Genomic DNA, 57447 nt, shown 5'->3' with positions numbered 1-57447 from the left:
AGATTTAGGTGCGTTTTTTAAGTCGATACACGGAACTTTAAATCATCTGCTTTTTGGCGATCGCGCTTGGATGGGACGCTTCATCGAAAAACCTTTTACAGCTAAAATCGGACAGGAATTATATACAGATTTTGATGAACTTCGTCAAGAACGAGAACTTACCGATCAACAAATTATAGAATGGTCAAAAAGCCTTTCACATGAGTGGTTAAACCAACCATTCAAATACACCAGCGGTGTAGACGGAAAAACGCGCATTTTACCCGCTTGGCTTTTGGTGACGCATATGTTTAATCATCAAACTCACCACCGAGGACAATTAACTACTCTTCTTAGCCAGCTAGGATACGATCCGGGGATTACTGATTTACCGTTTTTGCCTTGTTTGAATGCAATTGTTAAAGTATCGGAACCCACAGGCAAGGTTGCTCGTTGATGCAAGCCCACCGATTATTTTGTTAGGCAGAGTGGAGAGTATCAAGGAAATTGAAGGAAGGCTTCGCCTTCTGGTTAAAACCTGGTACTGCAAGCAATTGAGAAGAGTCAGATTTGAAGACAGCAAAGTAGATGCGTTTGCCCTGCTTTAGCCTAAGCATCTAGGAGCGCTAGGCGTGTTTTGTTGTTTACGTTCCTTAATTTGGACTAGGGTCATTGACGATGGTGCAACTAAAGGCATTCTTCGTCGGCTGGTCTTATGCTGATTTTGTTAAGGCACGTAGTAGTCTTTGTTTCGGGCGGTGTCGTGGTTCGCTCGTGAGGAAGCTAACAAGCTCGTACAGTTCCAAAACTTTAACCCCCTTGGCACTAATCTCGCCATAGTTTTCAATTACCCTTTGAACCCATAGATTAAAGTCATCCGGCGACCAGCCATCAAAATGGTTGGCAATGCATCCAATCAGGATGTCGTACCCTGCCTTTAGTGGAAATCCAGCAGCGGTTGCAGCAGCTTCGCAATCTTTGCGACAACTGGCGAGCGCTCGTTCAAAATCTAGAGTACTGATTTCCAGAGCGTTAATGGACATCGTGCCATTCAAAGTTTCAACAATCATTGGTATACGTTCCGTCTTAAAGTGTACTTAAGGGCGATGCAGGTATTAATATGTAAGATTGGTAAAAAGCGATCGCTCTTTTAATGGGTATATTTTTCTATTTACCAGATAAGTGTCCCTTTCACCCTTTTCCACAACAAAATTCAACTTAGGCAAAAAAGATATGTCCCTAGCGCATGAAAAACCCCAGCAACGAGTGCCTCGTCGTCTGGAAGTGTCGATATCTCGTTGTGCATCCCAAAATTAACTCATGAAATTAATGGTAGACGCGCTTTCTCTTATACGTTTTAAACGCCTAAGCTCGCCGTAATTCATAATTAATAATTATTCGGTCAGCTTAAACTCTCCACTTAAAAAGTTTTAGCTTCATAAAAATTCGTGTTCAGCTTTTACCATTTTTTTAATTATGAATTATGAATTATGATTTAAGATTTGTCATATTCAACTTTGCCGTAATCTAACTTAATTACTCTATCTGCTAAATGAAAATAGTGGTCATCGTGGCTGATAGCTAATACTGTTTTACCTTGTTGCTTGAGATTTAATAGTATTTCTTTATAAAATATATCCCGGAAAACCGGGTCTTGATCTGATGCCCATTCATCAAATAAATAAATAGAGCGATTTTCTAAATATGCAGTTAATAAAGCCAGACGTTTTCGCTGTCCTTGGGATAGTGCTGTAGTCGATAATTTACCGTTTTCAATCTTTACTTTGTGACTTAATTGCAACTGTTGCAAATATTCCTGTGCCTGTTTATCAAAGTCAATATTACTAATACCTAAAATGCGGTCAAATAAATAGAAATCTGAAAAAACTACAGAAAAATGCTGCCGATACCACTCGCGATTATCATCGGTAATTACTTTACCATCTAGCCGAATTTGCCCTGATTCGGGGATGTATAATCCTGTAATTAGTTTTGCTAAGGTGGATTTACCGCTACCATTACCGCCTACAATGAACACTAATTGACCAGGATGAAAAGTCAAATCTACTGGACCTAAAATGAAATTGCTGTCTTCTACTTCACCTGGGTAAGCATGGGTGACTTGTTGTAATTCTAGTGTAGAAAATATCCCCGTGTCTTCGTGTCCCCGTGTCCCCGTGTCCTCTTTTTGTGCGGCTAATGTTAACCCGATTCTTTCTATTTTTTGCAGTGCTACACTTGCTCTAGACAGTTGCTGAAGTTTGTCTAAGATGCTTTGCATTGGTAGCATCAGATAAGTGAAGGTAAGTATATATCCTGATAATACAGATGGTGCGATCGCTATCAGTTGCGGCAAACCAAATAGCAATAAACCCACAAGAGTGAAAAACAGCAGATTTGACCAGTTGCTACCAATTGAAAATGTAATCAGCGCTGTAGCATTATGATCGCGGGATGTCGCAGCGCTTTTTTGCAATTCTTGTGAGAAAAAGTCTTGACGGCGGGCGGCGTGTAGTTTGAGTTCTTTGATACCATCAATGATGGTGCTAAAATGTTTGAATAAGCGGTCTTGGTCAACTCTAGCTAAAGTGAGAAAATGTTGCGCTCTATTAATTAGCAGTTGAATAGTACCCAGCGCTACCATGATAAAGCCGATTGTAAAGGCAAACACGCCGATGGAAAGCGAACCGAGGTACAGCAAGCAACCAGCAATAATCGCAATGTCAACGCAAATAAAGGGAATTGCGTAAACTGTGGTGGATAGTGTGGCAACATCTTCGGTGAGGGTTGTCATTAATTGATTTGCACCGAGTTGTTCTAAATGTCGCAAGGGAGAAGATAAAATCCCTTGACTCAAGCGCAACCGCAAGCGATAAACAGCGTCTTGGGAAAGATTGATTAACAAAACTTGGCAGATGATGCTGTTGATGATAACTACAAATGCTAGTGCTGCGAAGTACCACACTATGTTAGATGTAAAATTGCCACTGACAGCACTGTTAATTAGTGCAATCAGTCGGGCGGTGGTTCCACCGCTGACTAAACCAGTTAAAATAGCGATCGCTACCTGCAACTTTGAAGCTCGCAATAAAAGCCAGATTAAATTCATCCACGATACCGCAATGGTGTTAGTTCGGTTTTAACCCAATTATCAGTGCAAGTTCTAGCCACTTCCAGTAACAATCCACATCAGTAAAGCCGATTTCTCGCAACCAATGCAGTTGGGTTTCCACGTCTAAAAGTTTATTTGATGGATCGTCTTGTTCAAGAGTTCTACCAATCGCTTTTAAAAAATATTCGTGCAATGCTGGTGTTGACGAAGAAACATGTTCTAAGTTGCAGAAAATACCACCCGGTTCCAATATTTGAAATATTTCTGTGTAGAGAGAATGTTTGCGATCGCCAGTTAGATGGTGGATGGCACTGGAAACTACTGCATCAAATTTACCATTATCTGGCAGCGGTTGATTTAAGTTGTGAGCGATCGCCTTTACCGTTGCATCGTTTGCAAAGGTGCGCTTTATAACGCACCTACGTTTTTCAAGCATGAAGGTTAGCTTGTTCTTGCAACCACGGATCTACAGGTTGTCCATCTTTGCGACGCAGTTCAATTTCAATTACCATCACTTCTTTGGAACCAGGGGGAGCCGGTTTTTGATGGAAAATAATATCATAATCTGCTGGATTGTGCTGACGCTCTTTCAACCAATCTTGCACTTTGGTGGTAGCAAATAATGATTGCCCTTGCTCAAACATTCGCGTAATCTGCATCTGTAGAGAGAAAGGATTTAATCTACCCATTGTCTACTCCTTTAGAAATTTTTTCAATACAAGCCCAAATGCTATGCTATAATACTTCTTGTACGGCAGGGAGTGCCGGAACTCACGCTTGAGGAGCTAGTTGCAAGACTAGGATAACACTGAAAACATCATGTGTGCCCAAGAAACCTAGACCCTTGTGGTTCAGGTACTTCACAATTTTTATGATCCAAGAGGGCAGGCATTTTGTCTGCCCTTAAAAATTTCTAGATATTTTGAATTCGTTCTTCTACTGTGGGGGTTCGGTAAACCTCATAGTTAGAGTCGATTAGTAACAGTCAAAGTTAATCTATCTGAAGGAAAAGCCGGAAAAGTTGTGCTTGTACGGGAAACAGCAATACTAAACTTATTAAATGCTCGTTACAATCAAAGCTAGAAAGCAAGTTGAGGAGCGACCAGGATGCAAGTTTCATACGACTCTGATAAACGTAAATTGCTATCATCTCTGTGTCATGGAGCGATTTTTTTTAGTACAGGATTATTATCGATTGGGGTTCCGATTGTCATTAACTCACTTTCCGATGACCCAGTTGTTAAAAGCAACGCTAAAGAATCGATTAATTTTCACTTCAATGTTTGGTTCTGGGCAACTTTAATTGGAATTCCGATTGCGATTATATCTTTTATTACCTTTGGTATTGGCGGAATTTTATTCTTCCCCGTTGTTGCACTTGGTTTTGCAATACACTGGGGACTGACAATTTGGGCATTATTTCACTGTCTAACTCAGCCTGATGAACCGTTCCGTTATCCGTTTATTTTTCGACTGTTTTAAAGACTCAGATCCCCGACTTCTCCAAGAAGTCGGGGATCTTGTTTCGTGCCATAAAAACTTATTCTTGACGTTCTTCTTGCTCTTGTTGCAATAGCCGATCCACTTTATTCTCAATTGCAGTCAGCCTTCTTAGAATTGTAGGACGGTCATCATCAAGAGAAACTAGCAAATTTGCTATTCCTTGTTGTATATTAGCCAATCTTTCTACTGCGCTCTGAAGCTGTATCATTCCTTCTCGGAGTTCTTGTCTTTCAAGTCTTGCTTCAGCCATTGTATCTAACATTGCTTGAGCGGTTCTGGCATTGCTTTCGATGAGTTGCTTGAGTTCTTCATCTGTCATTGTGCAAGTTTTTATTATTGATTATATAATTTTTCGCTTCTTTGTGGCTTTGTTAGGTAAAGTGCGATCGCGAAGCGGGCGCACCGCGCCATCGCCTTGACTGGAAAAACTTCGCAATTTGCTAATATTATAAAATATACCTCGACCAAGAGACATAACTATGAGGCATCTTTCTATACTGAAAATATATGCACGTTATTTCTCGTTCCAGACTTGTCGAATTCTGGGAAAAATACCCAAACGCACAAAACAGTTTGCGTTCATGGTATAAACTAACAACTATAGCTGAATGGCAAAACTTTGTTGATTTACGCTCCCGTTTTTCCCTCAGCCGATCAAGTTAGTAATCTTACAATTTTTAACATTGGCGGTAACAACTATCGACTCATTACGTTGGTAGATTACAATTATCAAAAAGTTTTTATCCGCCATGTTCTCACCCACGCAGAATATGACAAAGAGGACTGGAAAAATGACCCTTGGTACACCTAACACTTACATTGAATTACTGACAAATTTCCCTCCTCGTCCCATCACCGCTGAGTCAGAGTTGCTGGCTACGCAAAAAGTAATCGACTCATTGATTGATAAAGGTGAATTAACACCCGACGAACAAGACTATCTAAATGTTTTAGGTACTCTAGTATATGAATACGAAGAAAGACATAAACTTATACCTGATATTCATGGTGTTGAGTTACTTAAAGTATTGATAGATGAATTTAGTTTACGCCAAAAAGATTTAGTTTCTATCTTTCAAACTGAGTCTATCGTATCTGAAATATTGAGCGGTCAACGAAATTTAACAGTTAACCACATTCAGCAGCTTGCAAACTTTTTTCACATTTCCCCGGCTACTTTTTTTGAGTCGAAATGAAAAACTTTGTAAGTGCGTAGACGCAACGCGACTTGTCGCAGACATCGCTCTTTGCTACTTTGTTGGGTAAAGTGCGATCGCTTTAAAGAATTCTCCCCTTAAATAAAACCGACAGAGTATTTGAGGATTTCTGGATCTGGATAATTTTCATCTACCTTCAAATGCGTTCAGAATCTCTTCGGGTAAGGGTGCATCAAAATCATCAGCCACCGTAAATTCTCCGGCACATAAACCAAACGGACGCATCTTTTTTTCGGTACTTGTAATCGGTTTTAGTTCGGCAATAGGTTTGTCAGCTTGGACAATAACAAAAGTTTCACCGGCTTCAACTTGATTGAGGTATTGCAATGGTTTTTGTTGAAACTCCTCAACTGTGACTCTTTGCATGATTAGTACTTAAGCAATGTTCAAAGGTAATCTTTTACCTGACTTAATTGTAGTGCATATTTTGTTGACATCTGGGGAGAATGCAGCAACTAAGATTAACGAATACTCTGAATTAACTGAATATTATTTCTTAACCACTCATTGACCAACACTTGAATGTCAATACCTTTATCTTATGCTAGCTTATTCAAAAATTCATTGACATCTGGTTCTAAATAAATAGGAAAATTAAAAGTGGCATCAGGGTTATAAAATTTTCCCCGTTGTGCAGTAGAAAAATCATATTCTGGTTTCATAGAAACTGTTCTTGATATTGTTTAGTTTTTATTCCACTTCAAAAAGAATGCGAGGAAGTCCTGACTGACGAATAATCGACCGTAAAGTACCAGTTTTTAGCTCATCGTAATCAGGTACGGGAACAGTTACAGTTGATTCTTCGGTTTGCAATTGCATTATTATGTGGCTACCCCGCTGACGTACCTGTACAAAGCTATTTAGTTCTAGAATTTTGCAAACTTCTCGACCAGAAAGAACACGCAATTTACCCAACACTCACCTCAAGACGTGTAACAAAGACTTCTGTATGCAATCTTTCCTCAATTTCCGAAGGAGATGCAGTTTCAAAAAATAATTCCAGCGCTTCAATCAGATTATGCCGTGCTTCTTCAATAGTTGTACCTTGGCTGGCTATATCGAGTTCGGGACAGAGTGCTACATACCAATCGTCTTCGCGTTCAATGATTGCGGTGAACTGTTTTATTTGTTTCATGTTCTGCCTTATTTGTAATTTAAAGGCAGGCATCTTGCCTGCCCCACAAGAGAATACAATTAACTCAAACCAGCCTTTAACTCACTTTGCGCTTTATCCAACGCTTCTGGTAACTTACTCGCATCACGTCCCCCAGCTTGCGCTAAATTCGGTCTTCCACCACCACCACCACCGCAAATCTTGGCAATAGCACCGATAAATTTACCGGCAAGAAGTCCTTTTTTATTGACTTCTGGACTAAAAGCTGCTATAAGGCTAACTTTCCCAGCTTCGGGAACTGAACCCAATACCACCGCACCCTTACCGATTTTCTGCAACAAGCGTTCAGCAGCGGTTTGCAAAGAAGCGGCATCAACCTCTTCTATTTGGGCGACGATAATTTTATAATCGCCTACAGATTCGGCTGTTTGCAGCAAGGTGTCAGATTTAGCGATCGCCAATTGTCCTTTCAATATCTCCAACTGCTTCTGAGTATTCTTCAGTTCGTTTTGCAGTCCGGTTATTCTCTCTGGAACTTCTTCGGGTTTAACTTTAAAGCGATCGCTTAAATCCTTGACTACTTTATCGCGAACATTCAAATAATCCAGCACCGCTGAACCAGAAACCGCTTCAATTCGCCTTACTCCTGAAGCCACACCCGCTTCAGAAATAATCTTGAAAACGCCAATCTCCGCAGTATTACTTACATGAGTTCCGCCGCACAGTTCCATCGATACACCCGTGAAGTCAATTACGCGCACTTCTTCGCCGTATTTTTCGCCGAACATGGCAACTGCACCTCTGGCTTTGGCTTCAGCAAGAGGTAATATTTCTACTTTCGCTGCATGTGCTTCGGCAATCCAAGTATTAACCAGTTCTTCTACTTGCTGAACTTCTTCAGGTGTCAGAGGACGCGGACAGTTAAAGTCAAAGCGCAATCTGTCAAAAGAAACCAACGAACCAGCTTGAGATATGCCTTCATCGACTAGCTTCTTCAAAGCCGCTTGCAGCAGATGTGTAGCAGTATGATTTGCTTGCAGACGACGCCGACAACCCGCGTCTATCTGTGCAGTTACAGAATCTCCTACTCGGATTGTACCGCGTTCGATGCGTCCGAAGTGAACAAAGAAATCAGATTCTTTTTTCACGTCTTCGACTCGAATGACGATACCATCACCGGAGATATAACCGCGATCGCCTATTTGTCCCCCCGACTCAGCATAAAATGGCGTTTTGTCAAGTACTATTTGCACGCTTGTTCCCGCGTCCGCTTCTTCTTGGGAAACACCATTTATCAGTATGACTTCGACTTTTGCAGTCGCTGTTGGTTGGGTATATCCCAAAAATTCAGTCACGTTGATATGTTCGGCTAACTTGTCGAGAGAACCTTGCACAGTTAAATCGATGCTTTCGTGTGCATCTCTACCGCGTTCTTTTTGGATTTCCATTTCTGCCTCGAATCCGGCAACATCAACTGTGAGGCTGTTTTCCTCAGCAATTTCTTGCGTCAGTTCGAGGGGGAAACCGTAGGTATCATACAGCGTAAAAGCACTTTCACCGCTAATTTGGGTTTTGCCTTCTTCTTTCAGCTTGGCGATAATTTCCGCAAGCAGTTTTTCCCCTCTTTCCAAAGTTTTCAAGAAGTTGGATTCTTCGCGTTGCAATTCGGCTTTGATAGCGTCTTCGCGTTGGCGCACGTTGGGGTAAGCTGATTCGGAAAGGCTAATTGCAGTTTCCGCAACTTCTGTAGTGAATTCCCCAGAAATACCAATTAAGCGTCCGTGACGCACCACGCGACGAATTAAGCGACGCAGCACATAACCGCGTCCCACGTTGGAAGCGCGGATTTCATCGGCTATCATGTGAACGACAGCACGAATATGATCGCCTATTACCTTCAAAGAGACTTTGGTGTTCTCATCGCTGGTTGTGTAATCGATACCAGCAATATCCGCTGCTGTTTTAATTATCGGGAAAATTAAATCGGTTTCGTAGTTGTTGGGAACTTTTTGGAGGATTTGCGCCATCCTCTCTAAACCCATCCCGGTGTCGATGTTTTTATTGGCAAGTGGTGTTAAGTTGCCTTCTGCATCGCGGTTATATTGCATGAAGACGAGATTGTAAAACTCGATAAATCGGGTATCGTCTTCTAAATCAATATTGTCGTTGCCGCGTTCTGGGTGAAAGTCGTAATATATTTCTGAGCTCGGACCACAAGGACCTGTAGCACCAGATGCCCAAAAGTTATCATCTGCACCCAGGCGCTTGATTCGCGCTTCGGTGACACCGATTTGATCGCGCCAGATAGCAAAGGCTTCGTCGTCTTCTTCAAAAACGCTGACGACGAGGTTTTCTGGAGAGAAGTTAAAGACTTTGGTGGAAATTTCCCAACCCCAGGCGATCGCTTGTTCTTTGAAATAATCGCCAAAGCTGAAATTACCCAGCATTTCAAAAAACGTTTGATGCCGTTTCGTGCGTCCGACGTTTTCGATATCGTTAGTGCGGATGCATTTTTGGGAAGTTGTCGCACGTTTAAATTCTGGTGTGCGCTGTCCCAAAAATATTGGTTTAAATGGTAGCATCCCCGCGATCGTCAGCAGCACGGTGGGATCTTCTGGCACCAAAGACGCGCTTGGGAGAATCTGGTGTCCGCGTTGAGCGTAAAAGTCGAGAAAAAGAGTGCGAATTTCGCTACCGCTGAGGTACTGGAGATTTGAAGACATAACTGTTTACTTTCATTTGAGGGACGCTTGGACGCTTAAAAGAAAAGATTTTTATTTCTCCTGGTGTGTGCATATGATAACTACTTTAGTCGTTTCCAACATTTCGCTATGAATAAGCGTATTTGCATAAGTATCTTTATATATTTTTGCATTTCGTTTCAATTTGTCGAAGCGCGATCGCCTGCGTCATGTGCCCTATTACTTAGTGGCACAATCACCTAACTCTGGTAGGATGACCCTTTAAAATCTTTTTCATAAGATTAATCTTGAAAGAATAATCCAAGTCCAAGTACAGAGGTGACTCATGGCGCTGAAAATGAACGTTCCCAACATTGCCTGCGAAGATTGTGCAGGAAAAATTTCCGACTCTATCCACGTAATGGAACCTGATGCCAAAGTTGAGGTAGATGTCAAAGCCAAAACTGTCACCGTAGAATCCGCAGCTTCGGAAGAGTCTATCAAACAGGCGATTGTTGCGGCTGGTTATCACATAGAAGGTTATCAGTAATGGAATATTAATTATTAATTAATATTTTTCCACAGGACACTGATGAAGACAATTTTCGTCGCCATCATGTGTCCGGCTTGCAAATTAGAAAACTCGCTTTTTTGCTAATTTCAACTTTTGTTGATTCAATCCATTTTCATTTATGTAAATTTACCGATCAAGCAGCAATTTGTTAAGAAAAATGTGATTGAGGAAATAAATCCGGAAAAAATAAAACAGATAAATTTAGCTTTTACGTCCTTCGCATTCATCGATTCCGAGCGTTAGTGTGAAGTCATATAAAGTTACTAATCTTTATAACATATCTCGGTTTTTACGGAGTAATTACGCAGATTGCTACTTTGAAAAATAATAAAAATAATTTATTTAAATTTCTAATATTAATTTATATTTCTTATTTTAAAGTGTAAAGCTTTGATTTGGGGTAATTCTTTGGGAGGTTTCACACCAGGAAATGAAAGTAAACCTCTATCCGAAGGAATATTTTTCAGTGTTTTCACTGTTTAAAAAAAATAGGTGACAGTTGAAAGTAGGTATCATAAGTTTCAGTTCCCGCGATTGTAGCAATCAAAATATTAAGAGGTTATTAAAAGTTGGCAACTTCTTATATATCTAGTGTTAAGACAATCAAATATTCGCTAATAGTCTTTTGCAAAAACACAGATAGATTCAGTAATAAAAGCAAGTTTTAGCAAGTTGAATCAGGGTTCTAGCGTTAAAATTGAATAAGGGCAAAAAGCAAAGCAATGAATATTTCTATTCTGGTCTTTGGAAGTGATAAATTTCTCGCTAGCCTTCCGGATCAGATCCGTGATGCAACCGTTTTTAGTGTAGAAGTTATCACCAATTTAAATCAGGCGGTGTCGCGCATTCAAATTACGCCACCGGATATAATATTAGTGCAGGCTAGCCTTAATGCCAGCACGGAATTATGTTGTTGGCTGAAAGACCAGACAAAGCTATCGTGGATATACTGTATTCTGTTTGAAGATCGTCCAGAGCTACTCTCTCAAAGAAACTGGGAGTGGGATTTGGAGATGACTTCCACCGCGCTAAAGCAAGGTGCTGATGCTTATATTTGGCAAATTCCCGAAGAAAAAAGAGACCAAAAATCAGCGTTGTCTGCTAATAATCGCTTAATATTAGCTCAATTAACGGTAGGTTTGCGGAAGGCGCAAAAATACCGAGATATGATGCAAGAAAATGATGTTTTGTCAACGTTCGCCTTAGCAGATTGCTTGACAAAAATGAATAATCGCCGTGCTTTAGAATGGGATTTACCCAGACAAATTCAAAAAGCACGGAATCAGAATAATCCCTTAAGTTTGATTATTCTCGATGTAGACTTCTTCAAAAAAGTTAACGATACCCACGGGCATTTAGTAGGCGATCGCCTTTTACAGTTACTATCTGCCAGACTGGGGAATAATTTACGCTTTCAAGACACAGCCTTCCGCTACGGTGGTGAAGAATTCGTGATTATTCTCGCTAACACCACAGGTGAAGAAGCACTTTTAGTAGCGCGTCGTCTCAATCGCATAGTCAGCCAAGAACCATTTACGATTAACAATCAAGTGACTATCAACGTCACCATTAGCTTGGGTACAGCTTCTCTGCGAGACGAAGACGATGCTAATGGAATTAGTATGCTAGATCGTGCCGATAAATATCTTTTACAAGCTAAAGCCACAGGACGTAACCGTGTCATTAGTAGCAACTACTTATCCCATATGTCACATCTTCAAGTTGTTTCCTCTTAAAGTTAAGAGTTCAAAGTGACAAGTAAAGAATTATAAATATTTTCCCCCTAACTCCCGTACAGACGTTCCTCAGGAACGTCTGTACCTAACTCGGTATTAAGCGCGATCGCTTCTGAACACTCTTTCACCGAAGCGCGTTGTCGCATCGCTTCCACCAAAGCTTGATAACTAGACCAATTTTCTTGTAGTAAATTTTTCGCTTGCAGCAAGCAAAAGCGCTGTTTTTGATCGTAAGCTGATGCAGAAAAGCCCAAACTTGTCAATACACCTGCTAGCTTACTTTTATCATCAGACCCGCCTTCAGCATTATCAAACACTAAAGCTTCAGCGGCAATACCCGCCATCCAAACAGTACAGTAGCGATCCAGCATTTGCGCGGTGATTTTACCTTGTTCGAGTTGCAAAGCTAATTCAGCATCATCAAAAGCAACACCACCTTGTCCTGGTTGTCCTTGTTTCAAAGCTTCCCAAGCTGTCAGAGTATAGCCGCTGATGGGGATACCCAGCAAGTAAGCAGTCAAAAAGTGACCGGCTTCGTGGTGGACAATGCGATCGCGATGTTCGGGTGAAAAACCCGCAATCCAATCTAAAAGCAGAGAACCTCCCTTACCTTGCAAACTGAAAGAGTCTAAAGTAGCGATTCCTAAAACAGCGAAAGTAGCGATCGCAGGTACTGCCGGCGACAAATTGACCAAAGGTCCCAGCAGCACCGATAAAGTCATCAAAAAGATCGATATTGCAACTAAATTTAAAGAAGTTTGGCTCATTGTCCTTCTATTTATGAGTAAGCGCGTAATCTTTCTTAATTATGAAGCCATTCTTAAACTTTGACTAAAGCAGTTGACAAAACCAACAACCTTAGATTAATATTCTCTATATAATGGAAAATCGTGCGCCCATATATATTCATATTTAGAAACCATCAAGCACAAATAAACAAATAAATCAGAATTCTAACTCCCCATTCCCCACTCCCACTCCCCCCACTCCCCACTCCCCCCACTCCCCCCACTCCCCACTCCCCCCACTCCCCACTCCCCACTCCTGAATTCTTTATTTAGTTGCCTAGATATCTCTTAATATCTCTTTTTAATTCGATAATATTGGGGCTTACTTTGGACAAGATGTGTTCTCCAGTTTGTTATGCAAATCTGCCAAAATCCCAATTGTTCAAATCCCTTCAATCCTGATGGCAATAGATATTGCATAAGTTGCGGACAAAGCAACTTTGACAAACTTCTCAGAAACCGCTACCGCGTATTGAGACTATTAGGAGAAGGTGGATTTAGTAGAACTTACGAAGCAGCAGACGCAGACAGATTAAATGCACCTTGCGTCATCAAACAATTTGTCCCACAAGTTCAGGGAACAGGACAACGTACCAAAGCAGCCCAATTCTTTCAAGAAGAAGCTTTTCGGTTGTATGAACTCGGAGAAAATCACATCCAAATTCCCAGATTACTTGCATACTTTCAACAAGGTATTAGCTTGTATCTCGTGCAAGAATTTATTATTGGGAAAACACTTTTAGCCGAAGTTCAGCAACAACCCTTTAACGAAGAACAAATTCGCCAAATTTTACTTGATTTATTACCAGTTTTGGAATTTGTTCACTCGCGTAACATTATCCATCGCGACATAAAACCAGAAAATATTATCCGTCGCGAAAGTGATGGAAGACTCGTATTAATTGACTTTGGTGGTGCGAAACAAGTAACGCAAACCAGTTTAGTCAGACAAGCTACAGTAATTTATACAATCGGTTATGCACCAAACGAGCAAATGGCTGGATTTGCTTGTCACGCAAGCGATTTGTACTCATTAGGCGTCACATGCGTGCGACTTTTAACGAAATCTTTACCGCTTCTAGACGATTATGGACAGATTCAAGATAATCTTTATGATGCCATGAATGGGCAGTGGATGTGGCGATCGCGTTTGCAAGAAAAAGGCATCTTTATCAGCGAAGAATTTGGGCAAATTCTGGATAAATTATTAAAACACTTAGCCAGTGAAAGATATCAATCAGCAGCAGAAGTTATGAAAGATTTGAAGTCACCCCAAATCAACTTGATAGCAAATACTGCACCAACAATATTAGCTACTTCTCAATTGACATCACCACCACAAACGCAAATCATCTCATCATTACCCACCTTATCAGAATTTCAATTTGAAGTCGTCACAGTAGATAAAAAAGGTAAAGAAATTAGCCGCAACCGTCAAAGTGCAAACTACTTAATAGAAGACTTTGGTAAAGTCATCAAATTAGAAATGGTATCAATTCCCGGTGGAACTTTTATGATGGGTTCCCCAGAATTTGAAGGAGATGCAGACGAACATCCACAACATCAAGTCACCGTCGCACCTTTTTTTATGGGAAAATATCCCGTAACTCAAGCACAATGGAGAGCAGTAGCAGCATTACCCAAAGTCAAACAATCCTTAAATCCCCATCCATCGAAATTTAAAGGAATAAATAGACCAGTTGAAAATGTATCTTGGCACGAAGCGGTAGAATTTTGTTTTCGGCTTTCAGAACAAACCGGACGCAACTATCGTTTACCCAGCGAAGCCGAATGGGAGTATGCTTGTAGGGCAGGAACCACTACACCCTACCACTTTGGCAAAACTGTCACCCCAGAATTAGCAAACTGCGGTGGTAGCGATTCCTACGCTTTGGATGCAAAAGGGAAATTCCGCAGAGAAACTACTGATGTAGGCAGTTTTCAGCTTGCCAACGCCTTTGGATTGTACGACATGCACGGCTTAGTTTGGGAATGGTGTGCCGACCCCTGGCACAAAAATTATGAAGTAGCACCCACAGATGGCACAGTTTGGGAACTTGGCGGAGATGAACATCGTCGGGTATTGCGCGGTGGTTCTTGGAGCTTTAGTCCGGAACTTTGCCGCAGCGCTAGTCGCAGCTGGAATGAAGCAGTTGGCGGACTGAGAATATGTGGCTTTCGGGTTGTGTTTTCTTAGTGCCGTTGAATTTGTATTGGGAAAGGTATTGACTGCAATTCAAAAATAGGTTATTATAATCTTGATAAGGAAGAACTATCATCAAATAAGTGTTTAAAAACCGCCTCTCGTATAGTAGGCGGTTTTGTTGTGTAAAATCATGTCCGACAAATCACATATATATGTAGAGACGTTCCAGTGGAACGTCTCTACGACATCTGTTAATAAATGCGGACATGATATAAAATCCCGAATCGTTTCTTTGTTTCGCGTCGAATAAAACCAAAGCTGATGAAGGGAAAATTTCATGAAGCGGTTATTCAGGTTTTTCAAACCAAGCAAAAACCAACCATTGCTGAATCTGGTTATTATTACCTTTCTTTCGGTTTTGTTTTTAGCAAATTTGATATTTAAAATATTTAGTTTTGTATTTCCTTCCTTCAACGCGATCGCTGTAGCGTTATTCTTGTTGATTCCGTTTTTACTTATACTTAATGGGTTTTTCTTTCGCAGATGGTGGCTAAAACTGATAAATTTTTGGATATTTTTATTACCAAGTTTGCTTTCTATCTGGATTTTCAACAATGCTACTATAATCTTTTTGTTAATTGGTATTTATCAGCCAGAGCAAGAAATTAAATTTAAATCTTATAATATTGCCGTTTATAAAAGTCCTGCATGGTTAGATACAGATGCACAGCGGGGATTTGTTTTAAAGCAAGAAAAGATTATCTTTCCCGGAATTAAGTTAGCAAAGCCAATTTATGAAAATAAAAATTATTACTTAGATAGAATAGAAAATTATCAATTAATCGGTCGAGATAAAGTAGTTCTGGATTTTGTTTATTATGATGCCGATAAAAAAAGAAAACGTAAGGAGTCGAAAGAATTTCAAGTAAAAGATTTTGTTTATTTTTAATTTCGTAGTAAGCGCTTCAGCGCTTTCTTTAGCGTTGAAGCGCTTACTACGGTTTAAACTAATTTCAGATCGGCGTACTCTGCCAATAAATCGTCAGAGGTGAGAGTGTCGCCTTCAGCTTGCGGAGTCCAGAGAACTTCAATCGCCAGAAGTTTATCGCTGGGGATACTACCAATTTGGCGCAAAGCTTGACGCAAGTCGTCAACGTTGTTGACTGCGGGAATTTCAAACTTACCCAATGTCGCCGCTAAGAGGGTGACAATAATATATTCTCCAGGACCTTGGGTAATTAGGTCGGTTGGATTGTCAACATCAGCACCAGGTAAAGCATTCTTAGGAGTCGCTTCTTTTAGCTGGTTGTTAACGTTAGAAAGAGTTTCTTCGGTAAATTTGCTGCGTTCTGCTAGTGCTAAACGGTTAAACTGAGCTTCAGCTGAATTTAAACGTGCTTGCTGTGTACTACCACCTGCATATACCCAGTATTCGGGATGGCGTAGCAAAGCGAGGCTGGCTTCTTGCAAAATTTCGGCTCTACCCTCTGGGGAGTTGGTGTCAGCTGTTTCGGCAATTCGGTTAAGTTCCGGTTGCAAGTCACGAGCTTGTGCCAACATACCTACTTGCAGACGAGTGACGGAAACATTCGGGTTGCTGCTGTAGCCTGTATCTTCTGCGGTTTCGCCACTGGTAGCGCGACGGAAAGCTTGTACCGTGAAGTTAGCGATCGCCAAGAAGATTAAGATGGTAAACAAACCACCAAATCCTCCCCCAATACCAAAGAAGGGAATCAAGAAAGGAAACCCAAATCCTCCACCACCAGGATAATATCCGCCGCCGTAGCCGCCACCGTAGCCACCGCCGTATCCCCCACCGTATCCACCCGGAGGTGCATAGGTGCGGCTAGAAGGCGCTCTGAAGGAACCACCGCCGATTCTACCACCACTGCGGGCGGCTAATGCACCATCAGCGTGACTCAGTGCCAAAGTAAACACTAAGCTGAGGACAAACAAAGTTTTTAATAGCGGTTTGATGGCTTGTTGTAGTTGTTTACGCATAACACTGTCACTTGAAAAACGTTATTACTTATGATTTCTCCTAGTACTGGTAGGAGTCTGTGTATAGATGACACTCCTACCCTAAGCGAGTTCAATTTTTGATATTTACTAGCTCTGTGTAAGATTCATCTATCGCTATACCTTTAATTTACCGCTTCTTATTCTCGGCGTGCCGCGCTCGCAGGGGGGATTTCTGGAGTAGATAACCGTACAACTAATTATCCCCGCCAGAACAGTGCGATCGCCTACCAATCAGAAAAACTTATCACCGCACTCACCTGGGATAACTTTGTCAAACTTCAGTTTGGGATTGCAATTTTTTTTAAGGTTATCAAAATAATTTTCTATGGATGGTTCTAGATATTTTTGGTTATCATCGACTGTATAGGACTAGTGAACACTTTCTAGTTATGCCGTCTCCTTCTATTGCGGTGGAGTCGCGATCGCCTTTTTAACTTTAATTAAACGACACCTACTCCACACACCACGCTTGGGGCGCATTTAAATGTACTTCACTTTCGCCACGATTCAGAGCATTATCGGCATTTTGGCATCACATTATGGGTGTATTTAGGATAAACTATTTCTAGGAGATAGACTTAGCAATCTCTACACTCTTATTATGCTCGGGTCGTTTTTTTCTAATTGCTACTTAATTAGTATTGTTGATTCTTTTACTTTAGCAAATATAAATAAAAATATTTTTTCCTCAAAAACAATTTAATAATTATTTTTGATGATTAACAAAACATAGCGTAATTTATGATTTGTGGGATTAATTGTCTTACATCATCTCATTGATTACAAACGAGAAAAAATACTGATTATTAAAGGTTGCCGATTCGGAAAAATTAGTGAAAAAAACTGCACTAATAACATCTACTAAAAGTACATACTTATCTTTAGTCCACAGAATGAACAATTAAGAAGTTTAGACAGCGAAGTTTTCATGGAACAAATATCACAAATTGATGCAAAAATCCAAGACAAAACAGCCTCTCCTGACATCTTAGTAATATCGCGCACCTTCTTGCCGAACCAGGGTGGAATTGGAGAATATATCTATAATCGCTGCCTGCAAGACCCAGAAAGGGTAATTGTTTTAGCGAGTAGTTGCTCTGGAGACAAAGCATTCGATCGCGATCAACAGTTTCCGGTTTATCGCTGGTCAAATCCGAGATTTTGGCGTAGTGGTTTTGTTGAGAATAATATAAAGCATATTCTCAATCTGGTCTGGTCATTTGTGCTAGCCGTGCAACTTTATTTTCGCTATCGTTACCGCTACATAGAGTGGGGTCACGGCTACAACTTTCTGGCGGTGTTACTATTAAGCTATTTATTACCTATCCGTTTTTTTATCTATTTACATGGCAATGATGTAGTTCATGTTTTACGCAATCCCTTGTGGCGATCGCTATTCGCATTAACACTGATACGAGCTGAAGGAATTGTTTGTAAAAGTTCATTTATAAAAGATTACCTAAAAGCTAATTTCCGATTTAATACTCCTACCCACATAATTAATCCTATCCTCAGACCGGAAAAATTTGCCGTAGCAACCAGCGTTGATAATCTTGATAATTTACGTGTTCGCGTGCGTGAAGCGTACAACATTCCGGAAACATCTGTAGTCATTCTTTCAGTAGGACAGCTTGAAAAGTGTAAAGGGTTCGACCGAGTGATTGAAAACTTAATACTACTGCTGACTCAGGGGATAGATGTTCACTATATACTTTGTGGGCAAGGTGCTTGTGAATTAGAACTGAAATCTTTAGCACGTCGCTTGCGAGTAGATAAACGGGTACACTTTGCCGGATATGTAAGCGATCGCGAATTAGCCGGCTACTATGCAGCTTGTGATTTATTTGCTATGCTGACTTTGTTTGACACCAGATCCGCCAGTATAGAGGGTTTTGATGCAGTTTACTTAGAAGCGGGTTACTTCGGTAAGCCTGTAATTGCTTCTTGTTTAGGCGGTGTCATAGATGCAATTCGCCATGAAGAAAATGGCATCCTAGTTAATCCGAATTCTGGCTGTGAAATTTTTCAAGCTTTCAGTCGCTTGTGTAAAGACCAGCAGCTACGTGAAAAACTAGGTCGCATCGGAAAAGAACTAGCCAAACGCAAAACCCTTCACCGCACGCTTTACGCTTCAAGAGTTAGTTGATAGTTGATAGTTGATAGTCGATAGTTGACTCTTGAAGAGAAAGAAAGGGGTTAATGGTAAAAATTATTACCAATTACCAATTACCAATTACCAATTACCCCTTCGGGGTTCGCGGCTGTGCTTCAAGTCGGCATCCCCGACGGCAGATGCTCCACTTGGGGAAACCACGGCAGGTGCTTCAAGTCGGCGGAGCCGCCCAACGCACTGCCTCCCCTTGGCGCTAGCCTCTCCCTTTGGGAGAAGACCGCACTGCCTCCCCAACGCACTGGCTCACCAATTACCAATGACTCATCCACCCCCGACAATCGTGACTACTTCAAGGCGATCGCCTTGCTGTATTTTTGTGTCAGACCAAAACTGACGGTGTAAAATTTCCCCGTTATACTCCACCGCTATTAAACGAAGATTAAAACCTAATTCTTGGAGTATATCGGGTAAAGGTGTTTGGGATGAGCAAGTACGAGTTTCCCCGTTTATAGAAAGTGTAATTTGGTCAGACATAAGCTTGGAATTGTTTTACGCATTTGCTTTAACGCGATAAAGTTGAGAGAGGAAATATTGTGTTACTAAAGTAGGTTGATCCGCTTCCATAAGCGATCGCACTACCGCTACACGTTGGGCACCAGCATCAATCACCTCGTTGATATTATTTGGGTCGATTCCCCCAATCGCAAACCAAGGTATCGGACTATTTTTCGCCGCATAACTGACATATTCTACGCCAGTTGCTGCTTTACCTACTTTCGTGGGAGTTTCATAAACTGGTCCAACACCAATATAATCTGCTCCATCGGCAATCGCCCCTTGCATTTCTTTTGAATTTGTGGTAGAACGACCTATCAAGCGCTGCGGTCCGAGTAATTGTCGGGCAATGGCAATCGGCATATCTTGCTGTCCGAGATGTACTCCATCTGCATCTACTGCCAAAGCCAAATCTACTCGGTCATTCATGATGAAAAGAGCGCCATAGCTGTGACATAGCTGCCGCAACTTCATAGCTTGTTCTAGACGCACAGTATCATCAGCGGTTTTGTCGCGGTACTGTAAAAGCGTTAATCCACCTTTAAGGGCAGCTTCAACGGTTGACAGTAAATTTTCACTTTGGGAGGTGACAAGATAAAGACGCGATCGCAATAGCAGTTGATGGCGCTGATAACCTAATAAAGTACTTTCCAGGGTATAAACCCGATAGCGCATCTGCTTAAAAGCTTTCCCCATATTCGGATGAGTGAGCTTGCTGTATTCTTCCAGCACCCGCATTGCTTCTTGTACGCGACCGAAGTTAGCTTGCAATAACGATTTTATATTGGCGCGTTGTTCTTCCTGAGGATGACTTAACTCAGTACCAGCATCGCCTAGTGTATCCCGTGCCGCCCGCATTTGAGGCGTATGCCAATTAGCTATCTCTTGTCGTAAATGCTTACATTCAAGAGCTAATTGGGCATTATTTAAGCCAAAGCGACACCATTCTTCAATAATTCGCAAGCCTTCACGAGCGCGATCTAAATTTGCGTCTAAAATGCGGTAAATAACATGCTGTATCTGCTCTGTTTGGCTGTATGGCTCGACCATTACAACAACCCCATTAGTGCTTTCATCGTCACAGCCAGCCTCTTTCATATTTGCAATATTTTTCGCATTGAAGTTGATTATTTATTAGGGATTACGGATTGGGAATAGAAAATAGGTAATAGGTAATGGGTAATGGGCAATGGGCACGCTCGATTGGGGGCAATGGGAAAGGGGAATAAAAAGAAGTTTCAGAATTTCACTTGGACGATGCCCGATGCCCGATGCCCGATGCCCGATGCCCGATGCCCGATGCCCGATGCCCGATGCCCGATGCCCGATGCCCCCAATCCTTCATAACTTTGTATTAAAAGTAGCCAATAGGTCAATATCTGGGTAATATTATCGACATACTAGCCGTTGTCTGAGTATAAAAAAATTATCTTGGTTGTAAGGAGTGCTCTAAATTGATTTTCCCCCTAGTGTTTTCTAACTATCGTAAAGCAGATATGCTGCCATCCAAGGCGATCGCTTTTGATGTCAAACCAGATTCTTACTTGAAATTAGCAATATTTTTGGTTGTTCGTTCCTCTATTTTTTGTTTTACCCTTGGCGTAGGTGTGGTAACTACAGCATTGTTGGGTATTGCCGACACCGCCATAGCTCAACCCAAAGCACCAAATCAGATGCCTATGGGTGAAAAAACAATGTCTCAGGTTAATGTGCTGTTTGTCAACCCAAGTGTCGGAAATGACAAACTAGGCAATGGTGGTGAACGCGCACCCTTAAAAACAATTACCCAAGCGCTGCAACTAGCCAAACCCAATACTGTAATTATGCTCTCTAAAGGTACCTACAGTACCCAAACCGGAGAGATATTTCCTTTAATTCTCAAAAGAGGAGTGTCAATTCAAGGAGAGAGCCACAACCGAGGACGCGATCTGGAAATTCAGGGGGGTGGTGATTACCTCAGTCGCAGCTTTGGCGGACAAAATGCCACAATTGTCGGAGCAAACCAAGCCCGATTAACTGGGGTGACAGTGACGAACCCCAATCGCCGTGGTTACGGCTTGTGGATTGAATCGAGCAATCCTGTAATCGTCGAAAATACTTTTACGGGTAACACACAAGATGGCATTTCTGTCAATGGAAGCAGTGCGCCCATTATTAGCAAAAATTACTTTTATCGCAATGGAGCGAATGGAATCACCATAGATGGTAATTCGAGTCCGCAAGTGCGAGAAAATGTTTTTGAACAAACGGGTTTTGGGATTAATATTGCCAAAAATGCCACGCCAATGATAGTAGGCAATCAAATTAAAAACAACAGAGCCGGAATTGTTGTTCAAGCGAATGCTCGCCCAATTTTACGGAATAATGTAATTGAGGGCAGTAAAGAAGATGGGTTAGTAGCGATCGCACAGGCTTTGCCTGATTTAGGTAACGCAGGAGAACCCGGTGGTAATCAGTTTCGCAATAATGCTCGTTATGACATTAACGCGCTTGCTGCAAAACAAGTAATTACTGCGGCTGGAAATAACTTGGGAAGCGATCGCATCGCCGGTAAGATAGATATGCAAGGTGGAAGTGCGTTAGCTTCATTACCCAACAATCCAGCACCCTCAACTTCAGCAAATCGAGAAATCACCTTCGATGCACCCGGAGTATCCGAAACTCCTAAATTAAAACCGTCATCACCGAGAACCAATATTCCTTCGACGGGATTGAATCCGCAACTACTGCCACTACAAAGCGCCAATTCTCCGCTTTCCGTGGCTTCTACAAATCAACAGCAACCTATCTCTAAACTTGCCAGCTTCCCTACTCCTAGTAGCTTACCAGGATATCGGGAATCAGTTTCTGCGCCATCTCCAATCGCAACTAACGCACTGGCGCCACAGTTGAATTATGTGCGGGTTGATTCTAACACAATCGAGTTTAACGCACCGCAAACAACATCCCCATCATTAGAAGCAACTAGCGCACCTGAAAACCCAACAACAATGTATCGCGGTCAATCGCCTTTGTCTATGGGCGTTAGCCAAACCGGTTTGCGTTATCGAGTAATAGTGGAAATAGCAAATCAAAGTGAGCAAGAAAGAGTGCGATTTATTGCACCGGGTGCTTTTCCTACGGTTTGGCAAGGTAGAGGAGTCATGCAAGCAGGAGTTTTTAGCAGTCGCTATAACGCCAACGAAATGCTCAAACTTCTCAACAGAAACGGTTTGAGAGGAATGATTTCGCCGACGAATTAAGCTTGTATATTTGTGACGCGATCGCTCCGCCAACGCTAGGGGCGATCGCCATGTTTCTATCGATGATTCTTAATCAAGTTGAGAAACAGGCGATCGCTCCTTTTTTATACTCTGCTCTCACAAGCGTCTATCGGGACTTATAGCAGTTCCCATTCAGATGCGGTACAACATTATATCGTCGCGTGTAGGGGCACGGCAGTGCCGTGCCCCTACGGGTGTACCTCACGTAACCGAGAATTGCTATAAACAAAGCGGAAAACTGTATCGGATACGATTGGGGGTGTGTTTTTGAGGATTCGTCATAGTTTTGTTCCTAGACAGGACATTACTGTTTGGCAAAAGCGATAAACTGAAAAATGTTAGTGGGTTGTCGAAGCAAAATGGAATAGCGTACTGTTTGGAGTTAAATTTTACAAATGTCTAACACGCTATACGATCGCGATCTTCAGTTGTGGATTGAGCAAACCATCAGTCAATTAAAAAGTGGTGAATTTGAGACGTTGGATATCGAGCATTTGATTGAGGAACTAACAGGTTTGGGAAAATCAGAAAAGAATGCTCTGAGAAGTAATCTCAAAATTTTGTTGATACATTTACTTAAATTGAAGGTTCAGCATGATGTTCCAGATACGATGAAAAGTAGTTGGTACAGTTCGGTGCTGGAACATCGTCAGCGGGTTCTCGATAATTTGGCAGATACTCCTTCGCTCAACAGTTTTTTGATAGAAGCACTGGAAAAAGCTTATCCTGATGCCCGTAAAGGGGCGATTAAGGAGGGCAAACTGGCTAAGTTTGGTGTTCGTATCCCAGAAGATAATGAATATCCAACTACTTGCCCTTTCTCGATCGCGCAAATACTAGATGAAGACTTCTACGGGCTGTAGTAGGGTGCGTTAGGACTTTGTCCTAACGCACCAAAGCATAAAGGACGGTGCCGTACTCTCGTCTAACACAACGGCAACAAAGCGGGAGGAACATCCACACCGCTTTAAGCCGGACCCTACGTGTATTTCTATTGGATTATTTCAAAATTTTCAATAGTGAGATAGACTTCCTCATCAGCTATCTGGCTGCTGTAATCGATATCAAGTTGGGTTGGGTAGCCTAATCTGGGATTGTATCGAACATTTAGGCTGTATGCTCTACGGTTAATAGCATCTTGAATCACATCAAAAAGCTTGGGAATCGTATTGTATGCAAAGAAAAGTTGTGGATCGACTGGTTGATCGGTGGCAACAGAAGTGATGGAAGTTGTTTGACCGTAACGTACTTCAATAACTACCGGTCCTCTTGCGTCAGGTAAGCAGAAGCAACTATTGCTAAGTGTATAGCGATAGTTGGAAATATTCCGATGATTCCACAAATTTCGGTTAAATTGCAACCGCCTTAAATTCAAATTAGTTACTGCTGGCGATTGTGCCCGATGTATGGGAGATTGAGATAATACTGGGGTGTTCAAACCTAAAAACAGCATTAGCCCGATATTAATAACAACAGGTAAGCGCATATAAATCTATCTATTAAAAATTTGCTGAACATTTTAATCTGCCCAAATTTAATTCACAAGATATTGGTAATAATTTGTTAAGACTGCCCCTAACTATTTTCAACCCTCGGTTTCTTCTTGGGTATAACGTCGTAGTGGCTTTTCACTCCTGATTGCTTTGAGTTTTGATGTGAACAACTCAGAGCGATCGCTTTTTTCTGGGGTGAATTGTCCAATTGGCGGATGATTGGCAGCAGGTAAACACAATGTCTGTTGATTCAAAGAAGATGTTTGGCTTGAAGCATAAGATGTCTGATGCCCAAGGGAATATTTAGACACTTTAGTTGTGGAAGATGGCAAAAGGTTCTTATCTTTTGTACTTCCGAATGTTTGTTCCTGTAATAACTTTTCTTCACCGATCGCTTGTATAGACTTATTGTTGCGTTTATACCCATTATTGACGTTTGCAGCAGTCGCTGAATTGTCAGTTAGAGAATTTGCGGTTGGTGGTAATTTAGGAGTATTTTCTTTATTTTCAGATATAAACGGTGAAGTTAGCGAAGTTAAGCTTTCCGGAAATTTGCTGCAAATCAAACGTTCAAATTCCATGTTGAAATGAAAAATCGCCTGCCCGCGTCGCTGCCAAAATGTTAAGATTTGCTGAACTGAAAACGCTTTGTAACGACCTTGATACAGTGCTTCAATCACTGCTAAGTGTAGCCAATTAACTGGGTACTGAGTTTGCCAACGGTTAACTAACTCACTGGCACTGTACCCACTGAGGTCAAAACTATAGTGAATTAATAAAGCGGCTGCCAAGTCGAGCCACTCGTGTGTTGGGGTTTGGGAGTCACCCTTCATATACGCCCCTTCAAAGGATTGAGCGCTGTGCCGCCCGGTTGAGTGATGTGGTGTGGCAGAGGTGTCCAGGGTTGGTGTGAGCATCTGGCTATCAGCTTCTGGCAAGAGGTATAAAGTTTCAACCCATGCATATAGCCTCGAAGTGCTTTTAGCTACAGGGTAAGTTAACAAGTGCTTTTAACTTTGTAGGAAGTGTTTTTTATTCTACTTGTCAACTGCTTTCATTTGAAACGATATACGGTGATTTTATCGGAGAATCTTTTTTGATAGCGACTAATGCTTGGTAAACCATTGCTGCTACTTCGGCGCGTGTGGCAAAGCGAGAAGGCTCGATTTGCTTGGGGTTTGGGTAATTAACTACGATTTTTTGTTGTGTGGCAGTTGCAACTGCTGTACGGGCATAATCAAGAATGGTATTACGGTCACTGTAGCAGAGTAAGGCATCTTTATCAGCCGGTGGCAGCTTCAGTCCGTTAACTAGAGAGACAATCACTTGCAGTCGCTGGACATTTTCATTGGGGCGAAAAGTGCGATCGCTTTTTCCACCAACAAAACCACCCTGCGCCGCGATTTGAATCGCATTATAAGCCCAAAAATCCTTGGGTACGTCAATAAAATCCGGTGCTGGGCGTCTGGGTACGGGATTAAATGCTGCCGCTACTAAAGCTGCATAATCGGCGCGAGTCATCGGCTTATCTGGGGCAAAAGTCCCATCAGGCAAGCTGTTAATCAAATTCTTGCTTGCCAATGCTTCCACAAAATCCGCCGCCCAATGTCCAGCCAAATCGGAAATAAGAGCGATAAACTCGACCGATCCCTTCACCTGTGCCGGATTCAACTGATTACCTACTAATACTAGTTTTTGTGATGTAGCATTATTTAAATCAAATTGACCGTTATCGCGAAAAATATTTGCGCCATTGTCTTGTTTATTACCTAAATTGGGATTTGCATTGCCGTTGACTAACACTCCACCTTGGGTATTATTGGCAATTAGATTCTGACGTAACACCGGTTGCGCTTGTCGAGAAAGAGCGATCGCTGTCCGATTTTCTATGAGTTTGTTCTTTACAAGCATTGGGGCAGCAGAATCACTAATTGCGATGCCAATAACATTTTTTTGAAAAATATTCCGCAGCACTTCCCCTTTGCTATTACCAGCCATCACCAAGCCACTGACAGCGTTTTTCACAAACACATTATCTAGAATTGCAGGTTTAGCAGTGCCCGTCACAAATAAAGCTTCCCGACCGCATTTGGCAAAAGTATTATTAACCAAAGAGGGTGCCGTCGATTCAATCCAAACACCAGTGCCTTTTGCGGTTGTATTTGCCACAGTCACACCCATGACAGTCGCTTCACCTAGCAATAGCAGCGTGATATTTTGCCATCCAAAGCTTTGGCTTTGATATGCACCACTCCCCTCAATTACAATTCCTCGACCTTTAGTGCCTTCGTTACCCACCACCAGCACACCATCGGGGATCAATAGCGGAAACACCTCTCCAGTCAGAGAATTGTAGTTTCCCTCCGCCAGTTGAATAATTGTAGATTTTGTGCTTACCTTTAAAGCACGGCTAATGGTCTTAAACGGACTGAACTTGGAGTCACCTGGATTTTTATCATTCCCAGTTGCAGGATTAACGTAAAGTGTTTTAACAACAGTCGAGTTCACCATATAGTTATACCGTTTCACTTTAGGGTTGATACAAATAGACCGCACTCTAGCAGGGGCAGAAAGCAGGGGAAAAGAGAATGATTTGTATCATACTTGAGCGTGAAATGGTGTTAGTAGTCAAGAGTCAAAAGTCAACAGTCAACAGTCAAGCTTGAAGTTTCATGTTCTGAACTCGGAGTTTCATGTTCTGAACTCGGAGTTTCATGTTCGGAACTCGAAGTTTCGTGTTCGGAACTCGAAGTTTCACCTTCTGAACTCGAAGTTTCACCTTCTGAACTCGAAGTTTCACCTTCTGAACTCGAAGTTTCGTGTTCTGAACTCGAAGTTTCACCTTCTGAACTCGGAGTTTCACCTTCTGAACTCGAAGTTTCACCTTCTGAACTCGGAGTTTGGTGCTACTCCCTTGCCGCTACAAAATTACCTATCTTCTTTTTCTTCCTCCTTCGCGTCCTTCGCGCCTTAGCGGTTCGTTAAATAAGTATTCTTCAAGCACGAAGGGAGTAATAAAGCTCAAATTCCCCTTTCATCCCCCACTTCCCCACTCCCCCACCTCCCAATCTCTGTAAATTCGTTGCATTTTGAAAATATTGAATTAATATCTTTTAATGTCCAATTCAGCAATCAGGCGATTTTAACGATGATTGAAGTTGATGGTCTGAGTAAAATATACGGCTCAACGACAGCAATAAGTGATGTTACTTTTAACGTCTCACAAGGGGAGATTTTAGGGTTCTTGGGACCCAATGGTGCTGGTAAAACTACAACCATGCGAATTTTAGCTGGTTATTTACCGGCGACGAGTGGGACAGTGAGAATTGCTGGTTACGATGTCCATGAAAATTCTCTCTTAGTACGGCAACGAATTGGCTATTTACCGGAAACACCACCGTTATATCCAGAAATGACGGTTGAAGGCTTTTTGTATTTTGTGACGCGGATTAAAGGAGTACCGGCAGGCGATCGCACAAACAAGGTAAGAGCAGCGATTATACGCTGTAATTTAGAAGATAAGCGTAATGTAATTATTCGTAAACTTTCTAAGGGATACCGTCAAAGAGTTGGCATTGCTCAGGCGATCGTCCACGATCCACCAGCTATCATTCTAGATGAACCTACTGTTGGTCTCGATCCCCGGCAAATCATTGATGTGCGGAATTTAATTAAAAGTCTCGCAGGTACTCACACAATTATTCTCTCTACGCACATTTTGCCAGAAGTGAGCATGACCTGTAACCGCGTAGCCATCATTAATCGGGGGAAAGTAGTAGCAACTAATACTCCAGAAAATCTGATGACGCAGTTGACAGGTGGTTCTGGATATGAATTGGAAATTGCCGGAGAACCTGCCTTAGCCAAACAGGTATTGCAAAACTTACCTGGTGTAAGTTTGGTAGAATCAATGCCGAGCGGAATGCACGGTCATACCCCAATTGCGGATAACCGAGGTTATTTGCGGGTAATATCGCAACCAGGAAGCGAACCAGGACACGAAATTGTCATGGCATTGGTGCGTGCGGGATTTGGTTTATATGAAATGCGACGTGTCAGCGCTACTTTAGAAGATGTATTCCTGCAACTGACTACAGAAGAAAGAAATTTGCCATCTGAGGTAGAGGATGAAGCCAAAGAAGGAGAAGCAGCGTAAATGGGTGTAGTGCTGGGTAATATTATTGCCATTTATCGCCGCGAGTTACAAAGTTATTTTGTATCGCCTTTAGCTTATGCGATCGCCAGTATTTTTTGGCTATTGTCTGGATTGTTCTTAATCTTGATTTTGCTCGGACCCGAAGGTATCTTACCAACAGTTGCCGCCTTAGATTTACAAGGGCAACAAATCGGGGTGCCAGTACCACCTATCGATGTACCCTACGAATTTGTCAGGGCATTTTTAGATCGTATGGGATGGCTGTTGCTGTTTGTGCTGCCAATTCTTTCAATGGGACTGTATGCCGAAGAACGCAAACGCGGTACTTTGGAACTTTTAGCGACATCACCAATAACCAATTGGGCAGTAGCTGTAGGTAAGTTATTGGGAGTGTTAACATTTTTTACAACAATGGTAGCACCGCTGCTGGTGTTTGAAGCGATCGCCTTAAGTGGATCGACTCCACCAATATCGCCAACAATTCCCTTATTAGGTCATCTAGCATTAATCTTACTAGCAGCGGCGATATTATCCTTAGGAATGTTTATTTCCTCTTTAACAGACAGCACAATTCTATCTGCCGTCCTCACATTTGCAGTGATTTTATTGCTGTTGTTTGTAGATTTAATCGCCAAAAATATTGGCGGTGTCGTGGGAGAAGCTTTAAGTCATCTATCCTTACTCAAACATTACAACACCCTTGTACAAGGAATCTTCGACACCAGCAGCTTGATATTATTTGCTAGTTACATTATCTTAGGCATCTTCCTCACGGCACAATCAATTGATGCATTGCGATTTCAGCGTAATTAGTTAGTGGGCAATGGGCATTGGGCAATGGGCATTGGGCATTGGGCAATGGGCATTGGGCAATGGGCAATGGGCATTGGGCATTGGGCAATGGGCAATGGGCAATGGGCATTGGGCATTGGTAATTGTCTCCCTTGTCCCCCTGCCCCATGCCCCATGCCCCATGCCCAATGCCCACTAACAACTAACAAATAACAATTAATAATTATGAAAAACATCGCAAAACGAACACTTTGGAAATATCTATTTTGGTTCGGTCCATTTTTACTTGTTGCCGGCTTAACAGCGGGGTTAGTATCGCAATGGGGAACAATTCCATTAGCATTTTTGATTGCAGGAATTGTCATCATCGGCTTTTGGTTAATCTGGCAAACTCAACGATCTAACTGGTGGGGACGTCGTTCTACCCAAGCTGGTACAAATGCTTTAGTTGCGACTCTTGCAGTATTGGCGATTTTAGGTTTAATTAATTTCTTAGGCACTCGCTATCACCTGCGAACAGATTTAACTGATACTCAGTTATTTACGCTTGCGCCACAATCACGAGAATTGGTACAGTCTTTGCAAAACCCTGCAAAGGTATGGGTGTTTGATGTGAATCGAAATCCCCAAGATTTAGAATTACTGGAAAATTATCGCAGGCTTGGTTCAAAGTTTAAATTTGAATTTGTCGATCCGCAAGCAAGACCAGGATTAGCAGATAAATTTGGTGTCAAAGATTATGGAGAAGTTTATCTAGAATCTGAAAATAAACGACAGTTAGTGCAAGTGGTGAATCAAAATGAACGTCTGTCAGAAATTCGCTTAACTAATCGCTTACAACAAATCAATAGCACAACCACAGCTAAAGTTTACTTGCTTCAAGGTCACGGAGAACGGCAACTTGCGGCAGGTGAAGGTGCAATTTCTCAAGCAGTTCAAGCATTAAGTGACAAAAATTTCACTACATCAGCGCTAAATTTAGCAGAAAAGTCAGCAGTTCCTGATGATGCAGCTGTGGTAGTTGTAGCAGGTGCGAAAAAAGCTTTGTTTGACAATGAAGTAAAAGCTTTGCAAAGCTATCTCAATCGAGGTGGTAACTTGCTATTGATGATCGATCCAAATACTGACCCCAAACTTAATAGTTTACTACAACAGTGGGGCGTGCGCCTTGATAATCGTTTAGCAGTCGATGTTTCTAACAACGTGGGGATTGGTCCTGCGGTTGCTTTAGTGACAGAATACGGACAACATCCAATTACTAAAGATTTTGGTAATGGCATTTCGCTTTATCCGCTTGCCCGTCCTTTAGAAGTTACTCCAGTGCCCGGTGTCGAGTCTACCACGCTGATAGTAACCAAACCTTATCCCAGCAGTTGGGCAGAAAGCGACTTGCAAAGCGAAAATTTGCAGTTTAATCAAGGAAGCGATCGCAAAGGTCCATTAACTTTAGGTGTAGCATTAAAACGCAAACTATCAGCCAAACCTCAACCTCAACCTACCCCCACTCCCCCAACTTCCACCGAATCACGCTTAGTAGTATTAGGAAATTCCGATTTCGCTACCGATGGTTTGTTTCAACAACAGTTAAATGGAGACGTATTTCTCAACTCAGTTACTTGGTTGAGTCAGCAAGATCGGCAACCTCTTTCAATTCGTCCCAAAGAAGTCAAAAACCGCCGTATTAATATTACAGGGACGCAGGCAAATCTTTTAGCATTATCGTCTTTGGTAATATTACCCCTGATCGGGTTAGCAGGAGCAGCTGTTCTTTGGTGGAAGCGACGGTAAGAGAAAGAGGGGAATGGGGAATGGGTAATCGGGCAGGGGGGCAGGGGGGCAGGGGGGCAGGGGGAGAAATATTTCTTCTTTCTTACCGATGCCCAATGCCCCATGCCCAATGCCCAATGCCCAATGCCCAATGCCCAATGCCCAATGCCCACTAACAACCAACAACCAACAAATGTTCAAAAATGAAATTGCCACGAACGACTTTAATTTTGATATTGCTTGCGCTGGGTGGTAGTACTTTTGTTTACTTCTATGAAATTAAAGGGGCGCCTCAGCGAGAGGAAGTAAAGGAGAAAAAACAGCAAATTTTCTCTTTTGCAGCAGATGATGTGCAATCTTTGACGGTAAAGACGGAAAATGTGACTTTAAATCTGGAACGTAATAATAATGCTGGCGATACAAAATGGTTGATAAAATCTCCTACAGCGGTTCCAGCAAACGATCCGATTGTTTCTTATTTGATGGATTTGCTGGTGAAGGGTAAGAGCGATCGCATTTTATCAATTCCAGCTAACCAGCTTGCAGATTTTGGTTTAAATCCACCCCAAGCAACTATCAATATAAACCTGAAAAATCAGAAAACTCATCAATTAACTTTAGGTAAACCTGATTTTAACCGCCGTTTCTTGTATGCTCAAGCTGACCCCACTCCTCAACCAGATGGTAATATCAATGTGCTATTGGTATCCACTGATTTTGAAAACGCAGTCAAGCGGGAGCTTTCAGAGTGGCAACAACCTGGAGATAATAATATCAAAAATTTGCCTAGCCCCGTTCAACCCAATCCAGCAAAGACCAAATAAATGAAAAAGAGTTCTTGAAAGGGAAACCCCATAAATTGCAGGAGCTTTCTTTCACTAATCTATTAATCAAATAGACAAGAGTTAAATAAAAAATAAATGTTAAAATTCCGCCTTCCAGCAATTAATAACTTTGATGTCAATCATCAATCATCATAAAGTTTGGCGTTTGACTGGTTAATTAGTAAATCAATAACTTCTTTGTGTTTTTTATGAAACTTTAATAGTTCCAAATAAGCAAATGGCACTACTATTATCCATAAAATACTAGCTATTACCAAAATTACACCAGAAAATAAGCGCTGCTCTAAATTCATTTGTTCATCTTGTAAAAAAAAATGCAGCCATTCTGCAAAGAAACAGTAAGCCATCACCAGGTAAATAATAATTGTCAAATAAATAAAAAGTGTGTGCAGCATGTTGCTTCCATAAGTTACTAGTAAATGAACCATTTGTATCGGAGTTTCCTTTTTCTTCTGGTCAGTTCAACCAAGAAGACTGAGTGTAGTGCCCATAATGCACGTAAGTGTCTATTTGTCAAGTGCGTAAGTCCGAAAATTATCACGGTTTCTTGCTCGCAATATTAAACTATATTAAACTATATTTTATACTACCTAAAATCATGTCGAATTTTTCTCCTCTTTGTTTTTGTGTACACTGATGTACATAGGTGAAAAGTATATAAAAGAAAAAGTTAAACAGGCTTGCGCGTTCAAATGAAAAGGCACAGTACGAGGTAAAGAAAGCACACCATAATAGTATTTTTATCTAGAATTTTCTCCGAAAAAAGAGTTATTATTTCCCCAAAGATTACCTTGTCTAAAGTTTATTTAAGTAATATTTTTGGAAAAATCAAATAAAAATTAAATTAAATAAACATAATTTAATTCTTTTCCGACAATGCTTTAAATCAGATTAAAATGAATTCGCTCAGGCAATAGCTGTATAAAATTACTTTGCTCATGGTAATTTTACTTAAAGGTTATCTGTGTTCCGAAGCTAGTCTCTCTATATTATTATGACAAGTCCGACAGCAACATTGTTAATTTCCTGCCCCGATCGACGGGGACTTGTAGCGAAAATTGCCAACTTTATCTATGCTAATGGTGGGAATATCATCCACGCAGACCAGCATACAGACTTTGCGGCTGGTTTATTTCTCACCCGGATTGAATGGCAGTTGGATGGATTTAATTTGCCGCGAGAATTCATTGCACCAGCATTTAAGGCGATCGCCCAACCTTTAAGCGCAAAGTGGGAGCTGCATTTTTCTGATACTATCCCGCGCATTGCCATTTGGGTAAGCAAGCAAGACCATTGTCTATTTGACTTGATTTGGCGACAACGTGCCAAAGAACTGACATCGGAAATTTCGCTAATTATCAGCAACCATCCCGATTTAAAGCTGGTGGCAGAAAAATTTAATATCGATTATCACCACATTCCCATTACTAAAGATAACAAATCAGAACAGGAAGCTAAACAACTAGAATTACTACACCAATATAAAATTGATTTGGTTGTATTGGCTAAATATATGCAAGTTGTCAGTGCAGATTTTCTTGCTAAATTTCCCCAAACTATTAATATTCACCACTCATTTTTACCAGCTTTTGTCGGCGCAAATCCGTATCATAGAGCTTTTGAACGTGGTGTAAAAATTATTGGTGCAACGGCTCATTATGCTACTCCTGATTTAGATGCTGGTCCAATTATTGAGCAAGATGTGGTGCGGGTGAGTCACCGCGATGAAGTTGAAGATTTAATTAGAAAAGGTAAGGATTTGGAGCGAGTTGTATTAGCAAGGGCAGTGCGTTTACACTTACAAAATCGCGTTTTGGTCTATGGAAATCGGACTGTGGTTTTTGAGTGATTTGAATTGCCGCCGCACCCAACAATTTATTATAGAGACGTTCGGTCCGGAACGTCTCTACGAACGTCATGCCCCGTTTATTACCTTTCGACAATTTCGCCTCTGAGACTCTCGACAAATGCCAGCACATCGTTTTTCGGTCTTTGTCTCACCCCGTTTTCATCAAGGGCTTGCGCTACACCATTTTTAAAAGCATCAAATTCACTGTTCGTCAGACCATCACCAATTCCACTATGGGAAAGCTTCATAGGTCGTCCTGTATAAATACAGGGACCACCTGCCGCTTGGCAGAATTGATCTATCAACAACTGACGTAGCCGCTGTTCTGAGTTGGTGCTCAAGCCAAGAAAGTATATACCAATCACAGGGTCAGTGGTTACGTATTGTAGGGTATCGTCAATGACGGCTGCGATCGCGTTGTAGAGCCTCCCAGCCTTTGATAGAGAGACCTTCGTCCTGAATCTGAATCAGACTGGGCTATGATTACTGGAGTTGTTGATAGTTGTGCTGTTGGCGTTGTGGTCGTGGAAACAGCCAAACTAGGGGTTAATCTGAAAATAGTCACAACCACGACACTGATACAAACCAATGTCAACCAGAAAGCCTTTGTAAACAGGCTTGGTATTTTCATGGTGAAAATTCCTCTCTTAAGTTTGATGCAGCATAAGTTTTGTTACCTTTACGCCGTATAATCCCGGCGGTGTAATCACTTAAGCTTTAATGACTTTAAATTTAAGCATGAATTGCGTGCAATTACTAGATATAACAAATAGATTCATACATACCAAAATTTCCCACTCCTCACACATCACAAACGCGTGGAATAGCCGATGATGGGACGATGGGGGTGTGACTGAAGCAAAAAATTTAGTGAGTTTACTGACTATAATTGGCAATACATTTCGGAAAAGTTTACAGATTCACTTCTAGTCTTGTTGAAAACTTTATAATTTATTGTTTCTTAGAGGATGTGGGTGAAAGTATTATATAATACTTAAAAAATAACTAATATTTGATATTATCAGCCTTTATCCTCTGCGGAAGCGCGAATTAATTCAGCGATAAAAGCAACGATCGCAGATACTAAAATTAAGATGACGCTCAAAGCGTTAATGTCTGGCTTGACTCCAGTTCTGATGCGGCTGAAAATTTCCATTGGCAGTGTGTTGGAACCACTACCGGCGGTAAAACTGGCAATGAGAAAGTCATCTAAGCTGAGTACAAACGCAAGCAAACAACCTGCTATAATTCCAGGCATTAGCTGAGGTAGCAATACTTGGATGAAGGCTTGCATCGGTGTGGCTCCTAAATCAAGTGCGGCTTCTTCTAAGTGGGGATCTATGTTGGTAAGTCGCGATGAAACTACAAGTGCAACGTATGCCAGACAAAAGACGACATGAGCGGCAACAATTGTCCACAAACTTAAGGGGATGGCAAAGGCTGCTAAAAAAACTAGGGTAGCTACGGCGATCGCAATATCGGGAATAATTAATGGTAGATAAGAAACACCGCGATACAATGTCTTTCCTGGAAACCGATAACGCGCTATCCCTACCGCCATCAAGGTTCCCAGCACTGCTGCTATACTCACCGCACTAAAAGCAACTATTAAGCTGTTTTTTAAGGCTAATAATATACGTTCATCACTGAATAGTTGCTTATACCAATTAAGGGTGAATCCTTGCCAAGTTGCACTGTAAGGCGACGAGTTGAAGCTATAAAAGGCAAGTACCAAAATCGGCAGATACATCACCGCAAACATCAGTAGTGAGAAAACCGCTTGCCATGCGACACGCGGTTTTTTCTGAGATGAAGATATATTCACGTTTCTTTTAAGCTAGTTCTTCCTTATCAAATTCTAGTTTATCATTTTTCAGAGTAATAGTCAATATGATATCTTCTTTATTTCCGGCGATGTCTTGCGACAAGCCCCTCCTTTGTCTACGCCCAAGACGCGATCGCTGCAAATGTGTAGTTGATATTTTAATTTTCTATGATTTCCATCAAAAATTCTGGGTTTTCCATGTGAGAAAACCCAGTATATTGTTTTTGTGTTGGTTACATGAGTAGGTTAACTCCAACCCAGTAAAGAATAAGAACTGAAACAACGCCTAACCACAAAATTCCTGTGTTCATATGCCAATTATTGAAAGTCGATTTTTACGGGTTAAACGGGCATAGCGTTGTAAAAATTAGGGAATAAGCTATTGCTTGGCATTTTCCCTAGCTTCCATTAGCTATTCCCAATTTACTTCTCAAATTTGGTTCAATTTGCGCTTTCAAGACGCTAATTGAGCAACCATTATGTATTTGGTTGTTACTACTATTTTAGCGATCGCCACAGCATTTTGACCAGCATAAAATTCTCTAAATAGTATATATCTGAAGACAGAGAATAATCGTTTTGAATGAGTTTTGACAAACTTTCCTCTCTCAAGAGATAGTCATTTCCTTCCTTCCGGTAGACAGGAATTATTGAGATATATACATATAATTTAAATTAAATTCTTGTCTTGCAACAGTTTGTTTTCAAACTTAATTCTTATACAGGGTGCATCAATTGGAAACACTTTTGAGTAAGAAAGCAAGCGTTTTAAATACAAGTCTTATTAATTGGGAGGTTTGTAAATGCGGATTGCTCAGGTAGCCCCACTATGGGAAAGAGTACCACCCCCTGCTTACGGCGGTATCGAGTTAGTAGTAGGGTTACTGACTGATGAATTAGTCCGACGGGGACATGAAGTAACGCTATTTGCATCGGGTGATTCTATCAGTTTGGCAAAGCTAGAATCAGTTCATCCGCGTGCTTTACGACTCGATCCGACTATCAAGGAGTACGGTGTCTACGACTTGATGCATTTAAGTTCGGTATATGAGCGGGCTGAAGATTTTGATATTATTCACTCGCACATGGGCTTTGGGACATTGCCTTACGCTAAGTTGGTAAAAACTCCAACGGTTCATACGTTGCATGGTATTTTTACACCTGACAACGAAAAAATGTTTAAACACGCTAAACAACAACCATACATCAGTATTTCTGATGCACAACGAGAACCGAGATTAGAACTGAACTGTGTAGCGACTGTTTACAACGGAATTGATGTTAGCAGTTATAAGTTTTACGCTCAACCTGAGGATGAGCCTTACTTAGCGTTTTTGGGTCGGATATCGCCAGAAAAAGGAGCGCACTTGGCAATAGAAGTTGCGAAAAAAGCTGGCTGGCGTTTGAAAATGGCTGGTAAGGTGGATGTTGTTGATGTGGAATACTATGAAAAGGAAGTCAAACCGCACATCGACGGTAAGCAAATTGAATATTTGGGCGAAGCAAACCATGAGCAGAAAAATGCTTTAATGGGTAATGCTGTAGCAACGTTATTCCCCATTACCTGGCGAGAACCATTTGGGTTGGTGATGGTAGAATCAATGGCAGCAGGGACGCCAGTTATCGCAATGAAACTAGGGTCTACAAAAGAAGTAATTGACCACGGAAAAACCGGTTTCTTGTGCGACAACATCGAAGAATTCGTCAGTGCGATTGATCGGGTGGCAGAATTAGACCGGCGTGCTTGTCGGGAGTACGTCTCGAAGCGTTTTAGCTTGCAAGCAATGACCGATGGCTATGAAGCTGTTTATCGACAACTTCTGGCGGATAAATTTTCTCAGCGCAATGGTCATTTCCGCAATGCGGTAACTTTAGCCAAAAGCGGGATTTAGCCTTTTATCGGGTTTTATGTAGTGTCAGGCGATCGCCATATCTTCATCTAGGCATCAGGTGATATTTTTGGCGATCGCTACATCTTCATCTATATTAAGACTATTGAATTTACGTAGGGGCAATTCATGAATTGCCCCTACAAGACTTTAGCCTCTTGCTTTGTCGGATTTCCAAGAACAATGAATTTTCTCTAAAAAATTTGCTCAATCTGGAAAGCGATCGCGTCATTTCATTCTTTAGGTAGATTGCTATATCGGCAATGTCGCCCCAAAAGTCAGAGGTAAGGGATTTTTTCGCTTTCTATAATCGATAAGTCTAAAAACTTGTTTTTGGCAAGACTATCAGCAGTTTAGTTATGTTATTTAAAGACCGAAGGTTGGCGGGTCAAGTGTTGGCAGTGAAGTTAGCAGCTTATGCTAATCGTGCCGATGTTTTGGTGTTGGCACTACCAAGAGGAGGTGTACCCGTCGCTTTTGAAGTTGCGAAAGCGCTAAATGCTCCTTTGGATGTTTTTGTAGTTCGCAAATTGGGTGTCCCCGGTCAAAAAGAATTGGCGATGGGAGCGATCGCTTCTGGGAATGTGAGAATACTCTTAGAAGATATTATCCGTCAGGAAAAAATAGCCACCGAAGCAATTGAGAAAGTAACGGCGAAAGAACAACAGGAACTAAATCGTCGCCAAACTCTTTATCGAGGCGATCGCCCCAAGCTTGCGATCGCTGGACGTACTATCATTTTGATTGATGACGGTTTAGCGACGGGTGCAACTATGCGGGCAGCGATCGCCGCATTGCACAAACAACAACCTGAAAAAATCGTTGTTGCCGTGCCGGTTTCATCACCGCAAACTTACCAAGAGATTAAATCTCTCATAGACGAAATCATCTGCGCCGACACACCCAGCCCTTTCTACTGTGTTGGTCTTTGGTATGAAAAATTTCCGCAAACAACCGATCAAGAAGTCCGCGACCTGCTCAATCAAAGTTTTAGAACTTCAAAGCTTTAGTTCTTGATAGCCGTCATCAACTGCAAGGAATGCAAAGTGCATAAAGCAAACAGGGTGTAGGGTGTAGGGTGTGGGGTGTAGGGTGCAATTGGATCGGTGTAGCACCGAACCTGCTTGTTGACACCGTAAAAGACGGTGGGGTTTTAAACCCGGTTGCACAATTCGTCGGGATGTACAAAAACAAGTCTTTCCCCACACCCCACACCCCGCACCCCACACCCAAGAGCGAAGCGACGATAAAAATTCTTCTCTTTCTCCCGTCTTGTTTTCTGGCTTCTACGTTCTACGTTTTACTTAATCAAACAAAAATATGAAAGTTCCACCAGAAATTACCTATCGCAACGTTGACAAAACTAATGCACTTGATACCTTAGTTGAGGAAAAGATTGCCAAGCTGGAGCAATTTTGCAATTACATTAGTAGCTGCCACATAGCGATCGAAAAAATTAACGATCGCCCGCGCAGTGGTTCTCCTTACCGAGTGCGAATTGATCTCACCGTGCCGCCCGGTCACGAACTCGTGGCAGAAAGCAATCCCAGTGATACTAACCAGTATGCGCCAGTGGATGCGGTGATCCGAGATGCCTTTAATGCCGCTACTCAGCAGTTGAGAAAACTCACCCAGCGCCAAAATGAACATGATAAGGGTCAGAACCACGACAACGCAGTGGAGACAACAGCGCTTGTCACCAAGCTTTTTCGCGATGGGGGCTATGGCTTCCTCAAAGGCTTAGATGGTCAGGAAATCTACTTCCACCGCAATAGCGTACTAAATGACGACTTTGACCGCTTAGAAATTGGCACGGGTGTCCATTTTTTCTTGAGTCAGGGTATAGAAGGTCCCCAAGCAAGCACTGTCAAGATTGTTGACAAGCCAGGTGTCCGCGCTGGCAAGTCAGATGAAACCTTAATCGAGCCACCTCTTGATTGGAGGGAATAACCGTTTCTCACCCCTTGGCATAATTATCTCTTTCCCAGGCTCAAGCCTGGGAATGCTATTTGGGCTTGAATGATGCAAAAATTTCCTGCATAATCATCGCTCCAAAACCCATACTTTTAGGGGCTTGGGGCAAGTTTTACCTAAGTCAAAATCAGGCGGGTGGGGATTCTATTCTGCATAACCTTGAATATTCTCAGGCTCAAATGAGCGCAACACACGAGTTGCCTGACGAGTTAGTTCTTCCTTACCCTTGACTACAATTAGATATTTGCCCTCATTCAAGCGATTCCGATAAGGCAAAGCATCGCCACTGCCAACTGTCAAACCAACGCCACCACCGACTAGAAAAGCACCCAGCGCACCAGAAGCAGCTCCCAGCAGACCCCCGATGAGATGATTACCCAAACCGCCAATTGGCAAGATTTCGATGCCTGTGAGGAAATTGAAGGCGTAACCTGCTACGAAGCCAAAGGGAATTAGCCAGTAAGCCTGTCTAGTTGCGCCTTTGCGAGCTTGCTGATTAGGATCGATCAGTCCATATTCATCAGCACTTTTGTAGCCATTTCCGAGAATGTCAACTTGCTCAGTTGGTACACCTTCTTTCTCAAGGGCAGTGTAAGCCTCTTCTGCTTGGATTCGGTCTGACAAGACCGCAACAAGATAATTCATAGTTTATCTACACCTGCTTATGGGAATAGTTGGGCAAATGTGACTTTGCCTAATTATTGCGTAACGAACGTACAACGCTGCAAATTTAAATTAATTTGCGTGAAAGTCAATAGCTGGTTGTAGAAACAGCATAATTGCCCCCACTGCCACAAGAGATAAAGTTACCCAAAAGAAAATTTTCATTTTGTTTCTACCTTTACCCTAAAGTGATTTTTTCGTTTTCGCCGCTACTAGCTTTTTCACCCGTAGCAATTGCTTTTACCAAACCAATTGTGTGCGCCACAAAGCTGGATGGTGCATCCCAATATTCGGCTTTGACGACATTCACTTTGATCAAACCAATATCCGGTTCGTCTAATCCTTTGGGAAACCAAGCTTTGAGTTCCGGCTTCCACAATTCTTCAATTTTGTTGCGGTCTTTGACTAATTGTGCTGTGCCGGACATAGAGACGTAACACTGTTTATTAGGTGCGGCAAAACTAACATTAACCTGTTCGTGTTGTTCGATTTCATCTACTTTATGAGAAGGAGCGTAGGTGAAAAACCAAAGAGTACCATCAGATTCAATTTCGCCATTCGTAGACATAGGGCGACTGTGCAAACTTCCGTCGTCATCGATGGTGGTTAACATGCCAAAGTCAATATCTTTGACTAGTTCGCGCAGCTTTTCAATTTTTTGATTTTGGTCTGTATCAGTTGTCATTGATTATTACTCTTGTCTTTATTTCAAAGCTTAAGCTTGAGCGTTTGATTACAGCCCGTTGCGACGAATTGTAAAGCTCTTCTTCTTTGTTAACGTTTCTTTTACGTATCTGCGTGAGCCTTGAGATGTATTTCTGCAAAAATCATTCTCTTAGCTATATCCATAGAGGTAGAAAAATAATTCGTAGTGAGCGGTTCACCGCTCATTTAAGGGCTGAAGCCCTTACTACTAAGAAGCACGTTTATTCCTAATGAGCGCAACGCCTGTTTGCTCAGGTTCGGTTGCTACAAGCTGCGCTGCTTGAGCCTAAGTATAATTTTATTTTTCAGCCAGCGGAAGCACAACAGTAAAAGTAGCTCCTTGTTCCTCTCCTGGGCTTGTTGCTTGTATAGTTCCTTTATGAAGCTCAACGAGGTGCTTGACGATTGAAAGCCCTAATCCCAAACCACCAAACTTGCGAGTAGTAGAGGAGTCTGCTTGCCGAAAACGGTCGAAGACATACGGCAGAAATTCCGGCTTGATGCCGTGACCTGTATCGCTTACTGTTAAGACAACGTGAGAATTTACTTTCTCAACTGACACCTGCACTGTTCCACCTGTGGGAGTAAACTTAATAGCATTAGAAAGAAGATTCCACACTACTTGTTGTAGTCTGTTCGGGTCGCCAATTATCGGACTGGGTACGGCTTCTATTACTGTTTGAAGTCGGATGTCCTTGGCTGCAACAGCGGGAACAAGAGATTCGATCGCTTTTTCAATCACCAAGTTCAGATTGACATTTTTAACATCGAGTCGAATTTTACCAGAAATTATCCGGCTCATGTCGAGCAAATCTTCCAGAATCTGCGCTTGCGCTTTAGAGTTTCTCTCAATAGTATCAAGCCCCTTCTCGTATTGTACCGTACTAAGTTTTCCCTTACGCAAAAGCTGGCTCCAGCCGAGGATAGCGTTAAGCGGTGTGCGAATTTCGTGAGAAAGAACTGCCAAAAATTCATCTTTGAGGCGTCCGACTCGTTCTGCTTCTGTACGAGCTGCGCGTTCGCTTTCTAAAAGTGCCTCGCGTCGCTGTTCGAGTTCTTTGCGATCGCTAATATATCGAAAATTAACTGACAATCCATCAAAAGAGGGATAAGCGTGTACCTCTACCCACTGCTCGGAGAAAGGAGACAGTACTTCAAAGTGTACCGCAACTTGATCGCCGACGGCTTTATAATATTGCTCTTCAAGAACGCTGCCCCTAAGCATTGGGTATTCGTCCCAGAGGACTTTTCCCAGCAGTTCAGAGCGGGTTTTACCGATGTATTCTTCACATCGCTGATTCACGTAAGTAAATCGCCATTGCCGATCTAAACCATAAAAGGCATCTGTTACCCGTTCGAGAATAATTGCCCGTTCTTGAGCTGCTTGGATCTCCGAGCGAGAGCGGGCTGCTTCTTGCCGCAATCGAGCGGTTTCCAATGTTGCTTTGACACGAGCCAATATTTCTCTAGCGCTAAAGGGCTTTACTAAATAGTCGTCTGCTCCCGCTTCAAGTCCCTCTACACGCGATTCTTCACCCGCACGAGCCGAAAGCAGAATAAGCGGTACAGAGCGTGTACGCTGGTCTTGACGCAGCCGAGTTAGAAGACCGAAGCCGTCAAGTTTTGGCATCATTACATCACTCAGCACTAAGTCTGGCACTTGTTCTTGTGCTGCGGCTAAAGCTCCTTCGCCATCTGCCACGGCGATAACTTCATACTGCGTGCTTAGAAGCTTTCGCAGATATTCGCGCATATCAGCGTTGTCGTCTGCCAGAAGTATGCGCGATCGCCCCCCCATTGACCGATTTGCATCATCAACTTCATCCGGCAACCACCGCAGCGCTTCTTCTACAAATGCATCGGCACGAATGCTGGTTGGGGTAAGTATGCGATCGCTTGCGATTTGGTCTACAGTCAGGTGCTGCTTGCCACGAGGAATGGAAACAATGAAGGTACTTCCACCGCAGACGCTTTCGACGCGGACACTGCCACCGTGGAGTTTGGCGAGTTCTTGGACGAGCGCTAGACCAATTCCGCTGCCTTCGTGGGTTCGAGCTTGGGTTCCTTCAATGCGGTGAAATCGCTTAAATACGTTCTTCAGTTCAGATTGAGGAATTCCGCTGCCTGTATCTTCAATACGAAGCTCGATGTTGCCCTTGAATGCTCGTTGCTCAACTTTGATGTAACCGCGTTGCGTAAATTTCAAAGCGTTTGAAAGTAAGTTCAGGACTATCTTTTCCCACATATCCCGGTCTACATAAACCGGTTCGGATAAAGGTTGACAATCGACGATAAATTCTAAACCTGCCTTTTCAATTGCCGAGCGAAACACACTAGCCAAGTCTGCGGTGAGTGTCGCCAAATCTGTAGGTTCGTAGATGGCTTGCGTTCTACCCGCTTCAAGTCGCGAGAAATCCAAAAGCGTATTGACTAATTTTAGCAGTCTTAAACTGTTGCGGTGAGCTATGGTAATTTGTTCCCGCTGACTTGGGGAAAGATGCCGATCGCGTAGCGCATCTTCTAATGGACCGAGCATTAAAGTTAGCGGGGTGCGGAACTCGTGACTGACATTGGAGAAAAAGGCGGTTTTTGCGCGGTCAAGTTCGGCTAGCATTTCCGCTCGTCGCCGTTCTTCTTCGTATGCTTGGGCGTTACGCACGGCGATGGATACTTGACCTGCAAGCAGTTCGTAGAACGATCTGTATCCTTCGTCAAGAAAGCGGTTGGGGCTGATGCCGGCTACTAAAACGCCAAGCGGTTCTGTTTGAGTTGATGAAGCGATCGGCATGACGAGTGCTGCACGCGTAGGTTCGTTCCAGGGACCACCCGGTAGCAAGAATAAGCTATCTACACCTTCAATTAAAACTGTTTCACCCGCAGCAACTCGCGCCAGCGACCAGATATCACTTTCTGATTCGGTAATATTAACAGAGACTAAACTAAGAAGCGCTTCAGAGGGCATTTTTACTTTACCACAAAGCCTGAGAGTTTTTCCATCTGGCTCGCGCAGATAAATTAGTGCAAACGGCACATCAAGTGGGTGTTCGGCGATCGCTTTTGCTACATCGCGGCATGTTGTTTCTACACTGCGCGTTTCGCCTGCGAATGATGCCAAATCTCGGAGAAGTCGTAACCTGCGATCGCCCAATATCTGCTGAGTGACTTCGCTACACACGCAAAACATCCCGACAATTTCTCCGGAATCGTCCTCGGCGGGTGCGTGAGAAAGGCTAAAATAAGATTCTTCACGATAGCCTGAACGTTCTAAAACAAGCATCTGTGCCGGAACCCAGTTCGCTACGCCTGTTACCATCACTTCTTCAATCATCGGACCGAGCGTATCCCACGCTTCGGCGAGGGTAATTCTAATATCCGTACCCAGTGCGGCGGGATGCTTGTCACCGATAATGTCAGAATAGGCATCGTTATAAAACTGAATCAGATTTGGTCCCCATATCAGAATCATTGGATACCGTGATGCGAGTAAAATCCTCACGGTGCTTTTCAGACTTTGCGACCATGTATCTATCGAACCGACAGGTGTGTTTGCCCAATCGAAAGTACGCATCCGCGCTTTCATCTCACCGAGTCCGGGGAAGGGGTCTGTTTTATGCCCGTCCTTCATACCTATTCTTTTTCCTTCCCTTCACTGATTTGATACTTTTTACTTAAATTCCAGAGTCAATGATTCGTTGAATCTTGTAGGTTGAATAATCACGCTATATTAAGCTTGTTGGAGAAATTGCCAATAATCTCCCAATCTGATTATGACACAAATGCGGCATATCGGCGGCGATCCTTTTTTGACAACGACTCATAGTATCGTTGCATTTGAACTTCAATCTCACCAGGGTAAGGACGCATCATCTACCAGTTCATCCATCTACCCTTCTAGTGTATAAATATCAGTGGCAGTATTACACCTTATTTAATCCACAATCCTAAGTTCCTATATTAAATTCGGGCAGTCGTTGATTGAATTCGGACAGTCGTTGATTAAATTCGGGCAGTCGTTGATTAAATTCGGGCAGTCGTTTACTGAATTCGGGCAGTCGTTTACTGAATTCGGACAGTCGTTGATTGAATTCGGGCAGTTGTTGATTGAATTTGGGTAACCACCAAGAATTTACATAAAGCTATTTGATATTTTTGTAGTAAATAATTAAAAAGATACTGAATAATGCGGGTGTCAAATAACCCTAATTCTGTCTATCCTAGTGCTGTACAGTTCAGGGTAGAAGTCAGTTTTTATCCTGGCGCATTATTAATAATAGGAAAGTGATTTATGTCACGTCCCAAACGCGGGTCTAAAGTACTTGATAAAGCGCAGCGTCGGATTGCAGCTTTGAAATCGATTAGTCCCACCTTAGACTTAGGCAATGGGGTAACAATTAACTCCTTTGCAGCCGCTATCAAAACAACGCAAGACAAGTTAGAAACATATAACTCAAGCCTCTCCACTGTGGATCAGACTCAGGAAGCCTTAGAACTTGCTGAAAAGTCGCTGATGGAACTAACAGAACATACGTTAGTCAGTGTAGCTGCAAAGTATGGCAAGAATAGCGATGAGTACAAAATGGCAGGAGGCGTTCGTCGAAGCGATCGCAAGCGTCCGGTGCGTCAGCCTAAACAAGGGGCTGTTGCTTGATAAGGTCAATCCGCAATGCGTTTAGATCCCCCTAAATCCCCAGATAAATTGGGGGACTTTGATTCCAGTTCCCCCCTTTTTAAGGGGAGCCAGCGCGGTCTTCTCCCAAGGGGAGACACCAAGGGCGATAGCGCAGCGTTAGCGAGTCCGCGAGCGTCTGGGGTCTCCCCAAGTGGAGCAACTGGCGTGGGTTAGGGGGGATCAACAAGTGCCTAAAATCACAGCTAACCACTTTTTAAACAACCTCTTACTCCATGTCGGGAGTTTAGTTCTTTTCTTCTTGGGTAACAGGGGTTTAATAATCTCCGACTCTTTATCTGTCAAGCTGCTTGAATATGGCATTTTTCCCAAATTATACTCTTTTACCAAGATCCCAAATGGATTCTATAAACAGCTGTACAATGACCAATTGTCTGTCACCGATGACAAATTAGTGTCGTCACTCAAATACCAACTTATGACCCAAAGCTGGTATTTGAATTTAATATGAATTAGGGTACGCAGTTGTTCTCCAGTTTGCCAATTCCAGACTTTGAGGGTGTGGTCAAGGGAACCAGAAATCACGTACTGGCCATCTGGGGTGAGGGCAACTGCATTTACCCAGCTACTATGACCTGCTAGGGTACGTACTAAGGAGCCACCTGGGGGAGCCAAGCTGGCTGTTTGGGGAAGCAAGCTTGGGGTTTTGCATTGCTGCGCCTGCTTTAACAATGCCTGAATTTCTGAACTTTCAAAACCCAGCAACCGCCCTAATAATTGCCCTGGTAATTGCTGTTTATCTTGATTTAAAATATGTGCCGACAGTCGCAATGCACCTTGAATTAACTGTAAACTCTCATCCTCCGGCAAAAAATCATAATCTGCTAGCAAAGCATTAACATTAGTGTTCTCCAACTTCGCCTGCAACCAGCGAAAATCACACAGCAGTTGTTGTAATTCCCTTGGACTTCCCCCAGCCAGCAAGTGATAGGCTAAATTTTGCCAGATATAGCCGTCATTTTCTAAACTATGCCAACCTTCAGAGTATTTTTCACTATAGGCATTTAATAGACGATTGTGCAAAAAACCTATCCTTCCACTTTCGGTTACTAAGGTGGCGTGCTGCTTTCTGACATAATCAAACTGCAAGTCATGCAACCGTAAATTTCCGACTTCATCCCGCAAAGCCAGAGATTTACTCACCAATTCATCAATCACATCTTGGGTATCAAACTCATCTAACCCCAAGGGTTGCCAAAAAGTCTGCAAGACTGCTTCTGGTATGGGTGTATCTTCAGGAAAGACGGCAAAATCTAAATATCGCTGTTGGTAATTCTCAGACATATCCTCCACACTCACCTGAATTGCCTTGAGTAAATTCGGATAAGGATAATCGGGAAACTGTTGTTTGATTTTCTCTAAATCAGCACTACGTAGTTTTTCTAAAATATTATGCCAGCGATTTGGCGGTTTAAAGCGCATCATCGCCCCTACCATCGCCAATGCTAAGGGCAAATATCCACATTCCCGCGCTACCTGCAAGATGACATCATTTTGCTGTGTGGGGTCAATGATCTGCGGTTGATTTGCCCAATCTGCCAAAAGTGCTAACGCCTGTTGTGCATCTAAAACCGCAAGCTGATATTCTTCCCCTCCTAACCCTGTAACTATTGCTACATTACGGGTGGTAACTAACATTTGACACCGTTCTCCTAACACATCAAACGCCGTCGCATCATCCAAACGCCAAATATCATCCAAAATCAGCAAGCAAGCTTTATCTGCAAACAGCTCTCGCAACCGTGCTTTCGCCAATCCAATCTCGGTAAAGGCCGCTTGCAAGTCGCCTAACGCCTGAGCAAGATAGGATTGCCAAGTCAAAATCTGGGGTGTTTGTCCAAATGTTACCCAAAACACCCCATCAGGAAACGCCTTTCTGACCTCTTCATCCCGCGCCAGTGCTGTAGCTAAGACTGTTTTACCAATTCCGCCCATTCCTTGCACACCAACACGGCGGCTTTTCCCTGTAATCCCCACAGGTTGTTTTGTTAGCAACAATACCTTGTGTTTTAAGGGCGTAAGTTGTTGGGGACGGAGTAAAAAGTGCGGTGGTAATTCTGGGACATTGGTAAGATTTCCTAAAGGTAGATGATGGGGAGTTAGATTAGTTTTTTTTTAATTTCAGGAATCGACTCGCCAGACACGCCAGCTAACATAATCGCATTCTGGGCAATATTAAAAGCAAACTCTACAGGCGAACTTTGATCATATTGGGGATTGTAAGCCAGAAGTGCATCGTAAAATCCCACAACAAATTCAATTGCCGCTTGATCTTGGATTTGATCGTTCATGCCAATCACATAATTGATGTGTTGGGCGATCGCTTTTGCTTGGACTTCGGAGTAGCAAGCATTCAACAGCACACATTCTACTTGATTAGAAAACTGTCCAAAAAGTCCAGCTAATGCTTCTCCCGTAACTAGCTGTTCAAATCCGGTTTCATCTTCAAAAGCTAATCCTTGTACCGATACCTTTTTGCTAATATTCATTAACAAATACACTCCTTAAGGGAGGGCGTATCAACCAATGCACGAAGGAAAATCCCTCGCGCACCATTTAGATCCCTCGACATTACCCGCCCGTCAGATGGAGACTTGACGAATTTAGCACCACCAAGCTTGTGGATTATTTCGCCAGTCCAACTGACTGTTTTTGATGTATACGCCTCGTTAACATCCATTACTACTTTGCCTGTTTCAAAAGCCTTGTGTTTAAGGAACTGTTTAAAACGGTAGTGAGAAAGTGTTAACATTTGGCGTACTGATTTTGACCTAATTCGCCGCTTTGCCTTCTTAGACATCTGGGATGTTTCAAAAGTTGGTAGCAAAATAACGTCAAAGTTATCAACCAAAAAACGAGCGGCTTTCTTGTGCAGTTCGTCTACAAAATTTTTGATTTTACCTCGCAGTGAACTTGCAGCAAGCTTCATTCTTCTTTTTGAAGTGCATTTGGCTTTAGTGAGTTTAGAGATTAACTTGTCTAAACGGAAGCATAGCTTCTGAATTTGCAAATTAGCAGATGTTCCAATTTCACCAAAGCTAGATTCAGAAAAGAATGTGATAAATGTCCTGATGCCGGGGTCAAGCGCCACAACACGTCCTTGGTTATCAGACTTTTGTTGTGGCACGTTCTCTGGAACTGTCAGATAGTAATCACGATAAGCAAATACTAAACGACAGTCACCAAAGTTTTGTGGCAAGGCTTCTTTGAAGGTTGTCTTACCCAATATAGTGTGGTAAATTCCTAAGTCTTTTACCGCAGACTTGGGAATGTAGCAAGATTGTACAGCGTCTTTTCTTGATCTGAATCTAACCTTGCTAATACCACCACCATTTTTAAATTTTTTCTTAGCATTACCGACAGCAATACATGCATCTTTAATAGCGATTGACTTAATTTGATAAGGGACTGACTTACTCCATTCTGGGAGTCCATTTAATATGTCAGTTTTAATCGCCTTCCAGTTAGCTTTGATACTAGAGTCTTGTAATAATTTAACGGTGGTGTTGTAGACAAATCTAGACACACCAAACCACTGCTTAAGAATCTGCCTTTGTGCTGCTGTGAGGAAGATCCGGATCTTCCTTGATTTTTTTACTGTACTTCCTGAGTCCGTGCATCCGACAAGAGAAGACATGGAGGATGGAGAGAAGATCCGAGGTAAGTTCGGATTCTGGAGACAGCCACGTGGGCGGGTCTCCCGACTTGAGTGGACTGTCGTGGCAGTGTACAGTATTGTCGAGAACCACGATTTGTCCACCGTTTTGTTCGACCATATACTGAATAAGCTCGAATCCAAATCTTGCGAGTCGGTCACGACAGGCAATAATAAGCGTGAGCTTATCTCCTTGCATAAGTCTGTCCAGTAGGGTTTGCAATCCTTTTCGCTTGAAGTTGATTCCACTGCCGATATCTTTAATGATTTCGGCATCTGGGTAGAGGGACTGCATGTAAGCGATTTGTCTACCAAGATCGTCTCGTTGTTTGGTTGAACTGACTCGGCAGTAGCAAACAAGGGAAGCTCTAGTTGCACCACGGAGGTAGGACTCGACATCAAAGAGTCTTTGTCCTGCTTCGTTTTTAATGCTTTGGATTTTCCCATTATCTGCATACTTCCTTAGCGTGTTTGGGTGCAGTCCGAGTTTTTTAACTGCTTCTCGTAGTGGTACATAAGCCATACCACTATATTAGCATTTGTGAGATTATATGAGTTATTATTAGCAAATAATTAGCTATTGGCTAGCCTTGGCTTCGTGGTGAAGAAACTTAGCCGTGTCAAACTAGGAATTTTTAGAAAATAAGGGGAGGTTAGGGTTTTGAGTTTTTTGCATAAATTGGCTGATCGAACATACTATATTTAGTTTGAATTTGTTTTCTACCCTTGGGGGGAAGAAATAGGATTTGCAGTTGTGTGATAAAAAATAGGCGGTAGACAGTCAGCCTTTGAGATAATGCCAGACGCGGAAAAGTTCCAAAACCAGTTGGCTGATAATTTGTTATCGTTGCACCAGCAGATAAATAAACAAGCGAATTACTCAATGGTCGCAACTGTTGAAAAAGGAATGGTGCTGCAACTTGCGGACGGTACTATCCAAGCTAGCAATACGGCTTGTGAGCGCATACTTGGACTGAGTGCCGAGCAGCTGATAGGGCGTACTTCGGTGGATCATCCTTGGCAATCGATTCGTGAAGATGGCTCTCCTTTCCCTGATGAGACTCACCCAGCGATGGTAGCATTGCAAACAGGAAAGCCATGTTTGAATGTGGTGATGGGTTTGTATAAGCCAAATGGTGAGCTAGTCTGGCTATTGCTGAACTCACAACCTTTATTTTTGGCTGGAGTCACAAAACCCTACGCTGTTGTGACAACTTTTTCTGAGATAAAAAAATCGGCTGTCTCAAGACACCAGACAGAATACCAGGCAGCAAGTATATCTGAACAAGATAGAGAAATTGGCTTGCGACATAACGAACAATTTGAACTGGCAGCGGTTAATTGCCTATTTTACGATTGGGAGATTTCGCGCGGTACTGTAGAAAGAACTCAAGGTTTGACTGCGCTTTTGGGATACACTCAACAAGAAGCCTCACCGACGCAACAATGGTGGCAGCAGCTTGTGCATCCGGATGACTTGCAACGAGTTGATGAGGAATTTAAAATCAGTTTGGCAAAAGGCGATCGCTATAAAATTGAGTACCGGGTGCGTCATAAAGATGGTCATTATGTGTGGCTGCAAGATCGAGGGTTTGTTGAGCGGGATGCAAATAATCGCTTGGTTAGGATAGTTGGCATTATAATTGACATTAATGACCGGAAAAAAACCGAAGCAGATTTACAACAAAGTGAAGAACGCATTCGGCTTGCAACCACAGCGGCTAATCTGGGTATGTGGTTTTGGGATTTGACCACCGACGAATTAATTTTTACTTCTAAGTGTAAGGAACTATTTGGATTCGCACCCGACACCACAATTACTTACGAGCTTTTCCTGAATACTTTGCATCCAGAAGACCGGCAACGCACCGATGAAGCTGTTAGTAGCGCTCTTGCCCGAAAGTTAGATTATGATATAGAATACCGCGCTGTTTGGGCTGATAAAAGCGTGCATTGGCTTGCCGCTAAAGGTCGAGGCTTTTATGATGTTTTTGACAAGCCAATACGCATGATGGGAACAGTTCAAGATATTAGCGAAAATAAACAAGCTGAAGAAACTCTGCGTCAAAGTGAAGAACGCTACCGTTTCTTAGCTGACACTATTCCAGAAATGGTCTGGACAACTAATGCTGAAGGTCTGGCAACTTACGTAAATCAGCGTTGGGAAGAATACACCGGGTTAAATTTAGAGGAAACTGCTGGCTACGGCTGGAGAAAAGTACTACATCCGGATGACTTGGAAATATCTGCACAACTGTGGACGAAAGCACTCTCAAACGGTACACCTTACGAAGCTGAACATCGTTATCTGAGAGTTCCTGATGGCACATATCGTTGGCATTTAGTACGAGGTTTACCGATAAAAGACGATCGAGGACGCATCGTCAAATGGTTTGGCACTTGTACAGATATTCATCAGCAAAAACAAATCGAAGCAGAACGTGCCCAAATTTTAGAGCGAGAAAAAGCCGCTCGTCTGGAAGCAGAAGCTGCCAACCGCATCAAAGATGAATTTCTTGCTGTACTTTCTCACGAATTGCGATCGCCTCTCAATCCGATTTTAGGATGGGCAAAGTTACTTAAAAGCCGCAAGTTTGATGAAGCAGCGACATTTCGGGCTTTGGATACCATCGAACGCAATGCGAAATTGCAGATTCAACTAATTGATGACTTGCTGGATGTCTCCCGCATACTGCGAGGTAAACTATGTTTGAATTTTGCTGCCTTTGATTTAGCAGTTGTAATTAATGCCGCAATCGAAACAGTCAAATTGGCAGCACAAGACAAATCTATCGAAATGCATCTGCAAATTGAGCCGAATATAGGTAAAGTTTTGTGTGATTTCAATCGCTTGCAGCAAGTCGTCGGCAATTTGCTGAATAATGCCGTTAAATTTACCCCAGCAGGGGGACGAATTGATATTAGGTTGTCGGTGGGCAGGGGGCAAGGGGGACAAGGAGACAAGGAGACAAGGAGACAAGGAGACAAGGAGACAAGGAAACAAGGAGATAAAGGGACAATTGTTTCTCCCACTCTCCCCATCCCCCACTCTCCCCATCCCCCCCTCTCCCCATCCCCCCCTCTCCCCACTCCCCCCCTCCCCCACTCCTCCTACGCCGAAATCACCGTTACGGACACGGGTAAGGGGATTTCCAGTGAATTTCTGCCCCACGTTTTTGAATATTTTCGCCAAGCAGATAGCAGCACTACCCGGAATCATGGTGGGCTGGGGCTGGGTTTGTCGATTGTTCGCCATCTGGTAGAGTTACATGGCGGCACTGTGACGGCTGAAAGTCCCGGAGAAGGAAAAGGAGCGACTTTTATTGTCACATTGCCTTTAATTGAGGAAAGCAGCAAACAAGAGAAGGAAAATAAGACAGAAGCGGAGAATGTTAACTCCTTACCTCTGGCAGGAATACGAATATTATTAGTTGATGATGAGATAGATACACGCGATTTTATGAGCTTTTTGCTACAACAGCAGGGAGCGATAGTAAGTGAAGCTTCATCGGCAAGTGAGGCGCTAAAAGCGTTTGCCCAATCGCCGCCAGATATATTACTGAGTGATTTAGGAATGCCGTTGGTGGATGGCTACAGTTTAATTAGTCAAATCAGATTGATGTCTCCCAAACAAGGCGGAGAAATTCCGGCGATCGCTCTTAGCGCTTATGCTGGAGAAAGCGATCGCGATCGGGCATTTGCCGCAGGTTTCCAAAAGCATATCGCAAAGCCAGTAGATCCGACGGAATTACTAGCTTTGATTGCAGATTTGCTTGGATAATGGGGCAATGGGCATTGGGCAATGGGCATAGGGCATTGGGCAATGGGCTTTTTTAATTTGGGTCAAAGGGGAAAGGGGAAAGGGGAAAGGGAAAGAATTATTACCAATGCCCCATGCCCCATGCCCATTGCCCCATGCCCAATGCCCCATGCCCAATGCCCAATTCCCAATTAGCAATATATAAAAAAAGCATGAATGGTAAATTAATTGTATTTGAAGGGGTGGAAGGTTGTGGTAAAACTAGCCAAATACAACTTTGTCAAGAGTGGCTGCACAATTTAGGTATTTCAGTTGTGGTTACTCGTGAACCTGGGGGAACTGCTTTAGGTTTGGATTTGCGACGCTTGTTGTTAAAAGCAGAAAATAAAACAATATTCAACACCACAGAATTATTGTTGTATGCTGCTGATAGGGCGCAACACGTTGAAGAAGAATTAAAACCGAATCTCGAAAAAGGTAATATTATCTTGTGCGATCGCTATACTGATTCGACTATCGCTTATCAAGGTTACGGTCGCGGTTTGGATATAAATTTAATAAATGTGCTTAATTTAATTGCGACTGGTGGGTTAGAAAGCGATATTACCTTATGGCTTGATGTCGATATTGAAGTGGGACTAAGCCGCAAACGCAGCAGTGGCGATGTTGCTGATAGAATTGAACTTGAAGCGATCGCTTTTCATCGTCGCGTCCAAGAAGGATACGCTCAACTGCAAGCATCTCAAGATAAAATTGTCCGCATAGATGCTAGCTTAAATAAAGAAGCTGTGCAAACAATGATTCAGACAACTTTAAGCGATCGCTTGAAAGCTTGGGGTTATGTATAATATAGTATAGTAAACTTTGGGGAAATACAGTCACAAATTGTTTTTCAGTATACATCATTAATATACTTAAATTTATTGCTATGACAAAAAAATTATTATTACTCAGTAATTCAACTAATTTTGGTGAAGAATATTTGTTTTATCCGCGTCAGCAAATTAAAAATTTTTTAGGTAGTTCAGTTAAAAGAGTCTTGTTTATTCCCTTTGCTGGTGTGACTTCAAATTATGATGAATATACTGCAAAAGTTGGAAAAGTATTTCAAGATATAGGTTATGCCATAGATGCTATTCATGTAGGAGAAAATTATCACGAATTGATAAAAAAAGCAGAAGCCATAGTAGTTGGAGGTGGAAACACTTTTCATCTGGTTCATTGGTTACATAAAACCGGAATTATCGAAACCATCAGAGAAAAGGTAAACAATGGAACACCTTATATCGGGTGGAGTGCTGGCTCAAATGTTGCTTCTCCAACATTAAAAACAACCAACGATATGCCAATCATTGAACCTGTAAGTTTTAATGCCTTAAATCTAATTCCTTTTCAGATAAATCCTCACTACACAGATGCTGTTATTCCCAATCACAATGGAGAAACAAGAGAACAAAGAATCAGAGAATTTTTAGTTGTCAACTCCGATGTTTATGTAGTTGGTTTACAAGAGGGAACTATGTTAAATATTGAAGGTGAATCTATGAAATTGATTGGCGATAAACCAATGCGGTTATTGAAGTTTGGCGAACCCCTCGTTGAATATGATTCCAATGCCAACCTCGATTTTATTCTAAAATCTTAAAAATAAATGTACAGTCACTGACTAATGACCGCATTCGCACAACTTGTAGGACAACAGCAAGCAGTAGAATTACTGACTCAAGCTGTCAAACAAAATAGAGTTGCACCAGCTTATTTATTTGTCGGTTCTGAGGGTGTGGGACGCAGTTTAGCAGCGCGGTGCTTTGCAAATTTGCTATTTTCTCATTCTGTAGAAACGAATCGTTTGCGTCAAGAAAACCATCCAGATTTGTTCTGGGTACAACCAACTTACCAGTATCAAGGACAACGACTCACACCACAAGAAGCGGCAGAAAAAAAACTGAAGCGGAAAGCACCGCCTATAATTAGGTTAGAGCAAATTCGCGAAGTTACACAATTTCTCAGCCGTCCGCCGATGCTTGCGCCAAGAAATGTGGTAGTTTTAGAGCAAGCAGAAACAATGGCGGAAGCTGCGGCAAACGCTTTGCTGAAGACTTTGGAAGAACCAGGACAAGCGACGTTAATATTAATTGCACCTTCACTTGAGTCTGTGTTGCCGACTTTAGTTTCACGCTGTCAGCGCATTCCTTTTTATCGTTTGGATGCAGTGTCTTTGGCTCAGGTTCTCAGGCAAACAGGGCATGAGGAAATTTTACAACATGAGGCGGTGTTAAGTATAGCATCTGGGAGTCCAGGGGAAGCGATCGCATCTTTCGAGCAATTGCAAGTTATTCCTAATAAGTTACTTCAAGCTGTGACAACAGCCCCAAAAACTTACCGCGATGCTTTACAATTGGCGAAAGAAATTGATGATTTAGATACAGAAGCTCAACTGTGGTTAATTGATTATTTGCAGCAGTCTTATTGGCAGCGATCGCATCAACCAAGTATTATTAATTGCTTAGAGCAAGCGCGTAAATATCTACTTTGTTACGCTCAACCGCGCTTAGTTTGGGAATGTACTTTGATAGCGATGAAAAATTAAGATAAGTATACTTTCAATATTCTCAGAATATTATATGAGAACGCCAAAAGAAGTCCTGACAATTTGGGTTGATGCATTGAATGCGCGGAATGCTGATGAAGCAGCTGCATTATATCATGACGATGCAATTAATATTCAGGTAGCGGCTGATGCTCCATTACACGGAAAGCAAGCAATCTTAGAAAATTTCATTGAATTCTTCCAGGCTTTTCCCGACAATTATACCCATGTTGAAAATTTATTTGAAGATGGAGAGTGGGCAATTATCGAGTGGAAGGGTGGAGGGACATTTCTGGGAGAATTTGCGGGAATACCTCCCACTGACAAAAAATATACTCTACGTGGTTGTGGTTTCTTTCACATTACAAATGGAAAAATACGTTTCCAACGTGGCTATTGGGATAAATTAACTTGGTTTGAGCAAATAGGTATTACTGTAAATTAGCATGAGTTGGATATAAAATAAAACATGCGATCGCTTTTCGTCAATCGCATGTTTAAATCAACAGCACATATCTTCCTTTTTTCGATACTCTTGAGAACTTAGGCATGTGTCAGACATATCTTGTGATTTGAAAACTCGTAGTGAGCAGTTTACTGCTCTTAATAAGCGTTTCAACGCTTACTACGAATGCTTAAGTTCTATTCTTATTGCCCTATGCTTAGTAGGAATTTATCCAAACCGCGAACTTCCCGACGCTTTATTATCAGTCTTTTTTGCCACCGCCGCTGTGGGAATTTTTGCCACCCTCGCGACCGATTTCAGACATATGCTCTCTATCTTGACTGGTAGTTTCGCCACCCTTGCGTCCAGCTTCACGAGCTTCTTCAGATGTAAACTCGTGAGCGGTGCCTTTCTCATGGGCAGCGTGTCCACCCTTGCTGGCAATTTCACGTTGCTTATCTTCATCCATCGAAGCAAAACCGCGATTACTTGTATCTGACATGATATACTACTCCTTGAAACTGATTAAAGTTTTTGGTTTTTTCAGCCAAGAATAAGTTTTACCGGCTTTTTATCTTGGCTGATTTCCTGTATAAAGTTAGCTCTCATAGTCAGCTGTATTCATGTGTCTTTTGGGAGAAAGATTTAAGTCTGAGTTTCATCTTCAGATATAACCTAAGTTATAGTTACAAAACATGAAATATTCCCCCAAAACTGCGAAACCAAGTTAATAGTTTACTGCCTTTCTGAAGCGTTAAAACAGATACGTTGTGATTTTAAAACTCGTAGTGAGCAGTTTACTGCTCTCAAGAAGCGTTAAAACGCTTACTACTATCGCTACTGTTTTCGAGCAACATTATCCAATTTGGCGCGGATATCTGACCAGTTAGCATCTGCTAAACTTGGTAGGACAATGTGAGCAGCACCAACTCGCTCAACTGGTCCGAGTCCGATCGCCCACATACCACCTTTCTTAGCTGCCTCAATACCCGCAGCTGCATCTTCGACAACTACACATTGCGCTGGTTGAAGTCCTAATTGATGTGCCGCGAACAGAAATAAATCGGGTGCTGGTTTGGGTTTTTCTACACTGTAACCATCAGCGATCGCATCTATTTTACTGGCAATTCCCAATCGTTCTATAACTGCTCGAGCATTCTTACTCGCAGAACCTAAAGCTATTTTAATTCCCGCTTGTCGCAGTTCATCCAAAAAAGATACCGCTCCAGGTAATAAATCGGCTGGGGAGATGTTTTCAATCGATTCTACATAGTAGCGGTTTTTACGCTCCATCATCTCCTGTATCTCTGCTTCTGAATACTTTTTGTGATTTCCGATTATCAGCAGCAACGATTCGCGACGCGACACACCCCGCAAAGCTTCGTTAGCTTGCCGAGTAAAAGGTAAACCTTCTTCATCTGCCAATTTCTGCCAAGCTAAATAGTGAAACTCTGCCGTATCCGTCAGCACACCATCTAAGTCAAAGATGAACCCCCGGATGTCGAGGGAGGATGGGGAGAGGGGGGGAGTGGGGGAGGGGGAGAGGGGG

Annotated in this window: 60 protein-coding genes and 1 pseudogene (1 of these 61 only partly in view); 32 read left to right on the top strand and 29 right to left on the bottom strand. The window is 42.4% G+C overall.

Annotated features, from left to right (window positions below):
• Window positions 1-436 carry the 3' portion of a DinB family protein gene (locus tag AABK37_RS03000; protein WP_432550129.1) on the top strand. 104 nt of this gene lie to the left of the window's left edge, so only the last 436 of its 540 coding nucleotides appear in the window; its start codon lies off the left edge, out of view; it ends in the stop codon at window positions 434-436.
• 256 nt (window positions 437-692) lie between these two features.
• Here AABK37_RS03000 and AABK37_RS02995 read toward each other — a convergent pair whose 3' ends face one another.
• From AABK37_RS02995 to AABK37_RS02980, 4 genes are all read right to left on the bottom strand, one after another.
• Window positions 693-1049, bottom strand: coding sequence for a hypothetical protein (locus AABK37_RS02995; protein WP_039738861.1), 357 nt, complete (start codon window positions 1047-1049; stop codon window positions 693-695).
• Between the two features lie 425 nt (window positions 1050-1474).
• The gene (locus AABK37_RS02990; protein WP_432550128.1) at window positions 1475-3088 is read right to left on the bottom strand and encodes a cyclic peptide export ABC transporter; all 1614 of its coding nucleotides are present in this window, start codon (window positions 3086-3088) and stop codon (window positions 1475-1477) included.
• A gap of 19 nt (window positions 3089-3107) precedes the next feature.
• The gene (locus AABK37_RS02985) at window positions 3108-3527 is read right to left on the bottom strand and encodes a class I SAM-dependent methyltransferase (protein WP_432550127.1); all 420 of its coding nucleotides are present in this window, start codon (window positions 3525-3527) and stop codon (window positions 3108-3110) included.
• Window positions 3520-3780: a hypothetical protein gene (locus AABK37_RS02980; RefSeq protein ID WP_432550126.1), complete on the bottom strand. Its 261-nt coding sequence runs from the start codon at window positions 3778-3780 to the stop codon at window positions 3520-3522. Before AABK37_RS02980 ends, AABK37_RS02985 begins: the two co-directional genes overlap by 8 nt.
• Window positions 3781-4198: 418 nt before the next feature.
• On the opposite strand from AABK37_RS02980, the gene AABK37_RS02975 reads away from it, so the two are divergent.
• Entirely contained in the window at window positions 4199-4573 is a 375-nt protein-coding gene (locus AABK37_RS02975) for a DUF4870 domain-containing protein (protein ID WP_089127128.1), read from the top strand.
• A 58-nt stretch (window positions 4574-4631) separates the two neighbouring features.
• Here the strand turns inward: AABK37_RS02975 and AABK37_RS02970 are convergent, their stop codons facing one another.
• Complete coding sequence (locus tag AABK37_RS02970) at window positions 4632-4913, bottom strand: hypothetical protein (protein WP_432550125.1); 282 nt, start codon at window positions 4911-4913, stop codon at window positions 4632-4634.
• 303 nt (window positions 4914-5216) lie between these two features.
• Here AABK37_RS02970 and AABK37_RS02965 point away from each other — a divergent pair, with 303 nt between their 5' ends.
• Together AABK37_RS02965 and AABK37_RS02960 are read left to right on the top strand one after the other, a co-directional pair.
• Window positions 5217-5405, top strand: a complete 189-nt coding sequence (locus AABK37_RS02965; RefSeq protein WP_432550124.1) for a type II toxin-antitoxin system HigB family toxin — start codon at window positions 5217-5219, stop codon at window positions 5403-5405.
• Window positions 5386-5790 carry a helix-turn-helix domain-containing protein gene (locus tag AABK37_RS02960; RefSeq protein WP_432550123.1) on the top strand — a complete coding sequence of 135 codons (405 nt, stop codon included), beginning with the start codon at window positions 5386-5388 and terminating at the stop codon, window positions 5788-5790. The genes AABK37_RS02965 and AABK37_RS02960 overlap by 20 nt, the downstream gene beginning before the upstream one ends.
• Before the next feature lie 147 nt (window positions 5791-5937).
• Here AABK37_RS02960 and AABK37_RS02955 read toward each other — a convergent pair whose 3' ends face one another.
• The 5 genes from AABK37_RS02955 to alaS form a co-directional block, all read right to left on the bottom strand.
• Window positions 5938-6177: a type II toxin-antitoxin system Phd/YefM family antitoxin gene (locus tag AABK37_RS02955; RefSeq protein WP_432550122.1), complete on the bottom strand. Its 240-nt coding sequence runs from the start codon at window positions 6175-6177 to the stop codon at window positions 5938-5940.
• A 173-nt stretch (window positions 6178-6350) separates the two neighbouring features.
• The gene (locus AABK37_RS02950; RefSeq protein ID WP_432550121.1) at window positions 6351-6473 is read right to left on the bottom strand and encodes a hypothetical protein; all 123 of its coding nucleotides are present in this window, start codon (window positions 6471-6473) and stop codon (window positions 6351-6353) included.
• A gap of 28 nt (window positions 6474-6501) precedes the next feature.
• A complete protein-coding gene (locus AABK37_RS02945) occupies window positions 6502-6726 on the bottom strand; it encodes a type II toxin-antitoxin system HicA family toxin (protein WP_432550120.1) in 225 nt (74 codons plus the stop codon).
• Window positions 6719-6946: a type II toxin-antitoxin system HicB family antitoxin gene (locus AABK37_RS02940; RefSeq protein ID WP_432550119.1), complete on the bottom strand. Its 228-nt coding sequence runs from the start codon at window positions 6944-6946 to the stop codon at window positions 6719-6721. Before AABK37_RS02940 ends, AABK37_RS02945 begins: the two co-directional genes overlap by 8 nt.
• Window positions 6947-7005: 59 nt before the next feature.
• Window positions 7006-9648: an alanine--tRNA ligase gene (alaS, locus tag AABK37_RS02935; protein WP_432550118.1), complete on the bottom strand. Its 2643-nt coding sequence runs from the start codon at window positions 9646-9648 to the stop codon at window positions 7006-7008.
• A gap of 304 nt (window positions 9649-9952) precedes the next feature.
• On the opposite strand from alaS, the gene AABK37_RS02930 reads away from it, so the two are divergent.
• Both AABK37_RS02930 and AABK37_RS02925 read left to right on the top strand, forming a co-directional pair.
• Window positions 9953-10156 carry a heavy-metal-associated domain-containing protein gene (locus AABK37_RS02930; RefSeq protein WP_089127123.1) on the top strand — a complete coding sequence of 68 codons (204 nt, stop codon included), beginning with the start codon at window positions 9953-9955 and terminating at the stop codon, window positions 10154-10156.
• Window positions 10157-10902: 746 nt separating this feature from the next.
• Entirely contained in the window at window positions 10903-11916 is a 1014-nt protein-coding gene (locus AABK37_RS02925) for a GGDEF domain-containing protein (RefSeq protein ID WP_432550117.1), read from the top strand.
• A 47-nt stretch (window positions 11917-11963) separates the two neighbouring features.
• Here AABK37_RS02925 and AABK37_RS02920 read toward each other — a convergent pair whose 3' ends face one another.
• Window positions 11964-12683, bottom strand: a complete 720-nt coding sequence (locus AABK37_RS02920) for an ATP-dependent Zn protease (RefSeq protein WP_432550116.1) — start codon at window positions 12681-12683, stop codon at window positions 11964-11966.
• 376 nt (window positions 12684-13059) lie between these two features.
• Between AABK37_RS02920 and AABK37_RS02915 the strand changes: the two genes are divergently transcribed.
• Window positions 13060-14901, top strand: a complete 1842-nt coding sequence (locus AABK37_RS02915; RefSeq protein ID WP_432550115.1) for an SUMF1/EgtB/PvdO family nonheme iron enzyme — start codon at window positions 13060-13062, stop codon at window positions 14899-14901.
• 286 nt (window positions 14902-15187) lie between these two features.
• Window positions 15188-15799, top strand: a complete 612-nt coding sequence (locus AABK37_RS02910) for a hypothetical protein (protein ID WP_432550114.1) — start codon at window positions 15188-15190, stop codon at window positions 15797-15799.
• 53 nt (window positions 15800-15852) lie between these two features.
• Here AABK37_RS02910 and AABK37_RS02905 read toward each other — a convergent pair whose 3' ends face one another.
• Window positions 15853-16851, bottom strand: a complete 999-nt coding sequence (locus AABK37_RS02905; protein ID WP_432550113.1) for a DUF1517 domain-containing protein — start codon at window positions 16849-16851, stop codon at window positions 15853-15855.
• Between the two features lie 949 nt (window positions 16852-17800).
• Between AABK37_RS02905 and AABK37_RS02900 the strand changes: the two genes are divergently transcribed.
• Together AABK37_RS02900 and AABK37_RS02895 are read left to right on the top strand one after the other, a co-directional pair.
• Window positions 17801-19018, top strand: coding sequence for a glycosyltransferase family 4 protein (locus AABK37_RS02900; protein ID WP_432550112.1), 1218 nt, complete (start codon window positions 17801-17803; stop codon window positions 19016-19018).
• A 53-nt stretch (window positions 19019-19071) separates the two neighbouring features.
• Window positions 19072-19242: a hypothetical protein gene (locus AABK37_RS02895; protein WP_432550111.1), complete on the top strand. Its 171-nt coding sequence runs from the start codon at window positions 19072-19074 to the stop codon at window positions 19240-19242.
• Window positions 19243-19306: 64 nt separating this feature from the next.
• Here AABK37_RS02895 and thiS read toward each other — a convergent pair whose 3' ends face one another.
• Both thiS and AABK37_RS02885 read right to left on the bottom strand, forming a co-directional pair.
• Window positions 19307-19519, bottom strand: coding sequence for a sulfur carrier protein ThiS (gene thiS, locus AABK37_RS02890; protein WP_432550110.1), 213 nt, complete (start codon window positions 19517-19519; stop codon window positions 19307-19309).
• A gap of 15 nt (window positions 19520-19534) precedes the next feature.
• Entirely contained in the window at window positions 19535-20638 is a 1104-nt protein-coding gene (locus AABK37_RS02885) for a thiamine phosphate synthase (RefSeq protein WP_432550109.1), read from the bottom strand.
• A gap of 84 nt (window positions 20639-20722) precedes the next feature.
• Here AABK37_RS02885 and AABK37_RS02880 point away from each other — a divergent pair, with 84 nt between their 5' ends.
• From AABK37_RS02880 to AABK37_RS02865, 4 genes are all read left to right on the top strand, one after another.
• Window positions 20723-20887, top strand: a complete 165-nt coding sequence (locus tag AABK37_RS02880; protein WP_432550108.1) for a histidine kinase — start codon at window positions 20723-20725, stop codon at window positions 20885-20887.
• A 107-nt stretch (window positions 20888-20994) separates the two neighbouring features.
• Window positions 20995-22782 carry a DUF1565 domain-containing protein gene (locus AABK37_RS02875; protein WP_432550107.1) on the top strand — a complete coding sequence of 596 codons (1788 nt, stop codon included), beginning with the start codon at window positions 20995-20997 and terminating at the stop codon, window positions 22780-22782.
• Between the two features lie 2 nt (window positions 22783-22784).
• On the top strand, window positions 22785-22925 hold the full coding sequence (locus AABK37_RS02870) for a hypothetical protein (protein WP_432550106.1): 141 nt from the start codon (window positions 22785-22787) through the stop codon (window positions 22923-22925).
• Between the two features lie 273 nt (window positions 22926-23198).
• On the top strand, window positions 23199-23666 hold the full coding sequence (locus AABK37_RS02865; protein WP_432550105.1) for a DUF29 domain-containing protein: 468 nt from the start codon (window positions 23199-23201) through the stop codon (window positions 23664-23666).
• A gap of 128 nt (window positions 23667-23794) precedes the next feature.
• On the opposite strand, the gene AABK37_RS02860 is transcribed toward AABK37_RS02865, so the two are convergent.
• From AABK37_RS02860 to AABK37_RS02850, 3 genes are all read right to left on the bottom strand, one after another.
• A complete protein-coding gene (locus AABK37_RS02860; protein WP_432550104.1) occupies window positions 23795-24289 on the bottom strand; it encodes a DUF6174 domain-containing protein in 495 nt (164 codons plus the stop codon).
• A 99-nt stretch (window positions 24290-24388) separates the two neighbouring features.
• Window positions 24389-25129, bottom strand: a complete 741-nt coding sequence (locus AABK37_RS02855; protein WP_432550103.1) for a hypothetical protein — start codon at window positions 25127-25129, stop codon at window positions 24389-24391.
• A 211-nt stretch (window positions 25130-25340) separates the two neighbouring features.
• The gene (locus AABK37_RS02850; RefSeq protein WP_432550102.1) at window positions 25341-26807 is read right to left on the bottom strand and encodes a DUF1565 domain-containing protein; all 1467 of its coding nucleotides are present in this window, start codon (window positions 26805-26807) and stop codon (window positions 25341-25343) included.
• Between the two features lie 637 nt (window positions 26808-27444).
• Between AABK37_RS02850 and AABK37_RS02845 the strand changes: the two genes are divergently transcribed.
• The 7 genes from AABK37_RS02845 (at window position 27445) to AABK37_RS02815 (ending at window position 31835) form a co-directional block, all read left to right on the top strand.
• Complete coding sequence (locus tag AABK37_RS02845) at window positions 27445-28452, top strand: ABC transporter ATP-binding protein (RefSeq protein WP_432550101.1); 1008 nt, start codon at window positions 27445-27447, stop codon at window positions 28450-28452.
• Window positions 28453-29265, top strand: a complete 813-nt coding sequence (locus tag AABK37_RS02840; RefSeq protein WP_432550100.1) for an ABC transporter permease — start codon at window positions 28453-28455, stop codon at window positions 29263-29265. It begins immediately after the preceding gene.
• Between the two features lie 17 nt (window positions 29266-29282).
• Window positions 29283-29387 carry a hypothetical protein gene (locus AABK37_RS02835; RefSeq protein WP_432550099.1) on the top strand — a complete coding sequence of 35 codons (105 nt, stop codon included), beginning with the start codon at window positions 29283-29285 and terminating at the stop codon, window positions 29385-29387.
• An 82-nt stretch (window positions 29388-29469) separates the two neighbouring features.
• Window positions 29470-31032: a GldG family protein gene (locus AABK37_RS02830; protein ID WP_432550098.1), complete on the top strand. Its 1563-nt coding sequence runs from the start codon at window positions 29470-29472 to the stop codon at window positions 31030-31032.
• A 20-nt stretch (window positions 31033-31052) separates the two neighbouring features.
• Window positions 31053-31187, top strand: a complete 135-nt coding sequence (locus tag AABK37_RS02825; protein WP_432550097.1) for a histidine kinase — start codon at window positions 31053-31055, stop codon at window positions 31185-31187.
• On the top strand, window positions 31121-31267 hold the full coding sequence (locus tag AABK37_RS02820; protein WP_432550096.1) for a hypothetical protein: 147 nt from the start codon (window positions 31121-31123) through the stop codon (window positions 31265-31267). The genes AABK37_RS02825 and AABK37_RS02820 overlap by 67 nt, the downstream gene beginning before the upstream one ends.
• Window positions 31215-31835, top strand: coding sequence for a DUF4340 domain-containing protein (locus AABK37_RS02815; protein WP_432550095.1), 621 nt, complete (start codon window positions 31215-31217; stop codon window positions 31833-31835). The genes AABK37_RS02820 and AABK37_RS02815 overlap by 53 nt, the downstream gene beginning before the upstream one ends.
• A gap of 143 nt (window positions 31836-31978) precedes the next feature.
• Here AABK37_RS02815 and AABK37_RS02810 read toward each other — a convergent pair whose 3' ends face one another.
• Complete coding sequence (locus AABK37_RS02810; RefSeq protein ID WP_432550094.1) at window positions 31979-32284, bottom strand: hypothetical protein; 306 nt, start codon at window positions 32282-32284, stop codon at window positions 31979-31981.
• Window positions 32285-32850: 566 nt separating this feature from the next.
• On the opposite strand from AABK37_RS02810, the gene purU reads away from it, so the two are divergent.
• Entirely contained in the window at window positions 32851-33705 is an 855-nt protein-coding gene (gene purU / locus AABK37_RS02805) for a formyltetrahydrofolate deformylase (RefSeq protein WP_432550093.1), read from the top strand.
• Between the two features lie 80 nt (window positions 33706-33785).
• Here the strand turns inward: purU and AABK37_RS02800 are convergent, their stop codons facing one another.
• On the bottom strand, window positions 33786-34070 hold the full coding sequence (locus AABK37_RS02800) for a group I truncated hemoglobin (protein WP_432550092.1): 285 nt from the start codon (window positions 34068-34070) through the stop codon (window positions 33786-33788).
• 656 nt (window positions 34071-34726) lie between these two features.
• Window positions 34727-35530, bottom strand: coding sequence for an ABC transporter permease (locus AABK37_RS02795; RefSeq protein ID WP_432550091.1), 804 nt, complete (start codon window positions 35528-35530; stop codon window positions 34727-34729).
• Window positions 35531-36333: 803 nt separating this feature from the next.
• Between AABK37_RS02795 and AABK37_RS02790 the strand changes: the two genes are divergently transcribed.
• The 3 genes from AABK37_RS02790 to AABK37_RS02780 all read left to right on the top strand — a co-directional run bounded on the left by AABK37_RS02790 (window position 36334) and on the right by AABK37_RS02780 (window position 39369).
• Window positions 36334-37422 carry a glycosyltransferase family 4 protein gene (locus AABK37_RS02790; protein WP_432550090.1) on the top strand — a complete coding sequence of 363 codons (1089 nt, stop codon included), beginning with the start codon at window positions 36334-36336 and terminating at the stop codon, window positions 37420-37422.
• Window positions 37423-37778: 356 nt separating this feature from the next.
• Complete coding sequence (locus tag AABK37_RS02785) at window positions 37779-38429, top strand: phosphoribosyltransferase (RefSeq protein WP_432550089.1); 651 nt, start codon at window positions 37779-37781, stop codon at window positions 38427-38429.
• 310 nt (window positions 38430-38739) lie between these two features.
• Window positions 38740-39369, top strand: coding sequence for an HPF/RaiA family ribosome-associated protein (locus tag AABK37_RS02780; RefSeq protein ID WP_432550088.1), 630 nt, complete (start codon window positions 38740-38742; stop codon window positions 39367-39369).
• Between the two features lie 168 nt (window positions 39370-39537).
• Here AABK37_RS02780 and AABK37_RS02775 read toward each other — a convergent pair whose 3' ends face one another.
• From AABK37_RS02775 to AABK37_RS02765, 3 genes are all read right to left on the bottom strand, one after another.
• Entirely contained in the window at window positions 39538-40038 is a 501-nt protein-coding gene (locus AABK37_RS02775; RefSeq protein WP_432550087.1) for a hypothetical protein, read from the bottom strand.
• Window positions 40039-40234: 196 nt separating this feature from the next.
• The gene (locus AABK37_RS02770; RefSeq protein WP_432550086.1) at window positions 40235-40741 is read right to left on the bottom strand and encodes a pyridoxamine 5'-phosphate oxidase family protein; all 507 of its coding nucleotides are present in this window, start codon (window positions 40739-40741) and stop codon (window positions 40235-40237) included.
• A gap of 318 nt (window positions 40742-41059) precedes the next feature.
• Window positions 41060-44386 (bottom strand): ATP-binding protein, encoded by a 3327-nt coding sequence (locus AABK37_RS02765; protein ID WP_432550085.1) that lies wholly within the window; start codon window positions 44384-44386, stop codon window positions 41060-41062.
• A gap of 660 nt (window positions 44387-45046) precedes the next feature.
• Here AABK37_RS02765 and AABK37_RS02760 point away from each other — a divergent pair.
• Window positions 45047-45409 carry a hypothetical protein gene (locus AABK37_RS02760; protein ID WP_432550084.1) on the top strand — a complete coding sequence of 121 codons (363 nt, stop codon included), beginning with the start codon at window positions 45047-45049 and terminating at the stop codon, window positions 45407-45409.
• Window positions 45410-45793: 384 nt separating this feature from the next.
• Here the strand turns inward: AABK37_RS02760 and AABK37_RS02755 are convergent, their stop codons facing one another.
• The 4 genes from AABK37_RS02755 to AABK37_RS02740 all read right to left on the bottom strand — a co-directional run bounded on the left by AABK37_RS02755 (window position 45794) and on the right by AABK37_RS02740 (window position 49626).
• Window positions 45794-47425, bottom strand: coding sequence for an NB-ARC domain-containing protein (locus AABK37_RS02755; protein ID WP_432550083.1), 1632 nt, complete (start codon window positions 47423-47425; stop codon window positions 45794-45796).
• A gap of 122 nt (window positions 47426-47547) precedes the next feature.
• Entirely contained in the window at window positions 47548-47937 is a 390-nt protein-coding gene (locus tag AABK37_RS02750; RefSeq protein WP_432550082.1) for a hypothetical protein, read from the bottom strand.
• Window positions 47937-49085 carry an RNA-guided endonuclease InsQ/TnpB family protein gene (locus AABK37_RS02745; protein ID WP_432550081.1) on the bottom strand — a complete coding sequence of 383 codons (1149 nt, stop codon included), beginning with the start codon at window positions 49083-49085 and terminating at the stop codon, window positions 47937-47939. Before AABK37_RS02745 ends, AABK37_RS02750 begins: the two co-directional genes overlap by 1 nt.
• Window positions 48988-49626: an IS607 family transposase gene (locus AABK37_RS02740; RefSeq protein WP_432550080.1), complete on the bottom strand. Its 639-nt coding sequence runs from the start codon at window positions 49624-49626 to the stop codon at window positions 48988-48990. Before AABK37_RS02740 ends, AABK37_RS02745 begins: the two co-directional genes overlap by 98 nt.
• Window positions 49627-49899: 273 nt before the next feature.
• On the opposite strand from AABK37_RS02740, the gene AABK37_RS02735 reads away from it, so the two are divergent.
• The 6 genes from AABK37_RS02735 to AABK37_RS02710 all read left to right on the top strand — a co-directional run bounded on the left by AABK37_RS02735 (window position 49900) and on the right by AABK37_RS02710 (window position 55898).
• Entirely contained in the window at window positions 49900-52884 is a 2985-nt protein-coding gene (locus AABK37_RS02735) for a PAS domain-containing protein (RefSeq protein ID WP_432550079.1), read from the top strand.
• A 21-nt stretch (window positions 52885-52905) separates the two neighbouring features.
• Window positions 52906-53058 carry a histidine kinase gene (locus tag AABK37_RS02730; RefSeq protein ID WP_432550078.1) on the top strand — a complete coding sequence of 51 codons (153 nt, stop codon included), beginning with the start codon at window positions 52906-52908 and terminating at the stop codon, window positions 53056-53058.
• A 17-nt stretch (window positions 53059-53075) separates the two neighbouring features.
• Window positions 53076-53711: a dTMP kinase gene (gene tmk / locus AABK37_RS02725; RefSeq protein WP_432550174.1), complete on the top strand. Its 636-nt coding sequence runs from the start codon at window positions 53076-53078 to the stop codon at window positions 53709-53711.
• An 80-nt stretch (window positions 53712-53791) separates the two neighbouring features.
• Complete coding sequence (pepE, locus tag AABK37_RS02720) at window positions 53792-54508, top strand: dipeptidase PepE (RefSeq protein ID WP_432550077.1); 717 nt, start codon at window positions 53792-53794, stop codon at window positions 54506-54508.
• Window positions 54509-54532: 24 nt separating this feature from the next.
• Entirely contained in the window at window positions 54533-55453 is a 921-nt protein-coding gene (locus tag AABK37_RS02715) for a DNA polymerase III subunit delta' (protein WP_432550076.1), read from the top strand.
• Window positions 55454-55487: 34 nt separating this feature from the next.
• A complete protein-coding gene (locus AABK37_RS02710) occupies window positions 55488-55898 on the top strand; it encodes an ester cyclase (protein WP_432550075.1) in 411 nt (136 codons plus the stop codon).
• 286 nt (window positions 55899-56184) lie between these two features.
• Here the strand turns inward: AABK37_RS02710 and AABK37_RS02705 are convergent.
• Together AABK37_RS02705 and pgmB are read right to left on the bottom strand one after the other, a co-directional pair.
• Window positions 56185-56400: pseudogene (locus AABK37_RS02705) on the bottom strand (KGG domain-containing protein); the annotation flags it as partial.
• 335 nt (window positions 56401-56735) lie between these two features.
• Window positions 56736-57447, bottom strand: a 712-nt coding sequence (pgmB, locus tag AABK37_RS02700) for a beta-phosphoglucomutase (RefSeq protein WP_432550074.1), incomplete at its 5' end; no start/stop codon positions are given.

Origin of the sequence: Tolypothrix sp. VBCCA 56010 (genome assembly GCF_050875635.1) — a bacterium.
In the GTDB taxonomy this organism is placed as follows: domain Bacteria; phylum Cyanobacteriota; class Cyanobacteriia; order Cyanobacteriales; family Nostocaceae; genus Hassallia.
Note: the sequence above shows the minus strand (reverse complement) of the source record. Positions and strands in the feature narration are given on the sequence as shown.

Coding starts and splice junctions, on each gene's coding strand:
- AABK37_RS02995 (WP_039738861.1), bottom strand. CDS start 1,049: ATGATTGTTGAAACTTTGAATGGCACGATGTCCATTAACGCTCTGGAA.
- AABK37_RS02990 (WP_432550128.1), bottom strand. CDS start 3,088: ATGAATTTAATCTGGCTTTTATTGCGAGCTTCAAAGTTGCAGGTAGCG.
- AABK37_RS02985 (WP_432550127.1), bottom strand. CDS start 3,527: ATGCTTGAAAAACGTAGGTGCGTTATAAAGCGCACCTTTGCAAACGAT.
- AABK37_RS02980 (WP_432550126.1), bottom strand. CDS start 3,780: ATGGGTAGATTAAATCCTTTCTCTCTACAGATGCAGATTACGCGAATG.
- AABK37_RS02975 (WP_089127128.1), top strand. CDS start 4,199: ATGCAAGTTTCATACGACTCTGATAAACGTAAATTGCTATCATCTCTG.
- AABK37_RS02970 (WP_432550125.1), bottom strand. CDS start 4,913: ATGACAGATGAAGAACTCAAGCAACTCATCGAAAGCAATGCCAGAACC.
- AABK37_RS02960 (WP_432550123.1), top strand. CDS start 5,386: ATGACCCTTGGTACACCTAACACTTACATTGAATTACTGACAAATTTC.
- AABK37_RS02955 (WP_432550122.1), bottom strand. CDS start 6,177: ATGCAAAGAGTCACAGTTGAGGAGTTTCAACAAAAACCATTGCAATAC.
- AABK37_RS02950 (WP_432550121.1), bottom strand. CDS start 6,473: ATGAAACCAGAATATGATTTTTCTACTGCACAACGGGGAAAATTTTAT.
- AABK37_RS02940 (WP_432550119.1), bottom strand. CDS start 6,946: ATGAAACAAATAAAACAGTTCACCGCAATCATTGAACGCGAAGACGAT.
- alaS (WP_432550118.1), bottom strand. CDS start 9,648: ATGTCTTCAAATCTCCAGTACCTCAGCGGTAGCGAAATTCGCACTCTT.
- AABK37_RS02930 (WP_089127123.1), top strand. CDS start 9,953: ATGGCGCTGAAAATGAACGTTCCCAACATTGCCTGCGAAGATTGTGCA.
- AABK37_RS02925 (WP_432550117.1), top strand. CDS start 10,903: ATGAATATTTCTATTCTGGTCTTTGGAAGTGATAAATTTCTCGCTAGC.
- AABK37_RS02920 (WP_432550116.1), bottom strand. CDS start 12,683: ATGAGCCAAACTTCTTTAAATTTAGTTGCAATATCGATCTTTTTGATG.
- AABK37_RS02915 (WP_432550115.1), top strand. CDS start 13,060: ATGCAAATCTGCCAAAATCCCAATTGTTCAAATCCCTTCAATCCTGAT.
- AABK37_RS02910 (WP_432550114.1), top strand. CDS start 15,188: ATGAAGCGGTTATTCAGGTTTTTCAAACCAAGCAAAAACCAACCATTG.
- AABK37_RS02905 (WP_432550113.1), bottom strand. CDS start 16,851: ATGCGTAAACAACTACAACAAGCCATCAAACCGCTATTAAAAACTTTG.
- AABK37_RS02900 (WP_432550112.1), top strand. CDS start 17,801: ATGGAACAAATATCACAAATTGATGCAAAAATCCAAGACAAAACAGCC.
- AABK37_RS02895 (WP_432550111.1), top strand. CDS start 19,072: ATGGTAAAAATTATTACCAATTACCAATTACCAATTACCAATTACCCC.
- thiS (WP_432550110.1), bottom strand. CDS start 19,519: ATGTCTGACCAAATTACACTTTCTATAAACGGGGAAACTCGTACTTGC.
- AABK37_RS02885 (WP_432550109.1), bottom strand. CDS start 20,638: ATGAAAGAGGCTGGCTGTGACGATGAAAGCACTAATGGGGTTGTTGTA.
- AABK37_RS02880 (WP_432550108.1), top strand. CDS start 20,723: ATGGGCAATGGGCACGCTCGATTGGGGGCAATGGGAAAGGGGAATAAA.
- AABK37_RS02865 (WP_432550105.1), top strand. CDS start 23,199: ATGTCTAACACGCTATACGATCGCGATCTTCAGTTGTGGATTGAGCAA.
- AABK37_RS02860 (WP_432550104.1), bottom strand. CDS start 24,289: ATGCGCTTACCTGTTGTTATTAATATCGGGCTAATGCTGTTTTTAGGT.
- AABK37_RS02855 (WP_432550103.1), bottom strand. CDS start 25,129: ATGAAGGGTGACTCCCAAACCCCAACACACGAGTGGCTCGACTTGGCA.
- AABK37_RS02850 (WP_432550102.1), bottom strand. CDS start 26,807: ATGGTGAACTCGACTGTTGTTAAAACACTTTACGTTAATCCTGCAACT.
- AABK37_RS02845 (WP_432550101.1), top strand. CDS start 27,445: ATGATTGAAGTTGATGGTCTGAGTAAAATATACGGCTCAACGACAGCA.
- AABK37_RS02840 (WP_432550100.1), top strand. CDS start 28,453: ATGGGTGTAGTGCTGGGTAATATTATTGCCATTTATCGCCGCGAGTTA.
- AABK37_RS02830 (WP_432550098.1), top strand. CDS start 29,470: ATGAAAAACATCGCAAAACGAACACTTTGGAAATATCTATTTTGGTTC.
- AABK37_RS02825 (WP_432550097.1), top strand. CDS start 31,053: ATGGGTAATCGGGCAGGGGGGCAGGGGGGCAGGGGGGCAGGGGGAGAA.
- AABK37_RS02820 (WP_432550096.1), top strand. CDS start 31,121: ATGCCCAATGCCCCATGCCCAATGCCCAATGCCCAATGCCCAATGCCC.
- AABK37_RS02815 (WP_432550095.1), top strand. CDS start 31,215: ATGAAATTGCCACGAACGACTTTAATTTTGATATTGCTTGCGCTGGGT.
- AABK37_RS02810 (WP_432550094.1), bottom strand. CDS start 32,284: ATGGTTCATTTACTAGTAACTTATGGAAGCAACATGCTGCACACACTT.
- purU (WP_432550093.1), top strand. CDS start 32,851: ATGACAAGTCCGACAGCAACATTGTTAATTTCCTGCCCCGATCGACGG.
- AABK37_RS02790 (WP_432550090.1), top strand. CDS start 36,334: ATGCGGATTGCTCAGGTAGCCCCACTATGGGAAAGAGTACCACCCCCT.
- AABK37_RS02785 (WP_432550089.1), top strand. CDS start 37,779: ATGTTATTTAAAGACCGAAGGTTGGCGGGTCAAGTGTTGGCAGTGAAG.
- AABK37_RS02780 (WP_432550088.1), top strand. CDS start 38,740: ATGAAAGTTCCACCAGAAATTACCTATCGCAACGTTGACAAAACTAAT.
- AABK37_RS02775 (WP_432550087.1), bottom strand. CDS start 40,038: ATGAATTATCTTGTTGCGGTCTTGTCAGACCGAATCCAAGCAGAAGAG.
- AABK37_RS02770 (WP_432550086.1), bottom strand. CDS start 40,741: ATGACAACTGATACAGACCAAAATCAAAAAATTGAAAAGCTGCGCGAA.
- AABK37_RS02765 (WP_432550085.1), bottom strand. CDS start 44,386: ATGAAGGACGGGCATAAAACAGACCCCTTCCCCGGACTCGGTGAGATG.
- AABK37_RS02760 (WP_432550084.1), top strand. CDS start 45,047: ATGTCACGTCCCAAACGCGGGTCTAAAGTACTTGATAAAGCGCAGCGT.
- AABK37_RS02750 (WP_432550082.1), bottom strand. CDS start 47,937: ATGAATATTAGCAAAAAGGTATCGGTACAAGGATTAGCTTTTGAAGAT.
- AABK37_RS02745 (WP_432550081.1), bottom strand. CDS start 49,085: ATGTCTTCTCTTGTCGGATGCACGGACTCAGGAAGTACAGTAAAAAAA.
- AABK37_RS02740 (WP_432550080.1), bottom strand. CDS start 49,626: ATGGCTTATGTACCACTACGAGAAGCAGTTAAAAAACTCGGACTGCAC.
- AABK37_RS02735 (WP_432550079.1), top strand. CDS start 49,900: ATGCCAGACGCGGAAAAGTTCCAAAACCAGTTGGCTGATAATTTGTTA.
- AABK37_RS02730 (WP_432550078.1), top strand. CDS start 52,906: ATGGGCATAGGGCATTGGGCAATGGGCTTTTTTAATTTGGGTCAAAGG.
- tmk (WP_432550174.1), top strand. CDS start 53,076: ATGAATGGTAAATTAATTGTATTTGAAGGGGTGGAAGGTTGTGGTAAA.
- pepE (WP_432550077.1), top strand. CDS start 53,792: ATGACAAAAAAATTATTATTACTCAGTAATTCAACTAATTTTGGTGAA.
- AABK37_RS02715 (WP_432550076.1), top strand. CDS start 54,533: ATGACCGCATTCGCACAACTTGTAGGACAACAGCAAGCAGTAGAATTA.
- AABK37_RS02710 (WP_432550075.1), top strand. CDS start 55,488: ATGAGAACGCCAAAAGAAGTCCTGACAATTTGGGTTGATGCATTGAAT.